Source organism: Candidatus Aegiribacteria sp. (assembly GCA_021108005.1).
Taxonomy (GTDB): Bacteria; Fermentibacterota; Fermentibacteria; order Fermentibacterales; family JCC-6; genus Aegiribacteria.
Genome location: JAIORS010000104.1, coordinates 1 through 57,671, shown reverse-complemented (window position 1 = coordinate 57,671; position 57,671 = coordinate 1). Strand labels below are relative to the sequence as shown.

Sequence of the window (57,671 nt, the reverse complement as noted above, 5' to 3'; positions counted from 1 at the left end):
TTTCGAAAGAAACACCCCGGGAAATGTATGGAACTCGGAGCCGGTGACGGCAGGTTGACGGAATATCTTGATGACGGCTCACAGGTCATTGCTCTTGAACCTTCCGAATCGATGATGAATTCATGGCCTCCGGGTTTGCAGCACCGTACATCTCGCATAAGGGCCATCGCACAGAACATCCCTTTGAAGAACTCTACGTTGGATCTGGTTCTATTTCCATACAATGGTATCCATTGCATTCTGAAGCGAGATGAAAGGAAGCTGGCTCTACGGGAGATAAGCTCAGTATTGAAATCCGGGGGGAGATTTCTTGCCGAAGCCTGTCCAAGGTTCCACATTCGCGAGCGGGAAAGTAGAAAAGAGAGATACGATTTCAATGAGAACGGTACTTCGCAGAGACTTGTCGAATCGGTAAGCCATGATCTGGAAAGGGGCCTGATAGTATTCGACATGGAATACTCAGGTACTGCCGTAGCTGATGAAAGGATAGACATCAGACTTGAACTGGCTCTCATATCAACTGGAGAGCTGCTTTTTGATATCAGGAACGAGGGACTGAAAATTATTACTATCTGGGGTGATTATGACCTTTCTCCCTGGGATGCGGATTGTTCACCAAGGCTTCTTGTACTGGCCGAGAGGGACGAAAAATAACTTCAGTGATTAACATGCTGCTTATCGGTTGGATTTAATGCGGGGTTTTCTCCGACTTAACTTGTATGTATCTTTGCCGGGTTGATAGTTCGTAGTAAATGCAAATTGAAGGGAGTAACGGATGAAGAGAACTGTAGTAACAATGCCCGGAGACGGTATTGGAGGTGCAGTGCTTGATGAAACTCTTAGAGTTCTTGAAGCTGTCGGATTCGAGGCTGATTACGTTCATGCAGATATCGGATGGGAATTCTGGAAAAAGGAAGGGAATCCCCTCCCTGACAGAACAATAGATCTGCTTGAAAAACATAAAATTGCCCTTTTTGGAGCCATTACCTCAAAACCCAAGGACAAAGCCCTGGATGCTCTTGATCCTTCTCTCAGGGACAAAGGGCTTGTCTATTACAGCCCGATAGTCGCCATGCGGCAGCATTTCGATCTCGATATTTGCATAAGACCCTGCAAAGCCTTCAAAGGCAACCCATTGAACTTCATCCGAAAAGGGCCGGGGAACACGATAGAGGAGCCACCGGTTGACGTAGTGATTTTCAGGCAGAATACGGAAGGGCTTTACGGTGGAGTGGAGTGGACCAACCCCCCGGACAACGTGTACGATGCCCTTATGAGCCATCCTAAATTCAAGAAGAACTTCGCCGATGTTCCAAGGGAAGATCTTGCTGTATCAACCCGGATCTTCTCAAGAAACGCCTGCAGAAGGATTCTTACAGCTGCGTTTGAACACGCGGACAAATTTGGTTACAAGAGCGTTACCATATGTGAGAAACCCAACGTTATCCGCGAAACAAGCGGTATGATGAGGGAAGAGGGAAAAAAAATCTCGGAGAAGTATCCTCATATAGATCTCTGGGAGACGAACATCGATGCTCAGATGATGTGGCTTACAAAGAATCCCGAGAACTATGGAGTACTCGTTTCCGGCAACATGTTCGGTGATATCGTATCCGACGGATTCGCCGGGCTTGTAGGAGGCCTCGGATTTGCCTGCAGTGCCAATATCGGCGAGGAAGTAGCGGTCTTCGAGCCTACACATGGTTCAGCTCCCAAATATGCGGACTACAAGGTTTCAATTGTGAATCCCATGGCAATGATACTTTCCTCCTGCATGATGCTTGATCACATTGGTGAGACGGAAAAGGCCGTAAAGATCAGGAAAGCTGTTGAAACAGTGATAGCCGAAGGAAGAGTACGCAGTTATGATATGCTGAAACTGAGAGGATCTCCGGATGTTCTTGAGAACGGTGCAGCAAGCACAGCTGAAATGACGGATGCTATAATCAGTGCGATAAACTAACCGGATTTCTTACAGTTCGAACCTTGGCTCCGGGAACTGCGGGTTGAGTTTCGGTTATATAAGTAAGTCAATTGGCTGAACTCATACGGAAGGAAAAGCATTGAAGATATTTCTACCACTGCTGCTGGCTGTTCTTGCCGGCATCGCCGCGTCGAACGAACCCGGAGAAGCGTTCGAAAACCTGATGGATGCTTTCTACGAGGGTGATGCAGAAGGTGTTGAAGCCAGCCTTTCTTCGAATTCAATCGATATGATTAACATGATACTGATTATGGTTAAGATACAGCCGTATCAGGCCGCGACGGAGCTCTCACAGAAGTTCCAGATAGCACTGACCGGCGAAGAGATTGTGAACTGGACAGCAACTGATTTTATCGATGCGCTCATCAACGCGCCAGTTATTACTCAAGGGTTTCCTCCCAAAGAAGATATAGAGGTCTCCGGTTTTGATATACAGGGCGACACCAGCACAGTATTCCTGATAGTATCCAACTACCCGGAAGAAATTGAGATAGCTATGATACGCGAAGGGAATGACTGGAAACTTGGCGAAAGTATGGTCCAGTCGGAACTCTAATACTGACTGACTTGTTGTACAGGTAAGACGAGAAGGGCTATGCATGAAAGACAGAATTGAAGAGCTATTTAGAGAGCAGCTTGAAAAAATAGGAGATTCTGAACTCAGGCGGAAGACTGTTGAAATTTGGACTGCTGCGGCTATCGAGGGGGGATGGGAGCCGGACGATCTGGAGAAAATCCCGTTTACGCTTCTTACCGACACTCATGGGATCAACCTTGTTCAGCATACAATTGCTGTAACAGAAGGTGCGCTGGGCCTTGCCCGGGCGATGCAATCAAGTTCTCAGCTGCCATTTGAGATCGACCATGATATGCTGGTTGCAGGTGGTCTTCTTCACGATGTGGGAAAACTGATGGAAATTGAGCGTACTGAGAATGGATATGTAAAAAGCCTTCATGGTAAACACGCGAGACATCCAATTTCGGGGGCGATACTGGCTTCCAGGTTCGATATGCCAATGGCCATTATTAATATGATCGGGTGCCATGCGAAGGAGGGTGAGGGAAGACCCCAGAGGGTGGAGACTGTTCTTGTTCACCAGGCTGATTTCGCAACGTTCAACCCCATGGTTATGCTCCAAAAAGGCCTGCTGATTTAAGGGGACGTACCACACTTCTTCAACTTGTGCAACAAGAATGAATTGATTGGTATTAATAAATAACATATTATTGCATAACATTACATAATTGAGCAATAACAGCTTTTCCAATAGCATTATGCAAATTTGAATTTGTAACATATTAGACAATGACAATTTAATGTACAAAACGTTGTTTTGTAAGTGACCAGAAGTTACGTCCGACCCCAATGGAGGCTCAAAATGTTGAGAGTTATGATTATTCCGCTGCTGCTTCTTGCAGTAATTGCCAGTGCCGAAGTGTTGTACCGTGCCGAGGATTTCACAGAAACCGCTGAATTCCTTGGCATGGATGATGAAGGCATACTTGTTGAATTCACCCTTCCCGCTCTTACCGCTGAAAACGAAATCGTTGGAGATTTTGGCGAAGGGACTATTCTTAGAATTCCTCGGGGGGGAGAAGGCATGCCCGTTGGAAGCCCGGATCTGCCAGTTATCAGAAGAATGGTTCTTATTCCCAATACTGGTGATGTCAGTGTCGAGATCGTATCAGCAGAATCCTCACCCCTCGGAATCTTCAGCATTCCTCCATTCCAGGAATATCCCACCAGAAGCGGTGGACCGGCACCTTACAGGATAAACGAAGATGTTTATTCCAGCTCGGAATTCTACCCTTCACAGCCTGTTGTTATAGAACGGGTAAGCATCCTGAGAGATATCAGAATCGCATGGGTGCGTTTTTCACCTGTTCAGTACAATCCTGTTTCTGGAGAAACCATAATAAACACGAACGTGGCCATTCGCCTTACTACCGAGGGCGTTGGTGAAAACGAGATCCACAGACCTTTCTACGGATACACTCGAAGCTATTTGCCGATATATGAAGAAGTCCTGGGGTTCGAACCCATGGGTACCGATGTTATTGATGGATCTTACCTTGTCATAGGCTCCGAAGAAAGCATTGGTTACGCTCAGGATCTGATCGACTGGAAGAGGCAGAAGGGGCTGGATGTTCAGTACGGAGTGGTACCTGCCATCGGCAGTACAGCAACCGAGATTGACGCTTGGATTGAAAATGCTTACAGCAACTGGCCGAATCCTCCCGAATGGATTCTTATTGTCGGCGACGAAAATGTTGTCCCAACTCCATACGCAAACGGAACGGAAGCTGATAACCAGTACGGTGTTATCGGCAGCGGTGTTGATCCCAGCATCCACGTTGGAAGGATTTGCGGTGATACAGGTTCATTGCCGTACCAGTGCTGGAAGATCGAAAGCTACGAGAACGATCCCTTTGAACCTGCCACAAGCTGGTTCCAGCACGCCATAAGCATCGGTTCAACCGATTTTCAGGATCCCTGGATGTCATGGAGGTACCATGCAATATTCCAGAATCACGAAATGTCCACAACACTCTATTGTAACTCCAGTGCCTACGGTGGTATTCCTCCTACGATCTCGAATATATCCGCAGAGGTTAACAATGGGCTTTCTCTTCTCAGCTACATCGGCCACGGAAGTCATACTGCATGGGGAACGACAGGTTTCAGCAACAGCGATGTCGCGGCACTCTCAAACGGACGAAGGCTGCCCTGGGTAAGTTCTATTGCTTGTTCGAACTGCGAGTTCGACGATTCCAGCCCATGCTTCGGTGAAGCATGGATGAACGAAGGCAGCATTTCATCACCTAAGGGAGCCGTCGGTTTCATGGGAGCAACAAAAGGCAGCCCCGTTGGTCCAACCGATTCTTTGGCCTTGTACCAGTTCAGAGGTTACTTCGAAGAGGAAATGTATCACATGGGAGCAGCCTTCGATTACGGTAAAATAAAGGCCTACCAGTACACCGGGGATGCCAGTAACAGTAATATGCACATGATAATGGGTTGTCCGGAATTCGATATTTTCACCGATACTTCACCCATTGTACATCTTGCTGGAGATCATTTGGCAACTATCGCTGAAGGTACCTGGAGCGTGACGGTAACAGCAGACGGATCACCTGTTGAGGGTGCGCTCGTAGGAGTTGTACAGGATACGACACTTCTCCAGAGCGGCTATACGAATGCTTCCGGTCTGGTGTCCTTTGATATTCCCGCAATTCCAGGTATGGGGAATGCGACAATTACTTGCACCCGTCATAACCTGTATCCTTACGTTGCTTCAGTAGTAGTTACAACCGGGATTGCGGGTAGTAGCAGTGGTGTAATGAGCCTCGAGCTTTCCCACCCGGCACCTAACCCCTTCTCAAATTCCACTACTTTTACTTGCGCTATGCCTGTGACCGGAGACGCCTCTCTGGATATTTACGATCTGTCCGGAAGACTTGTGACCAACGTTGCCTCCGGTGAAATGCTTTCTGGAACCCACTCCATACAATGGATGGGAATCGATTCGAACGGTACACCGGTACCAGGTGGTGTTTACTTACTCAAGTTTTCCACCAATGGTAATACACTGACAAGATCCTGCGTGGTTATCAGATAGATATCTGAAAGAATAGGGGTACGCTTCGATGTGTACCCCTGTTTTCCGGGAACTTCCGTATGAGTTGACATATCCCACTTATAATCAGTAGATTTGAGCCTTATTGTAAATTGTGCTGAAGCGTGAAGATGGCTGTCCAAGAACAGTTCACCGGCGGGTGTCCGGTGTTATCGTCATGCCACGAAGAATTCGTGAGGCACAGAAAATATGGAGGTTGCTTAATGTCAAGATATCGCGGTCCGAAATTTCGCAAAATCAGATCCTTAGGACCCCTGCCGGGGCTGACCAGAAGGGATCCTGCCAATCCGAACCCCCCCGGAGAACATGGTGGCAGATGGCATAGAAGAAGAGCTTCAACATACAGACTTCAGCTCATAGAGAAACAGAAGATCAGATTCAACTACGGTCTGTCTGAAAAACAACTTCGGAAGTACTACAGGAAAGCTACTTCAATGAAAGGCGAAACAGGCCATAACCTTCTTCAGCAGATAGAGCGAAGGCTGGATAATGTTGTCGCAAGGTCAGGTTTTACAAAATCCATACCCGCTGCCCGTCAACTTGTAGGCCACGGCCATGTAATAGTTAACGGCAGGAAACTGGATATTCCATCATATTTAGTCAAAGTTGGCGATGTCGTTTCTCTGAAGGAGAAGAGCAAAAAGCTAAAAGTAATCGAGGAAAATATTACAGAAGGTTCCGGCATTGGAGTACCTGCATATCTTGATGTTGATCCCACTGCCAGAAAGATAATAATGAAGGTTCTACCCTCACGTGAGGACGTTCCTCTTGAAGTAGACGAAACTATGGTTGTTGAGTTCTACTCGAAATAAGTATTTTGGTGTGAAAAGAAAACCCGTGGATTGCAATGCTTTCCACGGGTTTTTCTGCTATTTGGAACTATTACCTTATCGTCTAATCCATATCTTCAAGGGTTACTGCCCATTCGTAACCGTTTTCGTCAACATTGATTTCCCAGAGGGTGTAAGTATCACCGTCTTCGTCTTCAACCTTCATGTCATAGGATCCGGGGTTTACCCAGATCGTGATCTCGCTTGAGTCTTCAAGGATGTCAGCTCCAAGCTGATCATCACCCCAGGGAGAATCAGAAGGGTCTACGTAAACGAAGTATATATCCCAACCACCAAGATTGTTGGTGATGGTGACCGGCGCGGTTCCTTCACCAGTTTCCAAAGAAACGGCATCCAACAATACCGCGTCTTCGATGGAATCCATATCGTCGAGTATTACATTCCATTCGTAGCCGACTTCATCTACTTCAACTTCCCAGAGGGTGTATGTGTCGCCGTCTTCGTCCTCAACCTTGATGTCATAGGTTCCGGGGTCTACCCAGACGATGATCTGATCATCAGGGTAGAGAACATCCATACCCATAAGGTCATCACCCCAGGGTTCGTCGGATGTATCGACGTATACCCAGAAAATGTCCCATCCCTCAAGACTGTTGGTGATGGTAATCGGTGCGGTTCCTTCGCCAGTTTCGAGAATCTGAGGTTCTGTGAATTCTTCTTCATCCCATCCGCTGTCAAGGTCGTCCAGAGTAACATTCCACTTGTAACCTTCAGGTCCTATCTCAATTTCCCAGAGTGTGTAAGTGTCGCCGTCTTCATCGGATACCATTATATCCCAGGTGCCCTTTTCTACTTCGACTGTGAAGGATTCTCCTGTACTAAGAATATCTTCTCTTCCGAGGAGGTCTTCGCTCCATGGTTCATCGGACGGGTCTACAAAAATAGAATGGATTTCCCATGCTTCAAGTCCATTTGTTATAGTAACTTCAACCGTTGCTACTTCTTCAATGTCATCTGCTGGAGCTGGAGTTGCTTCATCCGCCTGTTCTCCGCATGCAGCGAAAAGAGCTATAGTAAGAACGCTCAGAAGTAATGCCAGTTTCTTCATTTATTTCCCTTTCTTCTCTTTGTATTCCGGTTTTCCGAACCGGCACGGCATAATGTTTGCTTAATATTCAGAATTGTTCAATACAAGACAACTATCGAACATATGAACCCGTAAGGGCAGTATCAAGGTTGTTTCTAAATATCTCTGAAAGATCCAGCTTCCAGCAATTCCCCTCAAAAATCATTGGAAACTTATATGATTTACCTGATGTTAGAGTGATTTCCGCCCTATCTCCCTGAATAAAAATCATAGTTACATCTCCATTGAAGTCAATGCATTCTGTGTAAAGTACCGGAAGTAGATCAGTACCTGATTCGTATCCTTGCAGTCCCCTGGTGGAAAGATCATCAGCGAGTGAATCAAGAAAGAGTATTGTGGAGGAACTCATCGAAGATGCGGCGGATTCCCATTCGTTCCGATTGATGTATCCAGCAGACTCGTTGTACGCGTCAAGAATCTCCTGCTGTTTTGCTGACCAGGAGCATGACATCACGCTTAAAAGGATTACCGGAAGTACCCCGCGAACAACATAGCACATTTTTAGCATGATTTCCTTCCATTTGTATTATACCTAATATAGTCTGTCTATTTTCGTAGTCCTCGTCAATGATTCCTGATCAGGTGCTTTCATTTATTCAGTATCCTGTTATTATTCATAAACCAGCATTCATCGCTGAAGAAGAATGTTTGTGATGGATACCGATAAAAACAACGGAAGGTTTTCAAGTGTTATCGATGGCCCGAAACGATTCGCAGCTGGAGTTTCCCTGGATGGGAGAACTCGACTCGGTTACAGGAATACCTCCGAGAAAGGCTCTGGATAGCAGTTTACCACTGCTGCTTCGTATCGTGGGTGAGGACAACCTTCCATTGTCGGCAATAATGATAGATATAGACCATTTTAAAATATTCAATGACAGGTGGGGACACGATACCGGAGACAAAATTCTAAGGCATGTCAGCAGTATCATTCGAAGGTGCGTAAAACATCGTGGAGAAGCTTACAGATACGGAGGAGAGGAGATCACTGTTCTCCTTCCGAACGTACTTTTGGACGAAGCTTTCAAGACTGCAGAACGAATTCGACAGAGCATTTACAACTCCCCTCTGAAAAGGCAAGCCGGTGTGGACGATGAAACATTATCTGTTCCCCTTTCTGTGAGCATTTCGCTGGGCGTTAGTACTTTTCCCTCAGTGGCAGGAAGCGAGCTGCTTGTAGCTGCCGACCAAGCCCTGTACGATGCCAAGAAGGGGGGCAGGAACAGGGTAAACGTCTTTAATTCGGTAAAAAAAAGTGAGAGTACACCGGTTATTCTCGATGTCCGGTTTCCGGCTGCTTCCTCCATCAGCGAGGGCAGTTATGTAATTCTTGCTCGCTGGTTCAGGCACAGAGGCGAGCTTACAGAAATCGAAGCCCGGGAGATATCAGATCCGGGCAGGAGTCTTCGGGAGTTTGCCGAGGGTCCGGTGCCTCCGGGAGGAGCTGTTACAGCTGAAATAAGAGGCCGAGTTACCAGTGTAGAGCGGCGCGGTGATTCTACATTTTTCAGTTTTGAGGTTGAAGCTGAAGTTCTTGACCTTATGTATCATCATTTGAAAGATCACGGTTCATGAAATCTATTGTCTGCGGCGGTGTTTGGACCGGCCCTGGGGACAGGATATTGCCCGCATCGAAAATATCCATTTCAGGTGACAGAATCACCGGAATATCCAATGCTTCAGATGTGAATTCCCGGTTGTTCGCTATTCCGGGTTTTGTAGATGCCCATTGCCATTTCCTCTGGAGCGGACTTGAACGGCTGTTTGTTGATCTCAGAGGAACTGTTTCCGCAATGGATCTCGTTGATTCTGTTAACTCCGAGATCGATTCAAGAAGAACGGGGCGTATCCTCAGAGGATACGGATTTGATGAAAGCACGTGGAATGACCCTGCCCTTCCCACACTGAAGGAACTCGACAGGGCAACTGGAAGCCGACCGGTTTTTATCAGAAGAGTTTGCGGACATGAAGCCCTTGTAAACTCAGCCATGCTGGAAATGCTTCCCCTGAAATCCCCCGGGGTTAACTATTCAACAGGCGTCATCAGGGAGGGGATAATTCTTGATTTTGAAAGCGTGTTTCCGATTGAAGCGGACATTCTTGGACAGGCATGCTCATTGGCTGTGGAACAGGCCTATTCTAAAGGAGTCATCGCGGTATATACTTTTGAATCTCGTGTCACCGCGGAAATACTGTTGAAAAACAGGCCTACCATTAGAATATCCCTCTGTCTTTTCGGAAAAGACGCAGATTTTCTAAATGAATTCCCAAAGGAATATGAAGATGCACCCCCCCAGATTAGTGGTTTAAAATTCTTTCTTGACGGATCATTGGGAGCATCTACAGCAGCTGTTTCGGGAAACTATACAGACGGAACGATTGCCTTACCTCTATTGTCGGATGAACAGGTTATGCGAAGTCTTAAGCTTGCGGACAGCCTTGACCTCATGCCCGTTTACCATGCTATAGGGGGCAGGGCACTGGCACAGATAGACCGAGTAGGCCAGAAATTTCTTGAGAAACGCTCTGGAGGAGATACTATAAAAATACGGATAGAGCATGCTGAAGAATTAACTGCCGATTGGCCCGGCCGGTGGAATCCTTCCGTTCACTCTTTCGTTATGCAACCTAATTTTGTAAGCAGGTGGCAGATTCCCGGAGGATTGTACGAAAGGAAAATCGGAAAGGAAAGAGCCATGGCCATGAATCCTTTCAGTCTGGTGAAGGATGCTGGTTTTCAAATGGGTTTCGGCAGTGACGGTATGCCATTTGGACCTCTTAAAGGGCTAGATGGCGCAACAGACCATCCGTTAGAGAAATTCAGAATTGATACAGCCTCCGCACTTAATGCATATACACTTGAAGCTGCATCCATTTGCGGTTTTCAGGATATTGCCGAACATCTCTCACCTGGCAGGAAGGCAGACATGACGGTACTGTCAGCAGATCCTTTTCATACGCCCTGGAGTGAGATCGAAGTTGCAGTGACCATCTGCGACGGTAAAGTTGTGCACGGCCATGAAGCACTTCTGGAGGAAATCTCATGATAACAGTTGACTGGTCGGATCATGTATCGGTTGGACGATTCATTGTGCGAAACGCACTTGCTGAAGACAGAGTAAAGGATGACGTTACAACTTCATCCCTTGGAATACCAGATGACGATGAAAGTACCTGTGCTGTTTCAGCCAGAGAGGAGTGCATCGCAGCCGGATGGTTTCTGGTGGAGCAGGTTTTTCAAGAACTTTCCATTTCATCGGGATGGAGTGTTCCGAAGATTCATCAGCAAATTCCTGATGGTTCAAGAGTATTTCAGGGGGATACGATAGGCCGTTTATACGGTTCCGCTGATTTGCTTCTAAGAGGAGAGAGGGTGGCTCTTAACCTCCTCTGCCGCCTCTCAGGTATTGCGACACTCACGGCGGAATATGTTGAAGCCGTTAAGGGAACAGGAGTTGAAATCCTGGATACGAGAAAGACCACTCCCTGTCTTCGAACCCTCGAAAAATACGCTGTAAGGGTCGGCGGAGGCGTGAATCACCGTTTCAACCTTGCAGAACTCGCCATGGTAAAGGACAATCATATAGCGGTTGCCGGAGGAGCCGGAGAACTGCACAGCGTAATCCTTAGGATAAGGGAGAAGGGTATCCCAATTGAAATAGAGGTGGATTCCATAGATCAACTTGGAGAAGTGCTTGATGAAAAACCCGACAGAATCCTGCTCGATAACATGGAACCCGCGACATTGGCAGAGGCTGTAAGAATGGCTTCCGGGAGCGGTATCTATCTTGAAGCTTCCGGGGGAATCACTTTGGAGAATATCAGGGAGGTTGCCTGCAGCGGAGTTGACGGAATATCCTCGGGCGCCCTTACGCATTCGGCTGCATCGGCGGATATCGGATTTGACTGGGGGAAGAAATGAGAAGACTTGTACTCGATATAGGTAATACAAGAACCTCTGTGGGAGTATTCGATAATGGAAGGCTTAGTGTTCAATGGAGAATTACCACCAGACATTGGACTGCTGATGATCTGTGGGTTATCCTAAGGTCACTTCTGAAAACAGACAATTGTGATATACCGGAAGGGCTTGCTTATGCCTGTGTAGTTCCCCAGGTACGTCATGCTCTTCTTAATCTTTCCAGAAGGTATATAAATGTAAATCCGGTAGAAGTAACGGTTGAAACGGCTGGAATTATAATTGATTATAAATTTCCCCATGAGTTGGGAGCAGACCGACTGGCAAATGCGGTAGGAGCTCTCAAATTAGGTTCATTTCCAGCTATTGTTGTTGATTTTGGAACGGCAACAACCTTTGATGTTATCAACAGTAAAGGAGCTTACGCTGGCGGCGCCATAACTCCAGGAGTAGGAACCGCTGCAGGAGAACTATTCAAGAAGGCAGAGAAGCTCAACCCTGTGGATCTTGAGTTTCCGGTTTCACCCATTGGAAGGAGTACTGCGGAAGCTGTATGCTCCGGGGTTCTCCTCGGGGCTGTTGGGGCGGCTGATTACATTATTGACGAGCTTTTAAAGGATATAAAGGGTAATCCCGAGATATGGGCAACGGGAGGCTGGGCACCGGGTATCGCAGGGAAGTGCAGAAACCGTATGAAGGTTTGTCCCGAACTTACACTTGTGGGAATAGACTGTATTGGAGAAGGGTATTTAAATGAATGATAATCGAATACTACTTGGAATCACCGGCAGTGCGGCAGCCTTCAAGGGAGTAATACTCGCATCACTCTTTAGAAAGGAAGGGTACGAAGTAGACGGTATTCTAACACAGGCCGCGCTACAGTTCATTTCTGAGACTCAATTGACCTGCGTAACGGGAAGATCTGTTTACAGTTTGCTTTTTACGGAGCAACCCGGAGATCCAGTTCCACATATCACACTGACCGACAGCATTGATCTTCTAGTTATTGTGCCAGCCACTGCTGATTTCATTGGAAAAGCCGCTAATGGACTGGCGAACGATCTTCTCTCTTCCGCGTTTCTGGCCTGTGATGCTCCAGTTGTCATGGCGCCTTCAATGAACAGCAGGATGTGGAACAGCAAAGCTGTCGCTGCCAACATTGAGATACTGGAAAGTCGCGGTGTTCTGTTCGCAGGACCCGTCAGCGGACCACTTGCATGTGGCACTGAAGGTAAAGGCAGATTGATGGAGCCCACAGGTATTCTCGAAGTATGTCTGGATATTCTTACAGGGGCAGACTGATATGATTCCTCTTCCGACCATGCAATGGATGGATGGTTTTCTGCGCCTGCTGGATCAGAGAGAGCTTCCCGCCGAGGAAATTTACATTGACTGCAAGAATATAGATACGCTGGCGGAAGCAATAAGGACCCTTGCTGTCAGAGGAGCACCAGCAATTGGAATTGCAGCGGCATTTGGTGCTGTAATTGCCGCAAAAACCTGCGACCCAGGTGAAGGAAACGATGCCGCCTTCCATTCGAAGCTGGATATACTCGAAAGAACAAGACCTACGGCGGTTAATCTGTTTCATTGTCTTGACATTCAGCGCGATGTGTTCCAGAGGAATCCGGAAAGGGAAAACGCTGTTCGAGCTCTCCTGGAATCCGCCTTCGGTTTGATGCGGGATGATCTTGAAGCAAGCAAACGGATGGGACATTTCGGCGCTGATCTGCTGAAAAGATGTTCAACGGTTTTAACGCACTGCAATGCTGGCGGACTGGCAACAGCAGGTCTTGGAACAGCTCTGGCTGTGATATACGAAGCATGGGACCGCGGTCTTCTCAAAAAGGTGTATGCCGATGAGACCCGCCCCCTCCTGCAGGGGGCGAGATTGACATCATGGGAGCTTTCAAGGGCAGGTATTCCGGTTGATGTCCTTCCGGATTCCGCAGCGGCTTCGCTTCTTGAAAAAGGTGAGATAAACGCGGTTATCGTTGGCAGCGACAGAATTGCCGGCAATGGAGATGCCGCTAACAAGATTGGCACATATCCACTTGCGCTGGCGGCAAGAGAACATGGAGTTCCTTTTTATATTGTTGCGCCCCTCTCCACTTTTGATATCTCGACTGAATGCGGAGGAGATATAGAAATAGAACAGAGGGGAAGAAACGAACTGTCAGCCTTTGGAGGGAGACAGCTTCTTCCGGAGTGTGTGGGAGTATGGAATCCGGCATTTGATGTTACCCCGGCGTCGCTTATTACTGCCATAATCTGTGAGAAAGGAGTGCTGTTTTCTCCGGATACGGAAAAAGTACTATCAGCAGCAGGGAAATCCCTGTAAATGAGCTCAATTACTGTTTGCTTATTTTCTGCTGAAGAGTTGACATTTTCTCAGTTGCAGCGTACTGTTAACGTGATAATTTCTGGAGGTTGGAGTTTGGACCAACTTCAGTTATTTTACAACGTATTAGATTTTTTGCTCAGGCAGTACGTTCTACGAGTGCAAGGCTGTACATATTCTAAGGAGGCATTTTGGGCTGCATAATTGGTATTGACCTGGGAACAACCAACTCTTGCATGTCAATATCTGAAGGTGGAAACGCTATTGTAATACAGACCGGCGAAGGACCCAGAGTCATGCCTTCTGTTGTCGCATTCACACCTGCAGGAGACAGGCTTGTTGGTATTGTTGCAAAAAGACAAGCGATAACTAATCCTAAAGACACAATAACAAGCATTAAAAGACTTATGGGAAGAAAGTACGAAGAGCTTGAAAAGGAAACTTTCAATGTATCTTACGACATTATTCCCAATGACAACGGCGACGCTGTTGTCAGGACCGGAGACGGCAGGACTTTTTCTCCCCAGGAAATATCCTCGATGATTCTGCAGAAGATGAAATACCGTGCAGAGGAGTACCTGGGAGAGGAAGTAACCGATGTCGTTGTGACCGTACCCGCTCATTTCAATGAAATACAGAGAAAGGCAACAAAAGCTGCATGCACAATTGCCGGTTTGAACGTTAAGCGCGTACTTAATGAGCCTACCGCCGCGGCGCTAGCATTTACCGATGCCGTTGAACGAAGAAAGATCGCCGTATTCGATTTTGGAGGAGGCACTTTCGATATTAGTGTTCTCCAGGTAGTGAACGGAATTTTCGAAGTTAAAGCCACTACTGGAAACACACAACTGGGCGGAGACGATTTTGACGCACGCCTGGTAGAATGGATAATGAGCGAGTTCAAACGGGAGAAGGGCATCGACCTGAAGGAAGATCCTGTTGCTCCCCAGAGGGTTCGTGAAGCGGCAGAAAGAGCCAAATGTGAGCTTTCAACAGCCCTGGAAACTTCGATTAACCTTCCTTTTATCGCCTCGAGCGATGAAGGGCCTGTACATCTTGAGATGTCAATCACCAGAGGCCTGTTCGAAGGACTTATCAGGGATATGGTTGAAAGTACAAGACCATTATGCCTGCAGGTTCTGAAGGATGCCGGCCTTACACACGAAGATCTCGAGACAGTCGTTCTTGTCGGAGGGTCAACCAGGATACCGATGGTCAGGCGACTTGTTGAAGAAGCTTTTCAGCAGGAACCTGTTCACAGCGTAAATCCCGATGAAGTGGTAGCTATGGGTGCTGCAATAGCTGGATCCGTAGTGTCTGGCCAGAGGAAGGATCTTGTGCTTCTCGATGTAACCTCGCTCACCATGGGTGTTGAGACCCTTGGTGGCGTTATGGCACCGATAATAGCCAAGAACAGCCCATTACCTATAAAACGAAGCAAGATGTTCACTACAGCGGTTGATAATCAGCAAATAGTAGGTATTCATGTACTTCAGGGCGAGAGCGACCTTGCCGAGAATAATAGAAGCCTTGCAAGATTTGAACTTGTCGGTATCAGCCCCGCGCCAAGAGGTGTTCCCAGGGTAGAAGTATCATTCTCAATCGATGCCAATGGAATTCTGTTCGTTAACGCCAAGGATGCCGTTACCGGCAAGCATCAGGAGATGAAGATCAACCCCAGTGGTGGCCTTTCAGATGATGATATCGGGAAACTCATACGTGAAGCCAAGAAAAGCAAAGAAGCCGACCGTGACAGGATGAAGCTGATTGAGAGCCGGAATGTTGCCGATCAGTTAATATACGAAGCGACAAAGCTGATTAAGACCGGCGGTGACAGGCTTGACAGGGAATCCAAGGGAGATCTTGAATTAGCCCTGAACGAATTGAGAACTGCCCGCGACGAGACCAATATTGCCTCTATTGAAAAGTCCGAGAAGAATCTGTCTATAGTAATGCACACAGTACGAAATATAATGAATATGACTGAAACTCTTGATGAGAAAGACAATTCTGCTGACATGAACAAGCTTGATCAGGAAGACGCTATAGACTGACGGATTTATCTCAGAAGCTCTGCTTTCTTAATGTCGTTTTTCCATAAAACAATTCCTTACTATATTTCTGCTTCGGAAATTGAACGATGAAAATTAAATCAGTATGGACCATCTGCATCAATCCAGCAGTGAGCAGATGAAGAACTGATTGTTTACTCTTTTACGGATGTGGTACGATGGGCAGTAATCCATACGAAGTTCTTGGTGTTGAAAAGCAAGCTGATCACGCGACAGTCAAAAGCGCATACAGAAAACTAGCTCTGAAATATCATCCTGACAGAAATCCCGGAGACAAGGCTGCGGAAAATCGATTCAAGGAGATAACCCAGGCTTACGAAATTCTCAGCGATCCCGGTAAAAGGGATAGATTTGACAGAACGGGTTCGGCGGATGGAATGCCAGATATGTCCGATTTCTTTGGTGGATTCGGAATGGATGACGCCTTAAGGTCTTTCCAGGATATTTTCGGATTCGGCCGCCCAAGAGAAACCTCCAGAGGTGGAGATGCTGTCATTGATATTAAGCTGGACCTGAACGAAGTAGTCATGGGCAGCTCCCGTGAGTTTAAATTGGAAAGAAATGAACATTGCAGTATCTGCAATGGAACGGGAGCAGATCCCTCTGAAGGATTAAAGCGGTGCGAAAGGTGCGGAGGGCAGGGAAGGATAAGAACAGTCAGAAGAACTCTCCTGGGAGCAATGCAGTCGGTTTCGGTCTGTCCATCCTGCAATGGCAGAGGCGAGATCCCCGTGAGAGTATGTCCCAGGTGCATGGGATCAAGGCTTGAATCCAGGGAAAGAACGATTTCAGTAGATATTCCAGCGGGGATTACCGAGGGGCATTTCATAAGGCTCAGGGGGCAGGGACATTTTCCCGGAGATGAGGGTCATCCCGGAGACGCTATTCTGAGAATAAGGAATATCGATTACGGTGAATTCAAGCGTGAGGATTACGATTTGATTTACAGAACCAGGATATCTTTCCCCGATGCGGCTCTGGGTACTGAGATTACCATTCCTGCCATAGAGGAAGAAACAATGAATATTTCAATTCCCCCCGGAGTACAGCCTGGTGAAAGGCTCGTGCTGAAAAGAAAAGGGATAAAGAAATTGAAGGGATTCGGAAGGGGCGATATTGTCGTGGTTGCCGATGTACACGTCCCGAAAAAGCTTTCAAGAAAGGAGAAAAAGATACTGAAGGAGCTTGGTGAATCAGACCATTTCATACCCTCATCATAGTTGCTGCAGGCTTTTCTACCATGACCAATTCCCTTATGCGTCTGGAATTCCAGAAGGTTCTCGAAAACATCGCTGTAAGAACCGTAAGCGGGGCAGGAAAAGCAGAGGTTCTGTCACTCAAACCTGGCTGGCTGAGGGAAACAGCCGATGAGCTCCAGCGGGAAACGGAAGCTGCTGCCGAACTGCTTGCTAACGGTATCAGTATTCCAGCAGGTGGTAACGACGATCTTCATGAAATCTGTGATCTTCTCGATAACGGCGTAATTGTACTTGAACCGATACAGCTGAGAACAGTTGGTTCAATACTCTCAGACCTTGATCGATTTATTCAGTCTGTCGATTCCTCAAGGGATGAAGCAGTTGATTGTTCAGCGCTTGAGAAGTACCTCGAGCGGATTCCACGGCTGCGTAAGCTGTCCGACAGGCTGATTTTAATAACCACGCCGGATGGAGATATTTCTCCAGACGCGTCGAAGGAATTCCACAGGCTCGTGAAACAGGTGGACAGACTCAAGAGGAGGCTCTCGAAGCGGATCGAGCAAATTTCATCATCTCTTTCCAGCAGGAACATCCTCAGAGATTTGCCACCTACGTTAAGGGATAATCGGTACGTTTTGCCAGTCATCGCTTCAAAAAAGAATGATGTTCGAGGAATCGTTCATGACCGGTCCGAAAGTGGCGAGACAATCTTCATTGAACCGTCTGCGCTTGTAGAAGACGGTAATGCCCTCAGGGAAGCATCGTTGGATCTTGATTACGAGAAGCGGAGGATTCTGAAGGAGGCGTCGCTTGAGATAAGGGAACACCTTGACTACCTGAAACAGTGTTTTGACGCTTCGGCATCACTGGACGCAATTTTCGCAAGGGCTTCCTTCCACAAAGAATACGGAACGGTTTTTCCTTCACGGGGATGTCTTTCACTGATAAATCTGAGACATCCTCTGATACCCGAAAAAGAAATTGTCAGGAACAGTGTTGTACTCCCTGAGGACTGGAGAGTATTGATCGTGAGCGGACCCAATGCGGGGGGGAAAAGTGTACTGCTCAAAGCAGTGGGACTGGCTATAGTTACGTCACAGTCAGGAATAGGTTCCTGCGCTGATGCGGAGTCCACTTTGCCGTTCTTCGATAGGATTCATGTTTCCATCGGAGACCAGCAGTCGATAGCCCGGCATCAGAGCACCTATTCAGCGCGTCTGGTCGAACAGCTTGAGATGCTCAATGCACCCGGCAGCAATTCACTTGCCCTTATCGATGAACCTGCAGCAGGCACGGATCCCCTTACGGGCACTGCCCTGGCTGCCTCGGTTCTTGAGCATCTTGCTGGATCCGGCTGCAGACTTATTGTAACTACCCATCAGGGACAGTTAAAGAGTTTTGCCCGGGGAAGGGTCGGGTTCTACAATGGATGTATGAATTTTCAAAGCGATTCGCTGCAGCCGGATTACTCCTTTATCGCGGGAATACCGGGATCGTCTTTTACCCTTGAGATAGCAAAAAGGATGGGTTTTCCCGATGCTGTTCTCACGAAAGCCCAGGAACTATCCGGTGATTCCTTCAAACTGGACAGAATGCTGGAGGAGGTTACTTCCGCAAGAAAAGAGGTTCACCTCCTTCTTGCGGATCTCGAACGGGAACGTGAAGAAAACAGAGAATCGCTGGAGAGAAAGGAAGCTGAGCTGAAAAGCGCCAGAAACGATTTACTGGCTCAAAGGAGAAGGATCGAAAAGGACTATCAGGAAATAGAGCACAGCGTTAATTCCAGGGCTGATTCTCTTCTGGCCAGACTGGCGAAAACCGAATCTGCTGAAGAACGAAGGGAACTCAGGGCGCAGGTCAGGGAGGTTTCGAGAATACCACATGATCACAGGAAAGTATCCACCATTGACAATAATCCCGCTGATGGGGATATAGAACCTGGTGACTGGGTCAGTGTAAAGGGATGGAGCGGATGCGGAAAGGTTGAGGAAACAGGGAAAGGCCAGGCTTCGGTGATTCTTGGTAACCTGAGGCTTCGAAAACCCCTTTGCGACCTTAGGAAAGTACCTGCCCCGGATGAGAAACCCTCATCCGCAGGATGGAGCGTTCCGGTAGATGCTGAAACCGAACTGGATCTGAGAGGCATGTCCGCCGATGAAGCTCTTACCGAGCTTGATAGAGTTCTTGACGATGGAATCGTTACAGGTATTCCCTTCATTAATATCATACATGGCAAGGGTAAGGGCATATTAATGAAAGCGGTTGTTGATATGGTCCGCAGTGACGGAAGGGTAGCAGCCTTCAGACAGGGAAGACCTTCAGAGGGAGGAACCGGAGTAACAATCGTATCCCTTCATCCACCGGTGAAGAAATCCTGATGAGCCAAAGTGGCGGTTACTTCTCTAACGAGTCCGTCGAGCGTGTAAGAGCATCAACAGATATTGTCTCTGTAATCGGAAGATATGTTAACCTCAAAAGATCCGGAAGAAGCATAAAGGGGTTATGTCCTTTTCATAAGGAAAAGACCCCGTCATTTTTTGTTACCCCTGAAAGGCAGATGTACCATTGTTTCGGGTGCGGCGCGGGAGGAGACGTATTTTCATTCCTTATGAATTACCTGAGCTTTTCATTTACTGAAGCTGTGGAAGAACTGGCATCGGAAGCCGGTATCAAGCTTGAAAGAACCGGCAGGGATACAACCAGAACCGATATATTCAGAGAGATAATTGTCCGGGCACAGAGTTTCTACAGGAAGCAGTTCAGGGGGAAGGAAGCAACAGCTGCAAGGGATTATCTGGAGGAGCGGAAACTCTCTCAGAAGACCATCGAAAAGTTGGGTATCGGCTGGGCACCCCATGGAAACACTCTGTCTGCCTATCTGCGCAGAGAAGGATATTCGGAGAGCCAGCTTATCGAATCAGGGATAGTATTGAGATCCACCAGAGACAGCGGGGTTTACGACAGATTCAGAGACAGAATACTGTTCCCGATCTCCGATAGAAGAGGCAGGGTTATCAGTTTCGGCGGCAGATTGATTGAAGAATCCTCAACCGGGGCTCCAAAATACCTTAACGGCGCAGATTCACCAATCTACAGGAAAGGTGATTACCTCTACGGTTATAGAGACGCCGCAATAGCATCCAGAGAACTGGATATGGTCATACTGGTCGAGGGCTATTTCGATCATGCCCGTTTAGTAGATGCTGGATTTGAATGCGTCGTGGCCACATGCGGAACTGCTATAACGCCACCCCAGGCACGTCAAATCGGAGCTCTTGCCTCTTCCATATTCGTTTGTTACGACGGTGACAGTGCCGGACAGAGGGCATCCGTTAGAGCCTCTGAAATTATTATGGAGCAGGGATATCTCCCGAGGATAATTGCTATTCCCCGGGGCCAGGATCCCGATGATTACATACTTGAGCGGGGGGGGGAATCCGTACTTGAACTGACCGGCAGGGCAAATGATCCCATAAGGTACGCCCTCGAACTTCTCGGCGGCTGGTCTTCGGTTACAGATTCAGGGAAAAAGGTAAGAGTTGTAAAAAGACTCGTAGAGATCGCTTCCAGCTCCACAGAACCTGTTATCAGGGAGACAATGCTAAAAGTTATTTCTGAGGAAACCGGCTACTCAATGAAGACACTTGAACTTGAAATCAATGAAGAGGACAGTAAAATCAGAAAACCTTCCGAAAGAAAATTGAAAGAAACAGAACTGAACAAGCGGGACAGCAGAATACTTGGTTTTCTCCTTCTTTCCCCCGAGGGATTATCGAACCAGCTGGTTGATTTCATTGTGGAAGATGATTTTCAGAGTAAATCGGGATCCAGAATATTCAGTGAAATAAAAAGACAGGTCGATTCCGGAATGAAGCGCTTTCAGTTTTCACATCTTGAGGATAATGACAGTTCCGTATGCGCCGGGCTGTTGACGGTTTATCCGGAACAGACTGAACCCGAGGACATTGAAAGGCTGATGAAAGCCGTGAAAAAGGACAGGCTTAAGAGTGAGCGCAAACAGCTAAAATTACAAATGGATTCAGCTGACAACGATGATGATATCCAGGAACTGCGGCGAAGGATTCGAGAAATAGAAGAAATAGAAAAGAAATACTACAAGTAAGGGAGTTCCTATTTCCGCTTACCACAGACATTGTGACTGTACTTCAAGCACAATTTTCTTCCGGGAGCTTGATGTTGTATCTCCGATGTCAGAGGAGGAAGAGAGAGAACTTGTAGAAGAGCAGGAAAAGGAAAGGTTCAATATGCTGGAATCGATCCTTTCAATTAAACTTGGCCGACACCTCTTTTTTGAACCATTCCAAAAGCTGATAGACGGTGATATCTCCGGAAGGAGAATGATTGATGACTCCTACTGGTCCATCATCAATAATCTTCTGCCTGATCACAGGAAAAATGAACTCAGTGTTATTCTCCGGAACATGAAGGATCGCTACCTTAATCGGAAATCAGTGCGTGATCTCCATCTTCTATGGCATGCCGTAGAGAAGGTGGGCTTGGAGCTTTTCGAAGGGCTCGAAGAATGTAGAAAGCTTGTCAATCGACGGAAGAGCCTGATGAATCTTCTGGAAGACGAACCGGTTCCAGTTATTACAAGGGTGCTTAACCACGAATCACTTCTGAAGCCTTCCATTCCGAACAGTTACAGAGCATGGGTGCTTTTCCCCCTGTTTTCATCCATCCAGAACGAACTGGATCTTCTGGAGGTCAGAACAGGTTCGGGTATTCATGAATACTCTACCGCCGCAAAACGTTTCCGGAAAGCGTTTCAGAAAAACGCGGATATTCTTGAGCGGTTCGTTGAAGCGAATCTCAAGCTTGTGGTCTCCAAGGTTCGGAAATATTACCCATGCAGTATAATGGAGGAGATGGATCTTGTTCAGGAAGGATGCCAGGGACTTATGGAGGCTGTCAAACGTTTCGATTACCATCGCGGATGCAAACTCTCCACCTTCGCGGTCTGGTGGATCAGGCAGTACATAATCAAGGCCATCATCAGAGATTCCAGGCTTGTTCGGGTTCCGGCATCGGTGCAGAAAGATGATTCCTCAATGAACAGGGCTATCGATGATTATGCAATTGAGAACGGACGGATGCCTTCACTGGAGGAATTGGCCGCATACATGGGCAAGGACAGGGAAGAAATAGAACAGCTGTATCTTACTACTGCACCTTCACTGTCACTCGATCATACCAGCGAAGAAAGTGACGCAACCATAGCGGATTTCCTGGAGAGCCGTTTTCAGCAGCCTGATGTGAAAGCTATGCATTCCGATACAAGGGATAGGATCAATACAGCGCTTGTTTCCCTTTCCGACAGGGAAAAAACTATAATCACATTGCGCTTCGGACTTCTTGACGGGGAGTCGTGTACTCTTCAGGAGCTTGGAAGAATATTCGGTATCAGCAGGGAAAGGGTCAGACAATTGGAATCCAGAGCCCTTGCCAAACTCAGGAGGCACGGTCTTCTTTCAACACTCAAGGAGAACGGAGATCTATGAAAACCGCAGTACTATTTACAGTATCGGCAATATTTGTTTGTTGCTGTTCAAATGTAAACAATGGCAAACCTGATGATACAAGATTTGTCGTACTTGGCCCTTCCCTTGTGGAGCTGATGTATGTTTCCGGTCTGGGCGACAGAGTAATTGGTGTAGACCGTTACTCGGATTGGCCGGAACAGGTTGGAAGACTGCCGCAGGTTGGCGGATATATTGATCCATCACTTGAGAAGATAGTTTCATTGAACCCTACATCAATTCATATTTCCGGCTCCAGCGCAGTACTCAGGGAGCTTGCTGCATCGATGGGGATTCCCTGTTACTCCTACCGATTCGATACACTGGAAGATGTTTTCAATTCTCTTGATTCTCTTGATGCAAGGTACGGTGCTGAAGCTGCCGATTTCAGGGAAGAATTATCATTCAAGCTGGATTCACTAAAAGCGGTAATGGAGAATACCGCTCACGTATCCGTAATGATCGTGATATACCATGAAATGGGTTCGTCCAGCATGACTGTAGCTGGCAAGTGTACTTATTTTGCGGATATTCTTGGTTCTGTTAATTGTGATATATCGGCTCCGGAAACAGGCAGCTGGCCTATGATATCAGCGGAAGGTGTGATTGACCTGTCACCGGATCATATCGTCTGTTTGTATCCGGGAAGAACGGATACGGCTGATATTGCCGCATCGGAAGATAGTTTCTTTGCGGGGCTGGGGTTTGAACCAGACCAGATACACTGTGTTTTTGAATCCTACATAATGATTCCAGGTGGAAGAATCGGCAGAACAGCTGAAAGGATATGTTCTTGCCTGCTCTGAATATCAGCGATCTCAGCGCAGGTTACGAAGGTAACAGAATACTGTCGGACATCGATCTATCTATTGTGCCGGGGGAGATATGCGGGTTGATAGGCCCGAATGGTTCAGGGAAAAGCACGCTTCTCAAAAGCGTTCTTCAGCTTGGAGTTGAAGTTTCGGGTGAAATACACATTTGTGGTAGAGAACTGTCTTCCCTTTCGGACAATCAAAAAGCGAGACTGGTATCGTACCTTCCCCAGAACTTCAACCCCCTTTCCCGATTGACCGTTGCCGAAACGGTACTTCTAGGAAGGCATCCCTACAGAAGCGGGTGGTCGCAGGATTCCGGACGAGATCTCGAAACAGCCGAGAAGTGCATGCTTGAAACGGATACATGGGATCTGAGGAACAGAGTATTTTCGAATCTTTCCGGTGGAGAGAAACGGTTAGTATTGCTTGCATCAGCACTTGCACAGGAACCCGATCTTCTCCTTCTTGATGAACCGGGCTCATCCCTTGATTTCAAACATCAGCTCAATATGTGGTTGCTTTTAAGGAAACTCTCCCGGAGAGGAATTGCTGTTCTTGTCAGCACGCACGAAATCGCGCTTTCCGGACGATTTCTCGATTCAGTACTCGTACTGTCAGAGGGTAAGTCCAGAGCCTTTGGAAGCCCTTCCGATGTTTTCACAAACACGATTCTGTCCGAAGTATTCGGTGTTCATCTTTTTGTCTCACAGGACGAAAAAACCCGATCCTGGGTAATCGTCCCGGAAATGGAGCAATGAAAAAAGGAATAGCTTCCAGGCCCTCCTCGCGATTCTGGATTCTTCTGGTTCTGTTGGTTATTCTGGCGGGTGTTTTATCACTGTTTGCCGGTCCCATGGAACATCCTCCCGCATGGGTGATAATGAAGCTCAGGCTGCCCAGACTTGTACTTGCTCTGCTTACCGGGAGCGCCCTGTCCGTTTCGGGCTGTGTCCTTCAGTCCATACTGAGGAACGATCTGGCAACCCCCTATACTCTCGGCATATCCGCCGGAGCGGGGCTGGTGGCCGGTTCTGTGATCGTGTCCGGGTTTATGATGCCTGTTATGGGGCTTGTAGCTGCCGGAACCGCGGGAGCTCTCCTGGCTGTCATTCTGGTGTATGTACTGGCTTCCCGGGGCAGGAGAGTGGAGTACGGCTCAACACTTCTTCTGGCAGGGATCACAATGAATCTTGTAGGAGCGTCCATCCTTCTTCTATTCGAGTATTTCAGCGATGCTTCCAGAATTCTGGAAATAGTGCGGTGGATGATGGGTGACATGGCAGTAATAGGATGGAGCAAGCCGCTGTTCCTTGTACCGGCGGTAATTCTGGGAATGCTTGCTGTGCTTTTGAGAACCGGGGTTATGAACCAGATTTCACAGGGTGATGATATCGCTCGAACAAGGGGCGTCTCTGTAAGAAGGGAAAGGAACCTTCTGCTCGCATCCGCTGCTCTGCTTGCGGGATCAACCGTAGGAGCAGTTGGTCCAGTAGGATTTATTGGTTTGATGGTGCCGCATATAATGAGAAGATTCGTCGGAGCCGACTACAGATACCTTGTTCCCGCGTCAGCACTGGGAGGTATGCTGCTTGTCATTCTTGCCGATTCTCTTTCAAGGGTGGTTGTCAGTCCTGCCGAGCTTCCAATAGGTATCGTAATGTCGCTGATAGGCGGACCCTTTTTCCTCGCGCTTTTGCTGCGATCCGGAGGGAAAAAGCATCGTGTGTGATTCTGTTAACTTTTAATGTATGAATTGAACAGATGTTTAATGCACTCGAGCGAATCCTCTATGACAAATGGAATAGCTTTGGCGTAAGTATCCAGTATCACAATGGCGTTTACCGGCGAGTCAGCTTCACTTGCTGCTCTCAGCCTTTGGGCAACGGAGTAGTTCACTTCCTGAATGTTATCGTAGATCTCTTTCAACCCATTGAGCTGAAAATCCGCTTCTCTGTTTTCTCTGTGTAAAAAATACTGCGCGAGCAGATACATTGATGCAGCCCTATACATGGTTTCATCTCTGCTGGCAAGCGGAAGGTGAAAACGTGCCATAGGTTTGAAATACTCAGTAAGTGGACAGCCGGAGGTTGCTATCAGCAGTCCCATCAGTGAACTCAGCCCTTGCTGCGCTGAAGTTTGCTGGGATATGCGTCTGTCCTTTGTGATAACTTCCAGATGTATTCTATCGTAAGAAAACACATGGTCGAAATGCTCCACAATGGTAATTATGCTCAACGCGAGCGGGCAGTAGCTTTGATTGTCTGCGTTCAGCGGGCAATTGGGGCACTGATGAAAATCAAGCTTCGTCCATGCTGGAGGTATCTCCGGGACTTGCATTATCAAATCAAGTCTGTCCGGATTCAGCTCTACACGGAATTCTTCTACGTTGTCATCTGACAATTTAAAGCGGTAGTCAATAAATATGCTATTCATACTTCCCGCCGTTGAGTCTGTATTCTATTCTGACTGTCCTGCCTTATTCTTCCAGCTGCCCCTGCTCGATTCTCAAGGAATCCTCCACGGTTTCGAGGTAGTGTGACCACTCTTCGCGCAGGTCACGGATATCACTGGTTGCTCTCAGGTTCCGGATGATGCTGGAAGCTCCAAGCTGTTCATGCCCATACTGCGCGGAAATGTACATCATTGTCTGCACGTTCGCCTGGTTTTCAGCGGGAACCTGCCTTGAGAGTATTTCAGCAATAACGCAGCTGGTTCCGATTCTGAATGGCCCGATAACTTCGAATTCGGGGGCAATAAGTGCTGCTTCAGCGAATTCTTCGGAGTAGAGTAGTCCTCCTGCCGCTTCAGGATCAGTTCGAGCGTTAATTTTTATTTGTGCCGCTGTAAAAGCTGGGGCTGTGAAGACCTGGAGTGATTCAACTGAAGCGTAAGTTGCCAGATTGATGCCGCTGCTGTGAATATCATTTACTATTTCAAGAGCTTTCGTCATCGCGGTTTCTCTTCTGAGGGTATACATTGCCGCTTCCTGTAGAAGCCCCGACTCGAGAGCATCTTCATATCCGGAAGTATCAGCAGGGAAGTAATCCAGTCTCCGGACAATGGTGAATGCGGGGTAACCGCCACGGTAGGAGGGGTTGTAGAATACCGGGCCTAGAGGATCGTTCCAGAGAGTATCAGACGCAAATGTAACAAGCTCCTCTGAAATGATGACTGATAGTGGAGTATCCTCCTCCACCAGCATTTCCCCGAAATCAACGATGATCATAGAATCGGGAATTTCCGGAACACTTTCTGCAAGCATATCTTCCATACCCGATTCCAGGTCCCACAATATCCTTCTAACGGTTGAATACTGCGGCCAAACCGGAACTTCCCAGCTCTGCAGAAAGAGTGTATCGTCCTGAATGGATGCTGAATCAAGTGTAATAGTATCGATGGATTCGTGAAGAGAATCAAGAAGCAGGACATGATAACTGCTTATGGATGAGTTTGCTGTGTACATGCCAAGGAATGGTTCGGTTCTTTCTCCTATCTCAATTGTAATGCTGTCACCGAATACAGCTGTGATCTGAGACCTGGTGGCTGCTATCCTTGAGCCTGCGGTTGAGTATGCAAGTGAATCGATTCTGTTAATGGCGAATTCCAGGTCGGCATATTCAGGAAGAACCTGGATGGTGATATACCTTAAAAGGGAACCTGAAGCTCTGTTGAAACATTCCGGTTTGTTCTCGTAGAACTCCCTTAAATATTCTTCATCCGGCATAGATGGTATAGTGTCAACAATGATGTATCTGGCTGTTATCTGACCACTGTTATCAAGAATCAGATAATCAATCTCTTGCATGCTGGCCATACTGACCATCCCGGAAGCCAGAGGGAATCTCATTGCGTTTCCATTCATATATGTCTGATACAGGTATTGCTGATAGACTCCGGGTTGTTCTGATTTGATCATGTCAAGGTATTCCCGGGCTGTCATTTCGCCCAGTTCCTGCATGCCGATCTGAGCTATAAGCAGTTCCTCAGCCTGTCCCACCGTGAAATCCTGCCAATTGTGATTCTGCAGGTAAATTCCCTGAAGCTTCTGATCGATGAGACCTTTAAAAGCCTCTTCCGATATCTGACTGCTCATGAGCAACAGCATTGATTCAGGATCCGGATTGCCGTTCTGTTCCAGCATGCTGCGGTACTGCTGACTCCAGGATTGAAGAGCCTGCTGGTACTCTTCGGGCAGAATATCCTTGCCGTCTACCGTCGCGATAGGGCGCTCATAGGGATTTCTGGGCCTGTTATCTCCTTCTCCCATGCCCCATCTCAGAAAGATAAGAGCGACGAATATGACAATTGTAGCGATCAGGAATATCTTAGCATTATCTCTTAACCAGGTTAACATCTTTTTTCCCCCGAAACTTGATTGGTTTTTTGAAGAAGCAAAAATACTCACCTTAAATGCATTATGCAAGGTCTGTGCTGAAAACTATAAGGAAAGAAATACGTAATGTGAAAATCAGAAAATACAATGAAATGGATGATATGGCCCGTAATGCTTCGGACGGGGCGATACTAGTAACAGCTGGGCCTGACCTTTACCAGTCGGGACGGCTTCGGAGTATAGTTGTTGATAGATTCAGAAAAACTCTGGATTACGATATTCTTCGATACGAAGGCGATAACCTTGGAGAGGGAGATCTCAAAAGGCATCTCTTCGAAAATTCCCTGTTTTCAAGCGGTAAGCTGATTGTAATATCGAACGCTCACAAACTTGGAAAGTTCTCGATATCTGAACTGCTTGAAGCCATAAAAACGGGGCTCAGCGATTCAGCTCTTTTTCTGACGTCTTCGAAAGTCCCCAGGGAATCCGCAATATTACGCAAGCTGGAGAAAGCAGTTCCATTCTATATATGTTATGAACCTTTTGACAGGGACATGCCCATATGGGTAAAAAGACTGGCTTCGGAGGAGAAAATCAGTCTCAAGAGAGATACCGTTCAGCTTCTGATAGAGTACTCGGGAAGAAATCTCCGAAGACTTTCGGATGCCGTGACAAAGCTGGCTATTTACCACGGTCCCGGTGCCGTTATAGACAGAAGCGGTATGATTGAAGTGATCTCCGGAAAGGGAGGAACCGATATTTTCCATCTTGGAGATATGGTTTTCAGTAACGTTAGAGGTGAAGCGGTGGATACTGCATGGTCTCTTTTAAAACGTGGAGAGGAACCCGTAGCTATGATTGCTTACCTTTTCAGTTTGTGGAGTAAGGTAATCGGGGCAATCGAAACTGTCACTACTGGTGGAGGCAGTAAAGAAGTGTCGGCGAAAACAGGTGCGAAGTATCCACTTATTGACAAGCTTATGAAATACTCAAGAACCGCCAGCAAGGTTGATACAGCCATCGCTGCAGAAGCTTTTGCGGAGGCTGACTATGGTATTAAGACTGGTGTAGATCACCTTGTTGTATTTGCTCGGTTGATCTTCACCTTGACAAGTGGTCGTTCATAAACGACAATTGAGGTTACATAATAATTGAATGAAAACCAATAGTTAATCTATCCTAGGAGGAGAGCATGGCAGAAGTACTTGAAAAGAAGATTCTTGATCTGCTTGATCGCAGGGAAGAACTTGTCGGCCGGCTGAACAATCTGGAAAACATGAAACCGGATACTAACGCCAGGGTGTACAAGAAAATTCGGGAAGATTACAGTACCAAGCTTCAGGGGGTGCTCGAGAAGATAAACGAGCAAAGGGGTTCTCTTGAGAAGAAGGCAAAGGAGCTTGCCACTCAGATAAGTGAGAAGGAATCGATATTCACTGATCAGTCGGATCAGGTTGACGAGCTTCAGATCAGAGCAAAACTCGGTGAATTCAACCACGACAATGATGACTTCAAAAATGAACTCAACCAGGCAGAAACCGAACGCGACATGACTTCAGGATCGCTTGATAAGCTCCGAAAAGAACTGAACGATCTCAACGGTGTTCTCAGCGATGTAGACCACGCTACTTCTGCGGGTGTACCAGGCATGGATGGTTCGGTTCAGTTCAAAGCGAAGAAAGTGGTAACAGAGGAAGTCATCGAATTAGGGGATGATGATCTCCTTGAAGAACCTGAACTTGATGATCTTGCGATGGACCTTGATGATACTAATAAAGAGGAATCGGACGAAAACAAGTGCCCCAATTGCGGGCATATCAACCCTCCTCATCTGGTTGTTTGCGAAGAGTGCAACGCCGAACTTGAAGACCTGAGCCAGGATCTGGACGACGAGTTCGACTTTGACGATATGGATGTTGATATCTAGTACCCTTTTGAATAGCAAATCATGGAAATGAGGCTGCCGGTTCCGCCGGCAGCTTTTTTTGTGAGGGAGTGGACAGCTTGGAGAAAGGGGAGATCAGTTAATATTTGTTCTCCCCGTTTTATCCGGTAAAATTAAGGATCAGTGCTTTTGCCTGCGAAGGTATTCTTCAGCTATCTGAACCGCGTTAAGGGCCGCGCCTTTTCTGAGGTTGTCTGCAAGTACCCAGAACTGCAGAACCGATGGATCGCCGGGATGATTGCGAATTCTGTCAACAACTACGATGTCTGTGCCTTCCACATCTATTGGTGAAGAACCGGATTTCGTTACAGCAATTCCATGGGCTTTATGAAGGGTCGTGGCAGCTTCATCGCAATGAACAGGGTTATCGAATTTTACAACGACTGCTTCAGTATGTCCTGTTCTCACAGGAACCCTTGCGGTTGCAGCGAACACCGGAATATTCAGCCCCATTATCTTACAGCTTTCCTTCATCAGTTTGATTTCTTCGTTGCAGTAGCCGCTTTCGTCAGGTGGGCCGATGCTTGTGATGATATTCTCATGGATTCTGACAGCGGGATTTTCAGGAGGGTTTGCATCCTGCTGTTTCTTGAGTTCTTCAAGTGCCGGTGTACCGGCACCTGATACCGCCTGGTAAGTGGCCACCGAAACCCATTGTATTTTTCCGAGTTGCCGCAGGGGGGCAAGGGCTGCAACCAGTTGGATGGTTGAACAGTTGGGGTTTGCGATGATTTTTTCCTTACCGGTAATAAGATGTCCGTTAACTTCAGGCACCACGAGCAGTACATCTGGATTCATTCTGTAAGCGGATGAATTATCGATTACCAGCGCTTTTGCTTCGATGCACATGGGTATCCACTTTTTTGCTATATTCGCGGAAGTGGCACCGAAGAGTATCATCCCCTTGCTAATTGCTTCCGGTGTTATTATTTCAACCGGGTAATCCGTGTTTCTGAATCGGACGGTTTTTCCCTCCGATTTGTTTGAGGCAAAGGGATGAAATGATTCAGAAGGAAAGGAGCGATCCTGAAGCACCTCGATCATGGTTTCGCCAACAAGTCCTGTTGCTCCAACAACACCGACTTTAATCATTGTTGTACCTCCGTATTCAGTTACCGATACATATTTGCAGCAGTTCTGTGGTCAACCCTTGTTTTTATTTCGTGCTCAGGTACACGAATTACTTCACTGAACCATCGAACCATGGATTCGGCATCGCCAGTATGCGAGAACCGGATGGTTCTTCCAGTTATGCAGGGTGGCGCGACGGGATGCAGCGATATTCGTACAACTGATATACCTGCTTCCCTGTCAGCCATCAGCGATATTCAATACAGGCCTGAACGTTTTCCCGGCAGGGGAGATATAAAGGAACTGGTGGAGCAGATACTCAGAAACGAAGGAGTTCCCCTCGAAGTAGGCGCGCTTGTATGGATAGAAAGCGATTTTACCGTGGGCTGCTATTCCAGAGTGGGAGCAGCAGGCCCATGGCAGCTGATGCCCACAACGGGGCGTGAACTGGGGCTGACAATAAACGATTGCGTTGATGAAAGGTATTCCTGGGTTTCTTCCACAAGGGCTGCAGCAAGATATCTAAGGCAGCTGCACAATATTTTCGATAATTGGGTTCTTGCAATCGCAGCCTACAATTGTGGACCCGGAAGGGTTCAGTCAGGTCTTCGGCAGGGGGGCAGTACTTTTGGTGAAATAGATCTGCCCGGGGAAACCGATGCATTCGTCCCCCGCTTCGCCTCAGCCGCGGAAGCGTACGTTCAGGTTGAGTCTGAATCGGACAGATTGGCCGTTGTATGGATTCCGGCAGGTTTTGATCTTAGACTGCTGGCTGCTGAAACAGATCTTAATATCGATACACTTATGAGCCTGAACAGATCGTATCTGCTTGAAAGAACGCCTGATGAAGGAGAAGCCTGGGAAATAATCGTACCTGTTGCTTACGCCGGCGAAGTATTCAACACAGCCTGGACGATAGACCCGGAGAGGTATCTCGTGAAGCAGGGAAATTCCTGGATTGGAATAGCTTCTGATCTTGGAGTATCATCGGAAGTACTCATGGGGCTCAATCCAGCTGGATCACTTCAACCGGGAATGTACATCATCATTCCGGAGAGCCAGCGGCAGCCTGTAAATGCTGGATATGTAGAAAACCCTCAGTTCATCAGATATACAGTCCGCATGGGCGACACTATGGGCGCGATTGCAGCCAGTGTAGGTGTAAGTTCCAGGGAAGTGGCGGTGTGGAATGAGATGTCACCCGATGATACAATATTCCCAGGAGACGTTCTTTTGCTACGTCGCTCCGGAGCTTCAACGGTTCAGGAACATCAGGTGAATACAGTGACCCTTCCCGAAAATGATGAAATAGATATAGTATCAGGTGGAGGAAGAATTGAGCATACGATTGTTGAAGGAGATAATCTCTGGGATATTGCAATAAGATACGGAGTCTCCATCGAACAGATAATGTACCTTAATTCCCTTGAGAGCAATATACTCTCGCTTGGAGACGTTCTGGTAATCATACCTGAGTAGGTGAGTGAAAATGGCATTGTTTGAATCGGGCCCAAGGAAAATACTGAAGAAGATCAGGAAGTTCGCCAGCGAAGGAAGTGTTAATCGTGTTTCCTCAACTGTAAAAGAGGAAAAAGATGTCCTTCTTGAGGAAAGCACTGTCGCTCTGGAACTGGTTGAACTGCTGCTTGACATCGGTCATCCAAACCTGGCTGCGAGTGTTGGTGAAGAAGTTATGCGGCGTCACAGACAGATCGCAAGGGAAGTACGCAATCTCTTCATAGGCAGGCTCAATGAATTTTCCAGATCAACTGACCTTCTTAGAGTTACCTGGAAGAGTTTCATTGACATGCATGATTACAGGGGTGCCATAAATATTCTCCGGCAAGCAGATGAGATAACCGTTTCAAGTCTTTTCGACATAATCAGAGAAAAAATGCAGAGTTCGATGCGGTTTGACGGCAGTGTACATCCAGAAGCGGATCAGGCTTCACTGGTAGAATGGGGGTTATGCCTGCATCGTGAACAAAGATCTGGCGAGGCTATAGATTTCCTCTGGAAAGTCTGCCGTGAGGTTGAGTTTCCCCACCGAGATATTTCACTTCTGTCATTCTGGGTAGGTAACCAGGTGAAGGAACTTGACAGTACTTACTGGATCTCACTCATGGGTATTGCCGCGGTTTCGGGTAAAATGGATCGTGCACTGCAATTTGCGAACAAGCTGTCGGACAGTGAGCCGTCACCTGATGAAGCTGTGGATGCCGCAAGTGTAATTGAGAAATGGATGGTGCCAGCCGACCGTTCAGGAAGATCGGCAGCAATACTTGCTGAAATGTATACCGCAGCCGGTAAGACGGAAGCTGCTTCAAGAACCCTGGAGGGGATATACAGTGAAAGCCTGGACAGAGAGGAGCTGGAGTCAGCTATTGAGGATCTGGTAGCCCATCCTGATAGCGGAGCGGCTCCCCTGCTTCTTTCAGCACAGATGAATTTTGAAAAAGGTCGGATACCTGAAGCTATAGAAGCAGTCGAGAAGGCTTTTAAGACAGAAGACGCGGACAGCACGAAACTCATCAGTATCTGCAGGGATATTCTTGCTGAGACCGGGGACCATTCCGGTACCGTAGCTGTAGAACTTGCTCATTACCTGGTTGATAACGGAGAAATTAAAGATGCTGTCTTCTCACTGATTCCGATAGTTGACGGAGACGCTACCTGGGTTTTTGAACAAATACAAAGTCTGATTTCCCGTGACAGGAATAACGCTTCAATACTTTCATTGCTTGCTGCTGTACTTTTCGAAACTGGCAAGAGGGGAAAAGCTTCAGCTACCCTGGAGCACCTGTCCAAAAGAACGGATAAGAGATTCTGCGGTGATGCCGCAGCTGTTCTTGATGCTATGGAAAACCAGGTTGAGAAGTATCACGAACTGAGAGAAGCAAGAGCCCTTTTCAGGCTACGCTCAGAGAGGTCACAGGATGCGTCTGAGGACTGGTTCATACTTCTGATGAAGGGGAAAAGTATTTCACCGGAGGGACAGCAACTGTTGACGAAGGATGGTACTACTGTTGGCTCAGTAGAGAAGATCACGCAATCCATCTTCACTCCGGGAGCTCCATGGCAGGCATTGGTAGTAGCACAGATATGCCTGCGGGAGAATAATATTAAAATGGCCAGCGATTACCTGAGCCAGGCAATGGACAGCAACGAACTTCAGGAAGGCATTATAAACAGAATCGGGAAACTGCCCAATAATCTGCGCGATCAGCTTGATTTGAAAGAAATACTCACCAGAATATCCGTTGGAACTGCCGCTGAAGGTGTTTCATCGATACTTGAAAAGCTTGAGGGGAACGAAGACTGGAAGGTAGCTCTGGCAACAGAGCTGAAGTGGGATAATCCGGCAGAGGAAGCACAGTTCAAATTCAAATATCTGATTTCCCGCAACAGGATAATCCTTGCGGGATCCTCATACGTTGAGGGAAGCATTGGCGAGCCACTGATTGAAAGTGTTGCGCAGGCATGTTCCGAGATTATCCGCGATAAGTACCAAGAAGCAGTAGATTTCCTGAAAAAGCCTGTGAAAAGACCCTGGTCAAGCTCGATGGCCAGAATCGTACTGGAGTTCATATTACCGAAAGCGCCATCTCTGGGAGTTGAAATCAGAAAACTCATCGCTGAATCATTCAAAACCGAGAAAAGATTTGATGACGTATCAGTCATATTGAATCCTGTATTAAAAGAAGACGGCGTATTGGAGTTACTTGAGAGCATGATCGAGGACCATCCCGGTGAATACGCCCTGACCGATTCTCTTACCCGGACAGCGTCCATCAGGGCAGATTTTCAGAGATTCCACAAATATTCCGCAGTTATGCTCGATCTTTCTTCCGAGACAGCTGAAAACATAGTGAATCTGGCTGTCTCCCTGGCTGCTGACAGTTCTTCAGGCGATGCATACCTCTACGCTGCAAGAGTTGCTTCACGGTACAGAATCAGTGTTGATATTGATAATCTCATAACAAAAGCCGTGCTGCTTCTGCCGGAGCTGTCCCGAGAAGGTTTAAATAAGGAATTCCATGCTATGGGGGTTGCTCAAGCGGCATTATGTGCCGTTGCGTCCGCAAACGCGCAAGAATTCAACAGAATTTATGAGGATAATCCAGGCGTAAGTGTTCCTCTGAATGAGAAAATTCTTGATATAGCGGATGAACACTGGACACCAGAAAAGAATGCTGAAGCTTTGCTTGTTCTTGCTGAACAGGCTATCTCCGGTGGGTTTTCTCAGAGAGCGGAGAATTTACTCTGCAGCATTGCCAAAAATGGTGAGGAACCATGGAAGACAAAATCTTCAGGGAAGCTGCTCAGTGAAGTTGAAGCTGGAAATGCTGACAGAATAAAATTCTGGAAAACCGTTGATGTCAATACTGTGATCGCGGAAGCACTTGAAAGACTGGTTCCCGATGGATATGAGAATATCAGCAGAGATGAAGCAAGGGTTATTGCTCCAGTTGTGCTGAGATCGGGTCAGGGCATCAGAAGGTTGTTTCAGCTTGCGGATGATGAAATGTTTTTTCCTCTTGATGATTTGCCACTCAGAAGACAATTGGCTGAAACCTGCATAAAAAGTCTGAATGAAATGACGGATGAGGATTCTCTATCGATTTCTGAAACTGGAAAATTGCTGGATATTCTTCTTTCTGCCGGGTTGTTATCGGATGCCGTTACAATTGCCAGGCAGAACGGAACAAACGAAATTCTGTCCAGATTAATATCGGGATTGTCTGTTGCCAGGAAGAAACTGGAGACAGAAGGTGTTGAGAAAGCCTTTAACCTGATAATTTCCGGAAAACCAGATGAAGCTCTGATAATCCTGAACGAGGAAGATATGGAATCTTCCGGTGTAATGGACACAAAAGCGCTCGCTTTGTGGAATCTAGGATATCGGGGTCAGGCCATTTCGTCATGGATGAATGAATACAGGAAAACGGGAGAAGAGGCTCCACTGAAGCGGCTTTTCTGGACCCTTAAGCAAGCGGGGGCCTCAATGGAGAGAACTGCTCTGCGCAGGTTCATTTCAGGGAGATTTCCAGGGTTAACAGGAATGCTTCCACAGGATGATTCTGCATTCAACCCGGATCAGATGGAATTAATATCGGGACTTCGGATCGTTTCGAAAAAAGAGAAGGTGAAAAATGGGTAAAAAGCCGAAAGCTGAAGAAACTGAACATACCATAGACGAACTGATTACCGGAATAGGCAAACTTGTTTACAAGCTCAATGAATCAGTGGTGAACATTGACAACCGTATCGAGAAGCTTGAGGCCGGTATTTCATCTTTGCTTGAGCAGAAGTTCGAAAGCGTAACTGCAGAACTGGTGAAAACAAACGAGTTCCTGGCCGGTATCAGCAAGTCGGCGCCGATAGTCAGTACTGATACAAAGGAAACCGAGAAACCAGTTTCCGGTGAATCTGCCGATGTACCCGCAAACGGGTTGATAGAGAAACTTGATGAACTGAAGGCTGAAGTCACAGGTATAAGGGAAAACCTTACCAGTGCCGAGGATAAGTTTCTGAAAGCTCTCAATGAAGGACCGGAGGAATCCGTTGATAAAGAATTCTTCAAAAAGGAATTCAGTGAAGTGTCCCTGATGATCTCTGAATCGGCATCATCCATTCAGAAAACGGTTTTAGACGTTATAGGTCAGTCCGATGAGAGTAGAGAAGAGGTACTCGCTGTGAATCTGAAGGTTCTTTCTGACGGAATTGGCGAAATTTCGTCGAAAATGGATAAAGCCAGTGACAACCTCCAGAAAAAGCTTAAAAAAATTCAGACGTCAACAGCGGAAGAAGTCGGTGCAATCGGCAGCAGTGTGAAAGAAAGCACCGATGCACAGAAAGAACAGCTTCAGCAGATGAAAGAACTGCTTACGCTTCACTCGGTTGAAGTTAAGGATAACAGAGTAAAAAGTCTCAACCGTTCCGCAATAGTACATTTCAACAACGCGGAATACGATCAGGCACTTTCAAAACTCAAGGAAGCTCTGGAAATAAGTCCTGACAGTTCCGAATTGCTTGCGAACATGGCTCATATCGAGGCATCACAGGGACAACTCAAAGATGCGGAAGAGAGTTTTAGAAAAGCTCTCGATATTAATCCAGATCTGGAGCCTGCGATATCCGGCCTGGGAACCGTACTTGTTATGACCGGGAGGTCAGACGAAACCATTGATTTTCTTCAGAAGTATCTGGATGAGGATTCCGACGCTTCTACCGACATCATGATAGCCCTCAGCAGAGCTTACGCCGCTCAGGATAACCATGTAAAAGCACTGGCACTGCTGGAGAAAGCAGTAAAGGCTGCCCCGGGACATCCTGGACTGGAACAGGAACTTGCCAAGTACAAGGACTAAGTATTCTGGATTCATTCTTGTTGTAGCATTTGCACTGATTACGTGCAGAGCATTCCAGCCGAATGAAAACCTTGATAACCTTTCATGCCAACAGAGAAGCATGCTTGCTGAAGCCAGCGGGGATTCCCTGCTGCAGTCAGGAATGGAAGTCAGGGCCAGGGAAGAATACTTAAGGGCTGTTCTGCTCAGAACGCCTGAAGACAGCCATAGAGCCTGCCTTATCTGGAAAGCTGCCGATTCCTCCGATTTACCCAGCGTGCTTACTGCCCAGCTGCTGCTAGAACTGACGGATTCCCTGGCTCCATACAGGGCACTTGAACTGGGAGGCGCCAATATCGGCAGGGATCTTCTTTCCTGCATGTCACGTAATAATTGCGTGATGCCTGAATATCTCCGCCTTGTTCTTGCAGATTCCCTTCTGAAAACCGGTGAAGCAGAATTAGCGCTGACCGCCCTAAGTGGAGTTCCCGGAAGTTTACCCGAAAGGGCTCTCAGAAGAAGAACAATCCTTTTGTACAGGGGCTTCCTTGAAACAGGTAGCCTATCATCATCGGATTCTCTATTTAGTTACGCTGAGAACTCAGGGGGTGAAGAACTTCGATCCCTTTTATGTCATTACAGGGGGATGTGGATGGCTGATGAAGGCATTTCCGGATACCGAAACATCTTTCTGAAGTCCTTTGAACTCTGGCCAGCGGCTCCTGTCCATGCCAGTGCGTATGACGCATTAAGGCCGCAAATACTCGCGGACAGGGATTTTGCCGGTTCAGTTGCTGATTACTTCTATAGCGGGGGACTCTGGAACGAACTGTACGATATAGCTCAGAATTCCCCCGATCCCGATCCGCACCTGTGGTATCTGGCCGCACGTACAAGGGACAGGCTGGGATTTTACGATACTGCCATAGAGATGCTTGAGCAGTATCTTTTCAGATGGCCGGAAGGGACGGATACACCCAATGCGATGATTTATCTTGGACGTGACCTGGGGCGTTCCGGCGACTGGCGGGAAGGGCTTGCGGTTTTAAAGCAGTACGGAGAGGAGTTTCCTGACCATTTCAGGATAGGAAACCTTCCCTGGTATATAGGCGACCTGCTGGTGGAGAACAGGCAATGGCAGCAGGCCATTCCCTGGTTTCAGATGACTCTTGACCGTTACCCGTACAATGTTACAGCTGATGACGCGCATTTCTATCTCTGTTTTTCGCTCCTCAAGTCCGGCAGAATAATCGACGCTATGGTCGAATTTGAAAATTTCATTTCAAAATGGACTGGAAGTGTATACCTATCATCCGCGAAATACTGGCTTGGCAAACTCCTTTATAGCGAAGGTAATCCTGAAGGTACAGCCATACTCGAGGCTCTGATTCAGGCAGCTCCCGCAAGTCTTCCCGCCTTTTTCGCAAGGGAATTACTGGGACGGTCTGCCTGGGAACCTGAATTTACAGATGAGCCACTTGATCAATGGATGGCAAAAAATGGATATTTACCCGCTGTACCGCCGGAAGCCGCTTTAAGGGGGTTGTTTCTTCAGGAAGCGGGGCTGAGACATTTCGCGGATGGTGAGTTCAGGGAAGCGGAAGAGATCGTAGGCGGACCCGAGTACCTTGCTCCTTTCTACCTTGATAACGAAGTCTGGGAAAGGAGACCCATTTCGGGATACAATATGTGGGATCTGGCTGGCAGCGATAGGCCAAGAGAGTTGTGGATGCTGCGATATCAAAAGGCATGGCCGGAGCTTGTGGTTCCAGCGGGTGAGAAGTATGGACTGGATTCCCTTCTGGCATGGGCCATAATCAGGAATGAAAGCATGTTCCAGCCCACATGTTACTCAATTGCTGGAGCAAGGGGACTCATCCAGATGATTCCAAGCACCTCTGAATATGTAGCGATTGAAAATGGATGGGATGATTATTCGCCTGACAAGCTATACGACCCGGCAGTTTCCATAGAATACGGAATCAGCTACATATCCGGCATAAACAGGGATTTCGGTGGTAATCCCGTGATTGCCGCGGCAGCTTACAACGGAGGGCCTCACAACGCAGTTCATTGGGGTGCTGCGGATATGGATACCGATGAATTCTTTGCGCTCATAACTTACAATGAGACGAAGAGTTACGTACAGAATGTTCATCATGCGTACATGATATATAAGGCGTTGTATCGGGGTCGGACGTAACTTCTGGTTACTTACCGTAAGTAACCAGAAGTTACGTCCGACCCCAGCTTTCACTTGCATTCGGGAAGTGACCAGAAGTTACGTCCGACCCCAACTTTCAATACCTCCCCATCCCGGGTTATTTCTATCCAGGCTAAGTAATCGGCATCATATGAGATTGCAGGCCGGGTTGCCCATTCTCCCGGCAGTGAAGCCTGAGTGAGATAGTCAGATTCCCTGTCCATTATCCATACGGTGGTAGGATCTTCCCATGATAGTCCGAAGTCCGATTCCGGGAAAGGATCCTTTCGGCAGAAGGCTAGGAGCCTTCCGTCAAGGGCTGAGCATACCTGGTGGGCGTTTCCCATGAAGAGCTTCTCAATTCCGGACTCAATATTGAGAAATCTCAGTTCCCATTCTCCCCATCCACCTATCTGGAATATCAACACTTTGGATGTTATCCATACGGGATTAGATTCATGCCATTCACTCCAGTTGTAGAAGGTTGTATCAGCTCTGGCCCTCATTCCAAGGGGTGCGGAGTCACCTATGATATACAGTTCTTCGTACCATGTTGGATTCATGGCGAAATTCACGCAGGCGATATTGTCTCCGTCGGGTGATATCACAGGGGCGTTGACCCTGACTTCCGAATTCTCGGGCAGGAGCACGAGAACATCATCTGAAAAGAGCCCCATTGCGTAAATATCGCTGCCAAGTAACCGCGTGGTAAAACAGAGAGCGGGAGCACGGGGATGGCCCATCGGATCGAATGTACAGGCAACCCTTTCGTCTGCATGTGGAATCCGTCTGCAGCTCTGGGGATTATCAACCTGGAAGTAGCGTATCGTTCCGTCAAGTATGAATGCTACCCATTCACCGTCAGGAGTGAAAGCGGGAGATGCCGCTTCACCTTCCATAACTGTTACCGGGCCTTCGTAAGGTGTCCATATTACAAGCCTGTCCTCAAGGGCGGCCACAAGAACATCTTCTACCGGTGACCAGACGAGATCCGGCGGGTAGTCATCGTACCCGTTCCCATATACTGCGGGTAATAGAACATGGGAAAAAACGATAACGAAAAGAATACCTCTTATCATAAATGGATTCCATTTCTATTGTACTTATACAACAATGGTATAAAAGTACACATGTAAGTTATCATACATTTTCAAATTTTTATTATCGCTGTATCTATATATATAGTGCAATTAGTATTGTCAACGGATGATAGAATTTGTAAATGTATCGGGGTCGGACGTGTATCGGGGTCGGACGTAACTTCTGGTTACTTGCGGTAAGTAACCAGAAGTTACGTCCGACCCCGACAGGACGGTAAGTAACCAGAAGTTACGTCCGACCCCGACAGGAAAGGTAGTATCCGGGTAAATTTGTACGAATTTCTAACAGTGCAAAGCAGGCGTATGATGATAACGATAGACGAGTATACCTGATGTGACGATTGCAGAATTGTAACTTACTGTCCGATAGCATTATAATAATTTGCATCGGATTGAAGAAATTCCAGTATTTGAAAACCCCTTGACAAAGCTGTACTCCATCTCTATTTCATTGCCATGTTTTTTATAAAACGGGGTGATCTTGATCAGCTTCTTCAATCTCTCAGGGGGGATTACAGAGTATACGTTCCCCGAAAAATGGGGGACAATACAGGCTACTATCTTTTGGGCGAATCCGATACGGATTACGTGATCGGAGAGATCAGATCTTTCGAACCTCTAAAATCTTTCTTTTTCCTTGGTAGAGAAAAAGTTGCGGATGATTTCAAGCCGGATATTCCACGACATCAAAAACCACCATGCATTGTTGGCGCAAAGGCATGCGATCTGAAAGGTTTCAGAATTCTTGATTTCGTGTTCATCGATGATGAATACGGAGATCCCACTTACATGAAGGCAAGAGAAGAGGGGCTGATAATATCAGCTGACTGCACAAGTGCGGGCGAAACATGCTTCTGCACAGCGATAGGTATCGATCCCTGGCCTGATTCCGAGTTTGATATAAATCTTTCTCCCGTTGATGACGGTTTCATTGTTACTACGGGAAGCAAAAAAGGCCGTAATATTATAGAAAACAATAAGAACCTGTTCAGCGAAGAAACTGAAGCTCAGGTGAAAGTTGTCAAGCAGAACAGGAATAATGTCAAATCAGATGTAGCGAAACAGGCAAAGGCGAAGGGAATTCCTGCAGCTGACAGGCTGCAGCGGATTGTCAATAAGAAGTACGAATCGAATATCTGGGAGGATTCTTCAGAAGGTTGCGTGGAATGCGGAGCCTGCAATACGATATGTCCTACCTGTCACTGTTTTCTTCTGTACGATCAGAAATCCGATGGTAAACTTGCCAGATTCAGAATTTGGGATTCCTGCATGATTAATGATTTTGCCACAGTGGCCGGAGGCGAGAACCCAAGAGCCGGATTATGGATGAGGTTTAGAAACAGATTCGATAAGAAATTTAACTACTTCCCTGAAGTGGCCAAAGAGGTAGGCTGTACGGGGTGCGGCAGATGTATAGCTGCCTGTCCCGGTAAGATAGATATCAGGGAAGTTCTGGCAAGACTGGAAATATGATGAAGAATCCGTACCGCTCCATTGAAACCGAGGTTCTGAAGGTTACACCGGAGACCGATACAATAAAAACCTTCCTCCTTGAACCAAAGGAAGAACTCACTTTCAAACCAGGGCAGTTCATGGAGCTTTCCGTCCCGGGTGTCGGTGAAGCTCCCTTCACTCCATCATCGGATTCAAAGATAACGGAAACAATGGAAATAACCATTGTCAGAGTCGGCAAAGTTACCGATGCAATACACGAACTGAAACCAGGTGATACCGTCGGCCTGAGGGGACCGCTTGGTAAGGGATATCCGCTTACTAAATTCATAGGTCAGGATATACTGGTCATCGGTGGCGGAGTAGGATTAGCACCTATCCGGACTCTTATGTACGGTCTTTTCAACATGAGAAAGCAGCTTACAAACCTTGTATACAGAGGCGGATGCAGAAACCCCAAGGAATTTCTTTACCGTGGACAACTCGAAGAGTGGATGAAACGGGATGACCTCGATATGAGACTCACGGTAGACCAGAGCGATGATTCCTGGGAAGGTCCGGTAGGAGTTGTTACAACTATAATGGATGATATTGACGTTAATTTCGCAAGAGCAAAGGCAATTGTATGCGGCCCTCCGGTAATGATGAAATTTGCCACATTCAAGCTTCAGGAGCTTGGCGTCAGAGACAGGAATATCTACCTATCCATGGAGAAGAACATGTCCTGCGGTTTCGGCAAGTGCGGGCATTGCAGGATAGGGCCCTATTACTGCTGCAAAGACGGTCCCGTTTTCACTTACGATATGATCCGGGATTATCCGGGAATCTGGGAGTAGGATGGTTATGGAGATGAACAAAACAACGTTTGATCAGCTTCATGGTAACATCGATTCCGTAGAGAAAACGAAAAACGAAAAAAGACTTTTTATCGATCTTGACATATGCAATTCTGATCAGTGCGATGAATGTGTCATTAAATGCAGCTATTTCTATCATCCCGTTAACAACGGAATGATTTCCCTCATCGAGCTTGCAACCTATGCGCTTATCTGCAGGGAGTGCGAGGAACCGCATTGCATAAATTCATGCCCCAGGGATGCCCTCGAGAAACTCGAAGACGGGATGCTGGTGAGACACACCGTCAGATGCGTGAACTGCCGTTCCTGCTCACATGCCTGTCCTTACGGAACCATCTACCCGGAGATTGTACCGCACCTGACGAATATCTGTGATTACTGCAAAGACAGAGAAGAATACACCTGTATTCCCACATGTCCCTTCGGAGCGCTTGCGCTTGCTGATAAAAAGAACAGCAAGGGAGATAATATTTTCGAACTGGGAAATCGACTTGTTGTCCATTCGACTCACTGGAACAGGGGCGATGCATGACGTTCGTCTACCTGGTTGTTTTCGGATTCGCAGCTACGGCTCTACTCGGTCTGATAACCAGCTGGATTGACAGAAAAGTTACCGCGAGGGTTCAATACAGGGTAGGCCCTCCATTCCTTCAGCCTTTTTACGATATAGTGAAGCTTCTTGGCAAGGAAACCGTTATACCTGCAGGTGCTTCAAAGGGCGCGTTTCTCATTGCTCCGGTAATTGGAATTTCCGGAGTGATAGTGGTTTCAACTCTGTTATGGGTCAATCAGTTCTTCTCCGAGGGTTTCATGGGTGACTGGATCGTGGCTATGTATCTTCTAACAGTTCCCTCACTCAGTCTTATTCTGGGCGGATTCGCTTCAGGTAATCCTCTTGCCAGTCTGGGAGCTTCGAGGGAAATGAAGCTTGTTATCGCGTATGAGCTTCCCTTTATACTCGTGGCTCTTGTTCCGGTTATCAACGCCCATTCCATTCGTCTTGGTGACATTATCAGTGTCCAGGCAGAGGGAGTATTTGCCGGCAGTATTTCCGGTGTACTGGCTTTGGTAGTTGCCATTCTATGTGTTCAGGCAAAGCTTGCGCTGGTTCCCTTTGACATCCCCGAAGCCGAAACGGAAATTGTGGAGGGCCCGATAGTGGAATACTCAGGCCCCGGGCTTGCCATATTCAAACTGATGAAGAACATGCTTCTATTTGTTCTTCCGTTCTTCCTGATTATTCTCTTCTTCGGAGGGCTCCGATTTGACGGAATAAACATCCTCTGGACCGTTCTTGAATACGTAGGAATAGTAGCTGTTATCACAGTCATCCGAAATACTAACCCCAGGGTTCGGATAGATCAGGCTGTGAGGTTTTTCTGGGGACCGATGACACTTTTAGCTATTGCTGCCGTTGTACTGGCACTTAAAGGTTTATAGAAGGGTGAGGCTACAGCTGTAATGAGCCTGAAACTTAAAGCGCTCCTGAAATCGCCATGGGTGTTTCATCTGTCTACCGGCAGCTGTAACAACTGTGATATTGAAACGCTGGACTGTCTAACCCCCAGATTCGATATTGAACGGTTCGGCATGCTGCTGGTGGGAAGTATAAAACATGCTGATGTTCTGCTCGTTACCGGTTCATGTAACAGGATGTCCGTTGAGAGGTTGAAAGCACTTTACGAACAGGTGCCGCAGCCATGCCTTGTTGTTGCCATTGGAACCTGTGCCGCGTCCAGGGGGATTTTCAAGGACAGTTATAACTGTCCTGTTCCGCTTGATAAAATAATACCGGTTGATGTCTACATACCCGGCTGTCCACCTAAACCGGAAGCGATCATTGCAGGTGTGGTAAAACTGATAGAGAAAGTTGGCAGCGCTAAATGACAAGAGAAGAAGTACTTCTGGATTTCACAAGCCGTTTTAACGAGGATATTCTTGATTTTGAGGATAAATCCAACACTCGCGTATATGTACAGATCAAATCCGAGGCAATTGTAAGAATCGGAACTTATTTATTCAGAAATATTGGTGCCAGATTCAATATTGCATCTGCTACTGACCTGCCTCCGAAAATTGAGATTCTCTACCATTTCATTATTGAAGATATTAATCTGCTTATCTCGCTTCGAGTTTTCCTTGACAGGGAGAAGCCTGAAATTGAATCTCTTGCCAAGGAGATAGAAGCTTTCAACTGGATAGAAAGGGAAATGAATGAGCTTCTTGGCATAACCTTCATCGGTCATCCCGATCCCCGAAGGCTGTTACTTGCCGACAACTGGCCCGAGGGAGTATATCCTCTCAGGCAGGATTACGAGGAGTGGGATGAAAAAGCTGACAGGACGAGGGGGCTGTAATGGGTAAAACGATAATACCCATAGGCCCGTACCATCCCCTTCAGGAAGAACCGGAGTTTTTCACTCTTACCGTTGAGGGCGAGATAGTTGTTGATATAGATATGAGGATGGGGTACAACCACAGGGGCATTGAGAAACTGTCTGAAATGAAAACTTTCGATAACAGCACATTCGTTGTCGAGAGGATATGCGGCATCTGTTCCACAAGCCATCCCTGGGCATTCACAAGAGCTGTCGAAGACATTTTCCCCATGGTAGTATCCATGAGATCGGAGTACATCAGAACAATTATCGCCGAAGGTGAGAGGATCCATTCTCATCTTCTCTGGCTGGGACTTGCAGGGCATTTTCTGGGTTATAACACAGTTTATATGTGGGCCTGGAAACTCCGCGAGGAGATTCTTGATGTCATGGAGATACTCTCAGGCAACAGAAATGCTTACGCCATGTTCAAGCCTGGCGGTGTTCGCAGAGACATAAAAGCGGAGGATATCCCAATATGTCTGAAGAAGATCGATTCCATTCTTCCAACCCTTGATATGCTGAAGAAAGCCGTTCTTGACGACCCTGTCCTCCATGCGAGGCTCAAAGGTGTTGGCGTCATGACCTATCAGGAATCCATAGACTTCAGCGCACTGGGGCCCACATCCAGAGCTTCCGGAGTTGCTCGCGATGTGAGGAAGGATTCCCCTTACGGAGCGTACCAGGAAATGGAATGGGATATGATAGTAACCGAGAACGGTGATGTTTTCGATAAGGCTGTCGTTCGAATTCTCGAGATATTCGAAGCCGCGAAGATAATGAAATACTGTCTCAACAATCTCCCGGATGGCGAAATAGATGCAAAAATTAAAGATGTTCCTCCTGGTGAAGGAATTGGACACATAGAGGCTCCAAGAGGTGAGACCTTCCACTATGTGAAAAGCGATGGAACGAACAGGCCCATTCGGCACAAAGTTCGGGCGCCAACCTTCATGAACCTCCCCACCTATAAGGCAACCATTATAGGTGAAACAATTTCCGATGCTACTATCATTCTTGCCGCGATTGATCCATGTTACTGCTGTACCGAAAGGATAGCTGTTAAGGATGACAATGGCAGATTGCTTTACAACGGGAAGGATCTTGTGCAGCTCAGCCGAGAGAAGACCGAGAAGATGAAACAGAGGATGGGGGGCAGATGAGTCTCAATCTGATAATAGATGCCCTTAAGAATCCGAACGGGTATTTTGCAATTACTCCTTTATCGCTCCTCTGTGCGGCGTTTGCCTCCATGTTCTTCATATTCGCGGTTATTTACTCCCTGAAGTTCATGAAAGGCCGCAAAGGCCTGTGGCGCTACTATGTTTACCTCCTGGCCACTTTCATTGCAACTCTGGGAATACTCTTTTCAACAACGTTCATACTCCTGCTTGTGCTGTGGGGATTCCTCGGGCTGATGCTCTACCTTCTAATCAATTTCGGCAAAAGAGAGGGAACAGCTGAATCGGCCAGGAAATCCCTTATCATCATAGGTGGAACAGATGTTCTTCTCCTTCTGGGAATAGTACTTATCTGGAGAATAGTGGCGGGGGATTCGGGGCTTTCAGGCTTTCTGCACCTTCCATTCGGAAACCTTTCCATTCCACTTGCCAGCAGGGGATCGGTAATAGCATATCTCTGTCTTGCTTCAGCTGCCTTTGCGAAGGCTGGAGCAATGCCATTCCATACATGGTTGCCGGATACAGCAAGAGATGCACCAGTTCCTGTTACGGCCTATCTGCCGGCTTCACTTGATAAATTGCTCGGTATTTATTTCCTTGCAAGGGTTACACTTGACGTATTCCAGATGACCAGTGCAATGAATACCGTTCTCATGGCACTGGGAAGTGTAACAATAGTGGCTGCCGTGATGATGGCGCTTGTACAGCACGATCTCAAAAGGCTTCTTGGCTACCACGCTGTAAGCCAGGTTGGCTACATGGTTCTGGGCATCGGCACAGGTAATCCAGTTGGAATTGCGGGCGCGCTTTTTCATATGTTCAACAATACCATATACAAATCAAGCCTTTTCCTTGCCGGAGGAGAAGTTGAGAGAAGAACGGGCACATCGGATCTTTCGAAGCTGGGTGGTCTGGTTAAGGCCATGCCACTGGTTTTTGTGGCGTTCCTTATAGCTTCACTGTCAATATCCGGGGTACCACCATTCAACGGATTTGCTTCCAAATGGATGCTGTACCAGGGGATAATTCTTTCCGGAGGGAGTGGTGGCTGGTGGATCCTATGGCTGGTAGCGGCAATGCTGGGAAGCGCACTCACACTTGCCAGCTTCATGAAGCTTGTGCATACGGTCTTCCTCGGGCAGCCATCCAAGATATCGAAGGAAGTAATTGAGAAGAAGGAGAGAAGCGGATTCTCTACGTTGCTGCCTTTAACTGTCCTGTCTTTGCTTTGTATCGGCCTTGGAGTATTCGCCTGGAAGATTCCGTTCAGGGAGTATTTCAAGCCAGAGGTGGCGGGACAGATTGATTTTCCTGGTATATGGCAGTCAGGACTTGCCACACTGATGATTATAGCCGGACTGGTAATTGGATATCTGATATATCTTGCAGGCACGATAAAGAAGGCGAGAATCGTAGCGCCATTCGCAGGTGGTGAAACACTTGAGGAAAACCCCAATATGCGGGTATCCGGAGTAAATTTCTACAAGACTATTAAAGATATAGGTATTCTTAAGGCTATATACAGGCTTGCCGACAAGAAGCTGTTCGACCTGTACGAAGTGGCAAAAAAGATAGTTGCTGGTTTTGGTATAGTATTCTCTTTCATGCACAACGGCATTCTGTCCAGATATTTCCTCTGGTTTATCATTGGGCTTGTGGTACTGTGCATTGTGCTGATCTGATTGGGCTGAGAATATGATTGAATTATATGTACTTCTGGGCCTGATGATAGCTGGAGCGATAATAGCTATAGAGGTGAAGAACCTTCTGTCAGCCGTTGTGGCCGTGGGTATCGTAGGACTCGGACTCTCTATCATTTTCCTTCTGCTGAAAGCACCGGATGTGGCAATTACACAGATTGTGGTTGAAATTGCAGCTGTGATACTCCTGATAAGAGCAACACTTAATAGGGATACCGCCCAAAAATACTGTGGAAGCAGGCCCTTCGGAGCCCTTATGGGAGTTCTTTTCCTGGGTCTTGCAGTCGTTGCGGCACTTGCAACGTTCAGCAGCGGGCTTTCTCCATTTGGAGAACCTCTGATGACTGTCTCACGGTTCTATCCCATTGATGCCATCTCCGGAACAGGGGCTATGAATGTTGTTACCTCGGTAATTCTTGATTATCGAGCGTTCGACACCCTTGGAGAGGCTACTGTACTATTTACCGCCGTAATTGGTGTATTAACCGTTATGCGAAGCGTTGGTAAGAAAAAAGAGGAAGATTTGCGGGAGAACAATGAGTAAAGAACGCGAACATGGAATGTCTGTTATTGTCAAGACGGTAACCAGGCTTACCGTTGGTTTGATATTCCTCTACGGAATTTACATCATTCTGCACGGTCATCTCACACCGGGTGGTGGTTTCGCAGGCGGGGTAATAATGGCGCTCTCTTTTATCAACCTTGATCTGGCCTTCGGAGGCAGTGTTTCAGCGAAGATATTTTCAAAGGGAAGCACCGGCGTGGTTGAAGCACTGGGAGCGGTCATGTTCCTGGCGCTGGCTCTTATCGGGCTGCAATACGGAGGGTTCTTCGATAACTTCCTTCATCCGGATGGAGAACCGGGACAGCTTGTAAGCGCAGGAATCATACCACTTGAGAATATCGCCATCAGCCTAAAGGTTGGTGCCGGTCTGTTCAGTATTTTCCTTACTTTGATAATCCTGCAGAAATTTGAATCGGAGAAAAAGTGATGAATGCGTACATGCCCTACATACTCTGCCTGATACTATTCTGCATTGGTATCTACGCAATACTTTCAAAAAAGAATATTATCAAGATCATACTGGGAGTAGTGATCGCGGAGTACGCTGTGAATCTTTTTCTTGTTCTTGTTGCCTATAAAGCCGGAGGAAGAGCTGCAATATTTTCCGAAACACAGGTTGTTCTCCCTGAATCGATGGTCGATCCGCTTCCACATGCACTTGTTCTTACATCCATAGTGATAGGGCTCGCCACAACAGCTTTCCTTATCGCTTTAGCTATAAGACTGTACGGTAAATACGGAACCTTCGACATAACCAGGATGCGGGAGTTAAGAGGATGATAAGCGAAAGCATAATACCGCTTTTTGTAGCGATCCCACTTGCGGGAGCTTTCCTGACTGCTCTTTTTAAGAGGATAAAGGGAATTCCCGATATACTTGGGGTTATAGCTTCCGCAGGTACTTTTGTACTCTCCATCCTTTTCATACTGAAGATGGAGTTTGGACAAAGGTTAATCTGCAACGTAGGTAACTGGGGCGGATTCCAGGAGGTGCTGGGCAGAATAGTCGGCATTCAGCTGGTAATGGACGGACTCACTTTATTCATGCTTATAACAGTCAACTTCATTGCGTTCCTTGTGGCTGTATACTCAGTTAATTACATGACGAGGTACACTGAGAAATGGCAGTTCTATTGCCTCTTCCTCCTGATGCTTGCCGGGATGAACGGTGTCCTGATAACCGGTGACATATTCAACCTCTTCGTATTCGTCGAAGTAGCTTCCCTTGCAAGTTATGCACTGGTAGCATTCGGTACCGAAAAGCGTGAGCTTGAAGCTTCATTCAAATACGCTGTAATGGGCGGTGTAGCCTCACTTCTGATACTGCTCGGAGTAGTATTCCTCTACAGTTATACAGGCACATTGAATATGGCCAACATGACTCAGATCATAGCAGGCTCGGAAAATCCCGCAGTAATGTATTTGGTTTTTGCACTCCTGTTGACGGGTTTCGGACTTAAAGCTGCCATGGTTCCATTCCATGCGTGGCTTCCGGATGCTCATCCCTCCGCTCCGGCTCCGATCTCGGCAATGCTCTCCGGCGTACTTATCAAAGCTCTGGGAGTATACGCAATCGCCAGAGTGTTCTTCACTATCTTCGGAGGTCCATCTGAGATTAAAATCATCCTGATGACTCTTGGGGCGATATCCATGGGGGTAGGCGCTCTTGTGGCTCTCCGGCAATGGGATATGAAGAGGCTGCTTGCTTACAGTTCCATAAGTCAGGTCGGATATATTATGCTGGGTCTTGGTATCGGTACACCTCTTGGAATAATGGGAGCCCTTTTCCACCTGTTCAACCATTCAGTTTTCAAATCCCTTCTATTCCTCGATTCCGGAGCCGTTGAATACGTTACGGGAACCAGGAATATGAAGGAAATGGGTGGACTTTCTAAAAAGCTTCCGGTTACAAGCGGATCTACACTCGCAGGGGCTATGTCACTAGCAGGTATTCCACCCTTTGCGGGTTTCTGGAGCAAACTGATTATCATTATTGCCGCTGTTCAGGCGAATCACATGAAACTTGCCGCCTGGGCCGTTCTAATGAGCATTGTTACAATTGCCTACGTTCTAAAGGTTACAAGGTTCGTATTCCTTGGCGCCCTCAAAGATAAATTCATGAATGTTAAAGAAGTACCGGCGTTAATGCGGATTTCATTGATACTGCTTGCCCTGGTCTGTATATTCGGCGGATTACTTCTTATTCCTGATATAAGGGAAAACTTCCTGTCGCCCGCGGTCAAAGTGCTTTCCGGAATGGGCGGGGTGTAGACCATGAAAAGCAGAATGCTGATGTTCATATTCGCTTTCGCAGTATGGTGCATTCTCTGCTGGGTACCAGATACTCAGCATCTGATAGCAGGAGCCGTTGTATCACTGATAGTTGCCGCCATTATGGGTTCGATGTTCGTTACAAGGCCGCACATGTTCTTCAACCCGATTCGGGTATTCTATTTCCTGTTCTGGTACATTCCCGTATTCATATGGGAGCTGATAAGGGCCAATTTTGATGTCGCGTACCGTGTCATTCATCCATCAATGCCAATAAAGCCTGGTATAGTAAGGCTCAAAACAGAACTGAAATCTGACACGGGACTGACTTTCCTGGCTAATTCAATAACACTGACTCCGGGTACACTTACAGTCGACATAGATCAGGACAAAGGCATTCTCTACATTCACTGGATTAATGTTGTGGGTTCCGATCCGGAAACAACGTACAGGGAGATTGGAAGCCGATTTGAACCGATGCTCAAGAAGATTTTCGAAGAAGATGCGGTAAAAAAATGAAGTTTGCGAGATGGGTTGCAGGCACAATAGTGCTACTGGGGATTATTGCCCTTATTATCGTGCTTCCATTCAAAAGTGTATTTTTCGCTCAGAGCGCCGTATATACCAATTTCACAGGAAGGATAGTATACGTACTGATCCTTTCCTCGCTCATGGTTCTGTTCAGGGTTCTCAGAGGGCCTACAGCCCCCGACAGGATCGTTGCAATTGATATCTTCGGTATACTGATCGTCGGCCTCTGCGCTGTACTCAGCATAGCTACAGGCCGTTCATGGTACATCGACATTGGTATCGCCTGGGGGCTTCAGAGCTTCATCGGCACATTGGCCCTTGCCAAGTATCTGGAGGGAAGAAGCTTCGATGATTGATATAATAGGAATGTTATTTATTGGAATAGGTGTGGCATTCGATGTCCTTGGTTGCCTTGGTCTTGTAAGGCTTCCGGATGTTTACAACAGGCTTCAGGCTGCCACCAAATGCGTGACACTGGGAACATGCAGCATTCTGTTCGGAACGTTCCTGATGTCCGGCGGGTTTACACCAACGGGTTTCAAGGCTCTTCTGGCAATAGTATTCCTGGTTCTAGCGTCACCTGTGGCTGCACATGCCATTTCGCGCGGAGCTCACAGAGCCGGAATCAAGCTCTGGGACAAGAGCATCATAGACTGTTATGCGGAAGACAAAGAAGGAGAAAAAATAGATTAACGAACCGTGAAGCGATTCGTTACGGATGGAAATATGAAATATCCAAAGCTCAGAGAAATTATAGAAGCGATTAAAGCGGTAATCAAGGGGCCTTACACGTCGAAGTTCCCGGCGGAACCGCATGTTCCCCATCCCAATTTCAGGGGACAGCCGGTCTTCGATCAGGATAAGTGTCTCGGATGTCTGGCGTGCGAGGAAGCATGCCCGTCAACCGCAATATCACATGAGGATATTATTGAGGGCGATGGAGTTCCGAAAAGGGTCATGATTCACCATACGGATGACTGTATTTTCTGTGGTGTCTGTGTTGATGCATGTATAAGAGAAACCGGTGATACCGGAATAGTACAGACTAACGAATGGGAACTCTCATACTTCGACAGAAGTAAAGCTTTTGAAACCATAGAGAAAGAACTGCAGATCTGCGAGGTATGCGGTAATCCCATCGCCACAAAGGATCATCTGATATGGATTTCCGAAAAACTTGGAGAACTCTCGTTCTCCAACCCAACGCTTTACCTCGTAAGGTTAAGAGAACTCGGTCTTGCCGATGATAACCTTCAGGCTGTACTGAAGGACAATGGGCGCTCCGACAGGGTGAAGATCCTCTGTGCCGAATGCAGGCGCACAACCACCTTCTATGGGGGCCGGACTTAACTAACGACACTTGCAGAATCTCACTTCATCAATTAAATGTTATACACTTATATTAACACCTGGATTCATGCAAAAACGGAATAATGTGATGAACGAACAATTGCGGATGCTTGAAGACAGACTGAGTTCTCTGCTGCTGGGCAGAGTAGTTTTCATGGGTATCGGCAATATCCTCAGGGGGGATGACGGCATCGGCCCCGAACTGGTGTCAAGACTGTCTGAAAAGGGTCTATGTACTGTCGATGCGGGAACGGTTCCGGAAAACCATATACGTTCGGTCACCAGGTTTGATCCGGATACAGTGATTATCGTTGACGCTGTTCACCTGGACAGAGAACCAGGGGCTGTCGAACTGCTAGACAGAAACGATATTAAAGGCGAAACCGGCTTTACAACACACTCGCTCTCACCAGTACTGGTCATGGAAAGGCTGGAGGAGGAGACTGGAGCAGGAATATTCCTGCTTGCGATTCAGCCTGGAAGCATCGAATTCGGCGCGCCACTATCTCCCGCGGTCGCCTATATGCTGGAAGCGCTGACAGACCTGCTGTCAGTAACGGAATCTACCTCTTGATATATGGTAACCTCATAAGTGTTATAGCCGTTCACACTCGATAAGCTTCTCCTGTCCTTAATGGAATAACATCAATATCGGTTTATTTCCACTACACTGACTAACAATCCCGTTCTACTTTATTTCTTCGCAGCATGTTTATCCAGAAAACACAGAATTGTCTTCATGATTTCGATCTGTGTGGAATTCTCGCTGAAGTAGTGATCCTCATCCTTATAGATTTCCAGACTGCATTCCTTGCCATTTCTTTCCATTTGATCCCTTAGTCGTTTGGCCTGGCTGAGAGGAACACGTTCATCCTTGGCTCCATGAAGTATCAGCAATGGTGCTGTGATCTCGGAGCAATGAGTCATTGGAGATCGATCTCGATAGAATTCAGGATTCTCTTCTGGATTGCCGATCTGATTTTCTAACCACTCTCTCACCCAACCACTGGTACTGCTGTGGAATGTCTTAAGGTCGATGAAGCCGAAGAGGTTAACTCCAGCCGCCCAGAGTCCAGGAGCTCTGGCCATTGCCATCAGCATCAGGTAACCTCCGTAACTGCCTCCCAGGAGAGCTATACTGTCCGGATCAGCCTGCCCGGTAGTCTTAAGCCATTCAGCTGCGGCAATTACATCCTCCATATCTCCGCCACCCCAGTCACCGATGCTTCTCTCCTCGAATGCCTTTCCGTATCCGGTACTCCCCCTAAAGTCTGGGGCAAGAACCAAATACCCGTGATTAACCAGTAGCTGAATCCTGGGGTGCCACCAATTAAAAGTCTGGTAGTTGGGTCCTCCATGAAGTCTGACAATCGCTGGAGGAAGTGTATCGTTCGGTTCACATATCGGTCTGAAAAGTAGCGCAGATATCTCCAACCCATCGAAAGAGGAATAAGTGACCTCTTCCGGTGTTACCAGTACTTCTTCATCGATGGAATCAGGCAAACCAAAGGTCAGTTGCAGTAACTCATTTGTATTCAGATCAATTGACCAAAGGTTAAAAGGATTCAGCGGGCCCTCGTGAGTAAAAACTAGTGATTTGCAATCAGATGTGAACTCCATGTCTGAACACAAACCTGCAGTTGGTCCAACAAGTTGCATCTCACCGCTTTTCACATCTGTTATGGTGATTCTTCGACTCCCATTCATGTCAACCTGACAAGCTAGTTTGGACCCATCCGGTGACCAGACCGGATTCCAGTAATTCCTTTCCCCCGTGGTCACCCATCTTATCTCATCTTTATGTAAATCCAGAATTCCGATATGGTAGCTACCGCTAACGTTTGAAGCAAATGCAATAGTCTTTCCGTCTGGTGACCATTTACCCCAACCGTTACGTTTTGCTTCCGGTCCGATTACACGCAGCTCTTTTCCATCCCGGTTAATCATTCTCATCTCATATTGGCTAAGTGGTCCCTGACCAATACTTCTGTAAAAGAGTAATCTGGATCCATCCGGAGACCACTGTGGATACTGATCCATCTCCGAGCCCGAGGTAAGACGAAGCAGATTTTTACCGTCAGCATCTATTGTGAAGATATCTATTGAGCTTTTATAGTTTGAACAGAATACAAGATGCTTGCCGTCATGTGACCAGGAAGAAGACCAAATGCTGCCCTCTTCCAGTTCAAGCAGTGTGTTTACAGTTCCATCAAATGGGTTGATCGTGCAAAGATCGCAACCTTTACCATCTTTCTCTGAATGTGCAAATGCTATCAGATCATTGTTTGATGACCAAGTAAGTGAAGTCTTGGAGCCAGGACATTCAGTCAGTTGTTCTGGTTCGAATTCTTTTATTTCCGCAAGGAATATTTGGGAAATACCTTTGGTCGTTCTGGAGAAAGCGACTGACTTACCATCGGGTGAAAGCGAGAAATCTCTAACAGTCTTTACTTCGCTAATGAGTTCCTCAGAAGTGAGCTGATGTGATCTCATGCCTTGCTTTCTCCCTTTCAATTTGTGCCTATCCTTTTGTATAACGCTCAGAATAGCCAATGCATTGATCCGGATAGCTGTATTCTCTTGCTTTGCATCTCGCTATTCTGTCTTTTGCCATTCTCTTGGTTTCTTCCGTTACGATCCATGGATTGGCCATCCAACACCAATCGCCATCAAGCCAGACACTTCCGACAAGCAGTCGCTGCAGTTCTCTACAGGTAGTTGTCTTACCGATACCGGGAGCGTCGTTGACTATGACGAGTTTCTTTTTCATGACATCATTTCATCAAGCATAACACTTAAATCACTAGCAGCAACAACAAATTGAGGTAAAATCGGAGTAGATTGTTGTCCGTGTGGATATTTTTATACTATTTCTCCTTGTATGCAAAAGCAATCATTACTTGGTTTCCGGATACAGAATGAGAAGCACTCATTTCATCCCCATAGCATTTGAGTATTTTAAATCCAGCTTTTTCAAGTTCATCCTTGTGCTCTCCGAGAGACCTTCTGCCGTTCATATCAGGAGGCATGTGCGCTGGAAAACTTACCTGAATTTTTTCTCCATTTGGCAGTTCAAATTTATTTTTTAGTTCTGGAATATTCCATTCTTTTGCTTCCTCAAATACGACTTCCTCAATGGGATTGAGTATATCCTTATCAGAGCTTTCATTGTGGAGGAATAGATATCCTCCTGGTTTTAAGACGCGATAACACTCGGACAAGTGTTTGTCACGAAGATGCTGTTCTCCCACAACGTGCAAAGTCCATATATTTATCGCAAAATCAAAACTCTCAGAGCTAAGATTCGTAGCAAACATGTCGCCTACAATAAATTCTACTATTTCCCCTTTATTTTGGGCTAATTCTTTTGCTTTTTCTATTACAGTCGGTGAAATATCTATTCCTGTCATTTGAAAGCCCTGCTCGGAAATAGTAATGGTATTAATGCCTGTTCCGCATCCAAATTCAATCCCGGAAACCTCCGGAACAAGGTTTACTGTTGATACAAACTCGTTCCAGGCACTGAGTATATGGCTGTTCATTTGTTTTTGCCTAAAAACTGATCCACTACCTAATATTTTCCTATAGCGTGTTTCGTGAACACGATAATAGTAATCTTTCGGAACTCTTACGACACGTTTGCTTCTATTACTTTTCACATTTCTCCTTAGCGCTTCGAATGAGTTGCCCTGCATTACCCAATTTAACTAAGCCGGTCAGCTCTATTCGATTGATCTCCTGTTCCATTTTTTTTCGCAGTGTCTTCCTAGGTAAAGAGAAAGCAGATCTTCTTCACTTGAGTATACCTTATGACCATTCGGATTGCCGTACTGCCTGGCGAGTTCCGAAGGCGACTCATGCACAAGATACTTCAGCCCCAGGGTTCCATCGTTCACGAACCGATTAATGATTGTTACTACATTGTCTCGCTTGAGATTCCCGAGGCACCACCAGTCCTCTAGTGTTCCAATATTCGAGAAGACGTCCCAATTGCTTTGCACGAAGAACCAAAGAGCTTCGGGAAGAGTACTCTGGGTTTTCAAGTATTCGCTATTGACAATATCGGAGAATAAGGCTTCCTCGCTTTGCCAGAGCACTTCTCTTGAGAAGTATTTTCTTGTCGACTCTAGAATGACTTCCGGGAGATTGATCAGCTGTTCTATCGTAGGTCTGAGATCCTCAATTTTCCGAGCTTCATGATCCGGTCCCGGTAGATGAATGAATAACAGAAACTCATCACCAAGTTTTCGAACCCGTTCTCGCAGCTTGAGCTTGTCGATCAGAGCGAGTAATTCGTTCAGCTCAGGAAGGAGTTTCGTGGTCAAGATAATCTGCCATCGCGGCTTCATACCAGCGTCGAGTAATCGCTCGCTGGCAATAAGTGCATCGTCAAATGCTCCCTTGCGGCGATGAAACCAGTCGTTCGTTACCCGTAACCCGAAAAATGATATTTGGCACACATCGGGTCCAACAGATTTGGCCCACCTGGCATAGGAATCATCCCTCGCAAGTCGCCAGATGCTGAGTAGTTCATATCGATCAGGGATTCCGTCTCCCAGTTCTGCTTCAAGATCGTAGAGTTTACGATAATCATCACGCAGGTCTGGTTCACGAAAGGATGTCGCGACCGATAATCTATTTATTGACGTATCCTCTCTAGCAATGAAATCGCGGAACAAAGAGGTGCCCCAGCGAACGTCTTGTTCAGAAAGCGTGTAGTTGTTAGCGGGTCCGAGCCAGCAATGCCGGCATCGATTCGGACAACCTTGCATGTCGAAAGCTAAGCCAATTTGATTTATGTCAATTTTCGGCATCGGATTTCCGTATTTATCCTTCCAAGAGATAACGATTTAGCTCAAAGACGGCAATGGAGCGAATCCGCTGCATTCATTTGAGTGAATTAAATCTCGCTGCTATTTCCAGAGCATCATGAATCCAT

The 57,671-nt window shown here is 47.0% G+C and carries 53 protein-coding genes (1 of these 53 running past the window's edge); 43 read left to right on the top strand and 10 right to left on the bottom strand.

Features of this window, described 5'->3' with window-relative positions:
- The 6 genes from K8S15_06200 to rpsD form a co-directional block, all read left to right on the top strand.
- Positions 1-654, top strand: the 3' portion of a protein-coding gene (locus K8S15_06200) for a class I SAM-dependent methyltransferase (protein ID MCD4775630.1). 105 nt of this gene lie to the left of the window's left edge; 654 of the gene's 759 nt are visible here — the last part of the coding sequence; its start codon lies off the left edge, out of view; it ends in the stop codon at positions 652-654.
- A 121-nt stretch (positions 655-775) separates the two neighbouring features.
- Positions 776-1,963: an isocitrate/isopropylmalate dehydrogenase family protein gene (locus K8S15_06195; protein MCD4775629.1), complete on the top strand. Its 1,188-nt coding sequence runs from the start codon at positions 776-778 to the stop codon at positions 1,961-1,963.
- Between the two features lie 100 nt (positions 1,964-2,063).
- Positions 2,064-2,540 (top strand): hypothetical protein, encoded by a 477-nt coding sequence (locus K8S15_06190; protein ID MCD4775628.1) that lies wholly within the window; start codon positions 2,064-2,066, stop codon positions 2,538-2,540.
- A gap of 43 nt (positions 2,541-2,583) precedes the next feature.
- Entirely contained in the window at positions 2,584-3,141 is a 558-nt protein-coding gene (locus K8S15_06185) for an HD domain-containing protein (protein MCD4775627.1), read from the top strand.
- Between the two features lie 222 nt (positions 3,142-3,363).
- The gene (locus K8S15_06180) at positions 3,364-5,604 is read left to right on the top strand and encodes a T9SS type A sorting domain-containing protein (protein MCD4775626.1); all 2,241 of its coding nucleotides are present in this window, start codon (positions 3,364-3,366) and stop codon (positions 5,602-5,604) included.
- Positions 5,605-5,825: 221 nt separating this feature from the next.
- Positions 5,826-6,434, top strand: coding sequence for a 30S ribosomal protein S4 (gene rpsD / locus K8S15_06175; protein MCD4775625.1), 609 nt, complete (start codon positions 5,826-5,828; stop codon positions 6,432-6,434).
- Between the two features lie 82 nt (positions 6,435-6,516).
- Here rpsD and K8S15_06170 read toward each other — a convergent pair whose 3' ends face one another.
- Positions 6,517-7,521, bottom strand: coding sequence for a hypothetical protein (locus tag K8S15_06170; GenBank protein MCD4775624.1), 1,005 nt, complete (start codon positions 7,519-7,521; stop codon positions 6,517-6,519).
- A 91-nt stretch (positions 7,522-7,612) separates the two neighbouring features.
- Complete coding sequence (locus K8S15_06165) at positions 7,613-8,068, bottom strand: hypothetical protein (protein MCD4775623.1); 456 nt, start codon at positions 8,066-8,068, stop codon at positions 7,613-7,615.
- Between the two features lie 179 nt (positions 8,069-8,247).
- Between K8S15_06165 and K8S15_06160 the strand changes: the two genes are divergently transcribed.
- The 14 genes from K8S15_06160 to K8S15_06095 all read left to right on the top strand — a co-directional run bounded on the left by K8S15_06160 (position 8,248) and on the right by K8S15_06095 (position 25,175).
- A complete protein-coding gene (locus K8S15_06160; GenBank protein ID MCD4775622.1) occupies positions 8,248-9,135 on the top strand; it encodes a GGDEF domain-containing protein in 888 nt (295 codons plus the stop codon).
- Positions 9,132-10,607, top strand: coding sequence for an amidohydrolase family protein (locus K8S15_06155; protein MCD4775621.1), 1,476 nt, complete (start codon positions 9,132-9,134; stop codon positions 10,605-10,607). Before K8S15_06160 ends, K8S15_06155 begins: the two co-directional genes overlap by 4 nt.
- Positions 10,604-11,482 carry a carboxylating nicotinate-nucleotide diphosphorylase gene (nadC, locus tag K8S15_06150; protein MCD4775620.1) on the top strand — a complete coding sequence of 293 codons (879 nt, stop codon included), beginning with the start codon at positions 10,604-10,606 and terminating at the stop codon, positions 11,480-11,482. Before K8S15_06155 ends, nadC begins: the two co-directional genes overlap by 4 nt.
- A complete protein-coding gene (locus tag K8S15_06145) occupies positions 11,479-12,240 on the top strand; it encodes a type III pantothenate kinase (protein ID MCD4775619.1) in 762 nt (253 codons plus the stop codon). The genes nadC and K8S15_06145 overlap by 4 nt, the downstream gene beginning before the upstream one ends.
- Positions 12,233-12,781: a hypothetical protein gene (locus K8S15_06140; GenBank protein MCD4775618.1), complete on the top strand. Its 549-nt coding sequence runs from the start codon at positions 12,233-12,235 to the stop codon at positions 12,779-12,781. The genes K8S15_06145 and K8S15_06140 overlap by 8 nt, the downstream gene beginning before the upstream one ends.
- Position 12,782: 1 nt before the next feature.
- Entirely contained in the window at positions 12,783-13,820 is a 1,038-nt protein-coding gene (gene mtnA, locus K8S15_06135; GenBank protein ID MCD4775617.1) for an S-methyl-5-thioribose-1-phosphate isomerase, read from the top strand.
- A gap of 236 nt (positions 13,821-14,056) precedes the next feature.
- Positions 14,057-15,874: a molecular chaperone DnaK gene (gene dnaK, locus K8S15_06130; protein ID MCD4775616.1), complete on the top strand. Its 1,818-nt coding sequence runs from the start codon at positions 14,057-14,059 to the stop codon at positions 15,872-15,874.
- Between the two features lie 176 nt (positions 15,875-16,050).
- On the top strand, positions 16,051-17,112 hold the full coding sequence (locus K8S15_06125) for a J domain-containing protein (protein MCD4775615.1): 1,062 nt from the start codon (positions 16,051-16,053) through the stop codon (positions 17,110-17,112).
- A 20-nt stretch (positions 17,113-17,132) separates the two neighbouring features.
- Positions 17,133-19,469 carry a Smr/MutS family protein gene (locus K8S15_06120; GenBank protein MCD4775614.1) on the top strand — a complete coding sequence of 779 codons (2,337 nt, stop codon included), beginning with the start codon at positions 17,133-17,135 and terminating at the stop codon, positions 19,467-19,469.
- Positions 19,469-21,214 (top strand): DNA primase, encoded by a 1,746-nt coding sequence (gene dnaG, locus K8S15_06115; GenBank protein ID MCD4775613.1) that lies wholly within the window; start codon positions 19,469-19,471, stop codon positions 21,212-21,214. Before K8S15_06120 ends, dnaG begins: the two co-directional genes overlap by 1 nt.
- Positions 21,215-21,299: 85 nt before the next feature.
- Positions 21,300-22,613 carry an RNA polymerase sigma factor RpoD/SigA gene (locus tag K8S15_06110; GenBank protein ID MCD4775612.1) on the top strand — a complete coding sequence of 438 codons (1,314 nt, stop codon included), beginning with the start codon at positions 21,300-21,302 and terminating at the stop codon, positions 22,611-22,613.
- Positions 22,610-23,437, top strand: coding sequence for an ABC transporter substrate-binding protein (locus tag K8S15_06105; GenBank protein ID MCD4775611.1), 828 nt, complete (start codon positions 22,610-22,612; stop codon positions 23,435-23,437). The genes K8S15_06110 and K8S15_06105 overlap by 4 nt, the downstream gene beginning before the upstream one ends.
- Positions 23,425-24,204 carry an ABC transporter ATP-binding protein gene (locus K8S15_06100; GenBank protein ID MCD4775610.1) on the top strand — a complete coding sequence of 260 codons (780 nt, stop codon included), beginning with the start codon at positions 23,425-23,427 and terminating at the stop codon, positions 24,202-24,204. Before K8S15_06105 ends, K8S15_06100 begins: the two co-directional genes overlap by 13 nt.
- The gene (locus tag K8S15_06095; GenBank protein ID MCD4775609.1) at positions 24,201-25,175 is read left to right on the top strand and encodes an iron ABC transporter permease; all 975 of its coding nucleotides are present in this window, start codon (positions 24,201-24,203) and stop codon (positions 25,173-25,175) included. Before K8S15_06100 ends, K8S15_06095 begins: the two co-directional genes overlap by 4 nt.
- 5 nt (positions 25,176-25,180) lie before the next feature.
- Here the strand turns inward: K8S15_06095 and K8S15_06090 are convergent, their stop codons facing one another.
- Entirely contained in the window at positions 25,181-25,879 is a 699-nt protein-coding gene (locus K8S15_06090) for a hypothetical protein (GenBank protein MCD4775608.1), read from the bottom strand.
- Between the two features lie 43 nt (positions 25,880-25,922).
- Entirely contained in the window at positions 25,923-27,800 is a 1,878-nt protein-coding gene (locus tag K8S15_06085) for a SurA N-terminal domain-containing protein (protein MCD4775607.1), read from the bottom strand.
- A 107-nt stretch (positions 27,801-27,907) separates the two neighbouring features.
- Here K8S15_06085 and holA point away from each other — a divergent pair, with 107 nt between their 5' ends.
- Positions 27,908-28,906: a DNA polymerase III subunit delta gene (gene holA / locus K8S15_06080; GenBank protein MCD4775606.1), complete on the top strand. Its 999-nt coding sequence runs from the start codon at positions 27,908-27,910 to the stop codon at positions 28,904-28,906.
- Between the two features lie 65 nt (positions 28,907-28,971).
- Positions 28,972-29,706 (top strand): hypothetical protein, encoded by a 735-nt coding sequence (locus K8S15_06075; protein MCD4775605.1) that lies wholly within the window; start codon positions 28,972-28,974, stop codon positions 29,704-29,706.
- A 138-nt stretch (positions 29,707-29,844) separates the two neighbouring features.
- Here the strand turns inward: K8S15_06075 and K8S15_06070 are convergent, their stop codons facing one another.
- A complete protein-coding gene (locus tag K8S15_06070) occupies positions 29,845-30,816 on the bottom strand; it encodes an aspartate-semialdehyde dehydrogenase (GenBank protein MCD4775604.1) in 972 nt (323 codons plus the stop codon).
- Between the two features lie 144 nt (positions 30,817-30,960).
- Here K8S15_06070 and K8S15_06065 point away from each other — a divergent pair, with 144 nt between their 5' ends.
- The 4 genes from K8S15_06065 to K8S15_06050 all read left to right on the top strand — a co-directional run bounded on the left by K8S15_06065 (position 30,961) and on the right by K8S15_06050 (position 39,348).
- Positions 30,961-32,274, top strand: coding sequence for a LysM peptidoglycan-binding domain-containing protein (locus K8S15_06065; protein ID MCD4775603.1), 1,314 nt, complete (start codon positions 30,961-30,963; stop codon positions 32,272-32,274).
- A gap of 10 nt (positions 32,275-32,284) precedes the next feature.
- Positions 32,285-35,956 carry a hypothetical protein gene (locus tag K8S15_06060; protein ID MCD4775602.1) on the top strand — a complete coding sequence of 1,224 codons (3,672 nt, stop codon included), beginning with the start codon at positions 32,285-32,287 and terminating at the stop codon, positions 35,954-35,956.
- Positions 35,949-37,166 (top strand): tetratricopeptide repeat protein, encoded by a 1,218-nt coding sequence (locus K8S15_06055; GenBank protein MCD4775601.1) that lies wholly within the window; start codon positions 35,949-35,951, stop codon positions 37,164-37,166. Before K8S15_06060 ends, K8S15_06055 begins: the two co-directional genes overlap by 8 nt.
- Positions 37,167-37,266: 100 nt before the next feature.
- Positions 37,267-39,348, top strand: a complete 2,082-nt coding sequence (locus tag K8S15_06050; protein MCD4775600.1) for a transglycosylase SLT domain-containing protein — start codon at positions 37,267-37,269, stop codon at positions 39,346-39,348.
- Positions 39,349-39,398: 50 nt separating this feature from the next.
- Here K8S15_06050 and K8S15_06045 read toward each other — a convergent pair whose 3' ends face one another.
- On the bottom strand, positions 39,399-40,427 hold the full coding sequence (locus K8S15_06045) for a hypothetical protein (GenBank protein MCD4775599.1): 1,029 nt from the start codon (positions 40,425-40,427) through the stop codon (positions 39,399-39,401).
- 477 nt (positions 40,428-40,904) lie between these two features.
- On the opposite strand from K8S15_06045, the gene K8S15_06040 reads away from it, so the two are divergent.
- From K8S15_06040 to K8S15_05960, 17 genes are all read left to right on the top strand, one after another.
- Entirely contained in the window at positions 40,905-41,921 is a 1,017-nt protein-coding gene (locus tag K8S15_06040) for a 4Fe-4S dicluster domain-containing protein (GenBank protein MCD4775598.1), read from the top strand.
- Positions 41,918-42,736 (top strand): FAD/NAD(P)-binding protein, encoded by an 819-nt coding sequence (locus K8S15_06035; GenBank protein MCD4775597.1) that lies wholly within the window; start codon positions 41,918-41,920, stop codon positions 42,734-42,736. The genes K8S15_06040 and K8S15_06035 overlap by 4 nt, the downstream gene beginning before the upstream one ends.
- Before the next feature lie 7 nt (positions 42,737-42,743).
- Positions 42,744-43,289: a hypothetical protein gene (locus K8S15_06030; GenBank protein MCD4775596.1), complete on the top strand. Its 546-nt coding sequence runs from the start codon at positions 42,744-42,746 to the stop codon at positions 43,287-43,289.
- Entirely contained in the window at positions 43,286-44,197 is a 912-nt protein-coding gene (locus K8S15_06025; GenBank protein ID MCD4775595.1) for an NADH-quinone oxidoreductase subunit H, read from the top strand. The genes K8S15_06030 and K8S15_06025 overlap by 4 nt, the downstream gene beginning before the upstream one ends.
- Before the next feature lie 21 nt (positions 44,198-44,218).
- Entirely contained in the window at positions 44,219-44,644 is a 426-nt protein-coding gene (gene nuoB, locus K8S15_06020; protein MCD4775594.1) for an NADH-quinone oxidoreductase subunit NuoB, read from the top strand.
- The gene (locus K8S15_06015) at positions 44,641-45,114 is read left to right on the top strand and encodes an NADH-quinone oxidoreductase subunit C (protein ID MCD4775593.1); all 474 of its coding nucleotides are present in this window, start codon (positions 44,641-44,643) and stop codon (positions 45,112-45,114) included. Before nuoB ends, K8S15_06015 begins: the two co-directional genes overlap by 4 nt.
- Complete coding sequence (locus K8S15_06010; protein MCD4775592.1) at positions 45,114-46,298, top strand: nickel-dependent hydrogenase large subunit; 1,185 nt, start codon at positions 45,114-45,116, stop codon at positions 46,296-46,298. The genes K8S15_06015 and K8S15_06010 overlap by 1 nt, the downstream gene beginning before the upstream one ends.
- Positions 46,295-47,998: a hypothetical protein gene (locus K8S15_06005; GenBank protein ID MCD4775591.1), complete on the top strand. Its 1,704-nt coding sequence runs from the start codon at positions 46,295-46,297 to the stop codon at positions 47,996-47,998. The genes K8S15_06010 and K8S15_06005 overlap by 4 nt, the downstream gene beginning before the upstream one ends.
- Positions 47,999-48,011: 13 nt before the next feature.
- Positions 48,012-48,560 carry a DUF4040 domain-containing protein gene (locus K8S15_06000; GenBank protein ID MCD4775590.1) on the top strand — a complete coding sequence of 183 codons (549 nt, stop codon included), beginning with the start codon at positions 48,012-48,014 and terminating at the stop codon, positions 48,558-48,560.
- Positions 48,553-49,008 (top strand): hypothetical protein, encoded by a 456-nt coding sequence (locus K8S15_05995; protein ID MCD4775589.1) that lies wholly within the window; start codon positions 48,553-48,555, stop codon positions 49,006-49,008. The genes K8S15_06000 and K8S15_05995 overlap by 8 nt, the downstream gene beginning before the upstream one ends.
- On the top strand, positions 49,008-49,361 hold the full coding sequence (locus K8S15_05990) for a sodium:proton antiporter (GenBank protein MCD4775588.1): 354 nt from the start codon (positions 49,008-49,010) through the stop codon (positions 49,359-49,361). The genes K8S15_05995 and K8S15_05990 overlap by 1 nt, the downstream gene beginning before the upstream one ends.
- Positions 49,358-50,851 carry a monovalent cation/H+ antiporter subunit D family protein gene (locus tag K8S15_05985; GenBank protein ID MCD4775587.1) on the top strand — a complete coding sequence of 498 codons (1,494 nt, stop codon included), beginning with the start codon at positions 49,358-49,360 and terminating at the stop codon, positions 50,849-50,851. The genes K8S15_05990 and K8S15_05985 overlap by 4 nt, the downstream gene beginning before the upstream one ends.
- Before the next feature lie 3 nt (positions 50,852-50,854).
- Positions 50,855-51,370, top strand: coding sequence for a Na+/H+ antiporter subunit E (locus K8S15_05980; GenBank protein ID MCD4775586.1), 516 nt, complete (start codon positions 50,855-50,857; stop codon positions 51,368-51,370).
- Positions 51,367-51,738: a cation:proton antiporter gene (locus K8S15_05975; GenBank protein MCD4775585.1), complete on the top strand. Its 372-nt coding sequence runs from the start codon at positions 51,367-51,369 to the stop codon at positions 51,736-51,738. Before K8S15_05980 ends, K8S15_05975 begins: the two co-directional genes overlap by 4 nt.
- Positions 51,731-52,075: a monovalent cation/H(+) antiporter subunit G gene (gene mnhG / locus K8S15_05970; protein ID MCD4775584.1), complete on the top strand. Its 345-nt coding sequence runs from the start codon at positions 51,731-51,733 to the stop codon at positions 52,073-52,075. Before K8S15_05975 ends, mnhG begins: the two co-directional genes overlap by 8 nt.
- 33 nt (positions 52,076-52,108) lie before the next feature.
- Entirely contained in the window at positions 52,109-52,732 is a 624-nt protein-coding gene (locus K8S15_05965) for a 4Fe-4S dicluster domain-containing protein (GenBank protein ID MCD4775583.1), read from the top strand.
- Positions 52,733-52,820: 88 nt separating this feature from the next.
- Entirely contained in the window at positions 52,821-53,306 is a 486-nt protein-coding gene (locus K8S15_05960; protein ID MCD4775582.1) for a hydrogenase 3 maturation endopeptidase HyCI, read from the top strand.
- 119 nt (positions 53,307-53,425) lie between these two features.
- Here K8S15_05960 and K8S15_05955 read toward each other — a convergent pair whose 3' ends face one another.
- The 4 genes from K8S15_05955 to K8S15_05940 form a co-directional block, all read right to left on the bottom strand.
- A complete protein-coding gene (locus K8S15_05955; GenBank protein MCD4775581.1) occupies positions 53,426-55,225 on the bottom strand; it encodes a S9 family peptidase in 1,800 nt (599 codons plus the stop codon).
- Between the two features lie 28 nt (positions 55,226-55,253).
- The gene (locus K8S15_05950) at positions 55,254-55,502 is read right to left on the bottom strand and encodes an AAA family ATPase (protein MCD4775580.1); all 249 of its coding nucleotides are present in this window, start codon (positions 55,500-55,502) and stop codon (positions 55,254-55,256) included.
- A gap of 97 nt (positions 55,503-55,599) precedes the next feature.
- Positions 55,600-56,391, bottom strand: coding sequence for a class I SAM-dependent methyltransferase (locus K8S15_05945; protein ID MCD4775579.1), 792 nt, complete (start codon positions 56,389-56,391; stop codon positions 55,600-55,602).
- Between the two features lie 63 nt (positions 56,392-56,454).
- Positions 56,455-57,546, bottom strand: coding sequence for a hypothetical protein (locus K8S15_05940; protein MCD4775578.1), 1,092 nt, complete (start codon positions 57,544-57,546; stop codon positions 56,455-56,457).
- Positions 57,547-57,671 lie beyond the last annotated feature (125 nt).

Coding starts and splice junctions, on each gene's coding strand:
- K8S15_05995 (MCD4775589.1), top strand. CDS start 48,553: ATGAGTAAAGAACGCGAACATGGAATGTCTGTTATTGTCAAGACGGTA.
- K8S15_06105 (MCD4775611.1), top strand. CDS start 22,610: ATGAAAACCGCAGTACTATTTACAGTATCGGCAATATTTGTTTGTTGC.
- K8S15_06030 (MCD4775596.1), top strand. CDS start 42,744: ATGGAGATGAACAAAACAACGTTTGATCAGCTTCATGGTAACATCGAT.
- K8S15_06010 (MCD4775592.1), top strand. CDS start 45,114: ATGGGTAAAACGATAATACCCATAGGCCCGTACCATCCCCTTCAGGAA.
- K8S15_06070 (MCD4775604.1), bottom strand. CDS start 30,816: ATGATTAAAGTCGGTGTTGTTGGAGCAACAGGACTTGTTGGCGAAACC.
- mtnA (MCD4775617.1), top strand. CDS start 12,783: ATGATTCCTCTTCCGACCATGCAATGGATGGATGGTTTTCTGCGCCTG.
- mnhG (MCD4775584.1), top strand. CDS start 51,731: ATGATTGATATAATAGGAATGTTATTTATTGGAATAGGTGTGGCATTC.
- K8S15_06085 (MCD4775607.1), bottom strand. CDS start 27,800: ATGTTAACCTGGTTAAGAGATAATGCTAAGATATTCCTGATCGCTACA.
- K8S15_06040 (MCD4775598.1), top strand. CDS start 40,905: ATGTTTTTTATAAAACGGGGTGATCTTGATCAGCTTCTTCAATCTCTC.
- K8S15_06045 (MCD4775599.1), bottom strand. CDS start 40,427: ATGATAAGAGGTATTCTTTTCGTTATCGTTTTTTCCCATGTTCTATTA.
- K8S15_06075 (MCD4775605.1), top strand. CDS start 28,972: ATGGCAGAAGTACTTGAAAAGAAGATTCTTGATCTGCTTGATCGCAGG.
- K8S15_06165 (MCD4775623.1), bottom strand. CDS start 8,068: ATGCTAAAAATGTGCTATGTTGTTCGCGGGGTACTTCCGGTAATCCTT.
- K8S15_05960 (MCD4775582.1), top strand. CDS start 52,821: ATGAACGAACAATTGCGGATGCTTGAAGACAGACTGAGTTCTCTGCTG.
- K8S15_06090 (MCD4775608.1), bottom strand. CDS start 25,879: ATGAATAGCATATTTATTGACTACCGCTTTAAATTGTCAGATGACAAC.
- K8S15_05950 (MCD4775580.1), bottom strand. CDS start 55,502: ATGAAAAAGAAACTCGTCATAGTCAACGACGCTCCCGGTATCGGTAAG.
- K8S15_06195 (MCD4775629.1), top strand. CDS start 776: ATGAAGAGAACTGTAGTAACAATGCCCGGAGACGGTATTGGAGGTGCA.
- K8S15_06015 (MCD4775593.1), top strand. CDS start 44,641: ATGACAAGAGAAGAAGTACTTCTGGATTTCACAAGCCGTTTTAACGAG.
- K8S15_06095 (MCD4775609.1), top strand. CDS start 24,201: ATGAAAAAAGGAATAGCTTCCAGGCCCTCCTCGCGATTCTGGATTCTT.
- K8S15_06110 (MCD4775612.1), top strand. CDS start 21,300: ATGTCAGAGGAGGAAGAGAGAGAACTTGTAGAAGAGCAGGAAAAGGAA.
- nadC (MCD4775620.1), top strand. CDS start 10,604: ATGATAACAGTTGACTGGTCGGATCATGTATCGGTTGGACGATTCATT.
- K8S15_06170 (MCD4775624.1), bottom strand. CDS start 7,521: ATGAAGAAACTGGCATTACTTCTGAGCGTTCTTACTATAGCTCTTTTC.
- dnaG (MCD4775613.1), top strand. CDS start 19,469: ATGAGCCAAAGTGGCGGTTACTTCTCTAACGAGTCCGTCGAGCGTGTA.
- K8S15_06180 (MCD4775626.1), top strand. CDS start 3,364: ATGTTGAGAGTTATGATTATTCCGCTGCTGCTTCTTGCAGTAATTGCC.
- K8S15_06050 (MCD4775600.1), top strand. CDS start 37,267: ATGCTTGCTGAAGCCAGCGGGGATTCCCTGCTGCAGTCAGGAATGGAA.
- K8S15_05940 (MCD4775578.1), bottom strand. CDS start 57,546: ATGCCGAAAATTGACATAAATCAAATTGGCTTAGCTTTCGACATGCAA.
- dnaK (MCD4775616.1), top strand. CDS start 14,057: ATGTCAATATCTGAAGGTGGAAACGCTATTGTAATACAGACCGGCGAA.
- K8S15_05965 (MCD4775583.1), top strand. CDS start 52,109: ATGAAATATCCAAAGCTCAGAGAAATTATAGAAGCGATTAAAGCGGTA.
- K8S15_05975 (MCD4775585.1), top strand. CDS start 51,367: ATGAAGTTTGCGAGATGGGTTGCAGGCACAATAGTGCTACTGGGGATT.
- K8S15_06125 (MCD4775615.1), top strand. CDS start 16,051: ATGGGCAGTAATCCATACGAAGTTCTTGGTGTTGAAAAGCAAGCTGAT.
- nuoB (MCD4775594.1), top strand. CDS start 44,219: ATGAGCCTGAAACTTAAAGCGCTCCTGAAATCGCCATGGGTGTTTCAT.
- K8S15_06060 (MCD4775602.1), top strand. CDS start 32,285: ATGGCATTGTTTGAATCGGGCCCAAGGAAAATACTGAAGAAGATCAGG.
- K8S15_05980 (MCD4775586.1), top strand. CDS start 50,855: ATGAAAAGCAGAATGCTGATGTTCATATTCGCTTTCGCAGTATGGTGC.
- K8S15_05985 (MCD4775587.1), top strand. CDS start 49,358: ATGATAAGCGAAAGCATAATACCGCTTTTTGTAGCGATCCCACTTGCG.
- K8S15_06145 (MCD4775619.1), top strand. CDS start 11,479: ATGAGAAGACTTGTACTCGATATAGGTAATACAAGAACCTCTGTGGGA.
- K8S15_06140 (MCD4775618.1), top strand. CDS start 12,233: ATGAATGATAATCGAATACTACTTGGAATCACCGGCAGTGCGGCAGCC.
- K8S15_06025 (MCD4775595.1), top strand. CDS start 43,286: ATGACGTTCGTCTACCTGGTTGTTTTCGGATTCGCAGCTACGGCTCTA.
- K8S15_06005 (MCD4775591.1), top strand. CDS start 46,295: ATGAGTCTCAATCTGATAATAGATGCCCTTAAGAATCCGAACGGGTAT.
- K8S15_05990 (MCD4775588.1), top strand. CDS start 49,008: ATGAATGCGTACATGCCCTACATACTCTGCCTGATACTATTCTGCATT.
- K8S15_05955 (MCD4775581.1), bottom strand. CDS start 55,225: ATGAGATCACATCAGCTCACTTCTGAGGAACTCATTAGCGAAGTAAAG.
- K8S15_06120 (MCD4775614.1), top strand. CDS start 17,133: ATGACCAATTCCCTTATGCGTCTGGAATTCCAGAAGGTTCTCGAAAAC.
- K8S15_06055 (MCD4775601.1), top strand. CDS start 35,949: ATGGGTAAAAAGCCGAAAGCTGAAGAAACTGAACATACCATAGACGAA.
- K8S15_06000 (MCD4775590.1), top strand. CDS start 48,012: ATGATTGAATTATATGTACTTCTGGGCCTGATGATAGCTGGAGCGATA.
- rpsD (MCD4775625.1), top strand. CDS start 5,826: ATGTCAAGATATCGCGGTCCGAAATTTCGCAAAATCAGATCCTTAGGA.
- K8S15_06035 (MCD4775597.1), top strand. CDS start 41,918: ATGATGAAGAATCCGTACCGCTCCATTGAAACCGAGGTTCTGAAGGTT.
- K8S15_06185 (MCD4775627.1), top strand. CDS start 2,584: ATGAAAGACAGAATTGAAGAGCTATTTAGAGAGCAGCTTGAAAAAATA.
- K8S15_06155 (MCD4775621.1), top strand. CDS start 9,132: ATGAAATCTATTGTCTGCGGCGGTGTTTGGACCGGCCCTGGGGACAGG.
- K8S15_06065 (MCD4775603.1), top strand. CDS start 30,961: ATGGTTCTTCCAGTTATGCAGGGTGGCGCGACGGGATGCAGCGATATT.